Annotated in this window: 44 protein-coding genes and 4 pseudogenes (2 of these 48 only partly in view); 31 read left to right on the top strand and 17 right to left on the bottom strand. The window is 68.8% G+C overall.

The window, feature by feature from the left end; all coding sequences use genetic code 11:
* The 3 genes in view from ACFV6H_RS18420 to ACFV6H_RS18410 are tightly spaced (at most 12 nt apart) and all read right to left on the bottom strand, a layout consistent with a single transcriptional unit that may run on beyond the window.
* On the bottom strand, positions 1–827 hold the 5' portion of the coding sequence (locus tag ACFV6H_RS18420; protein WP_384987543.1) for an acyl-CoA dehydrogenase family protein. 349 nt of this gene lie to the left of the window's left edge; the window shows 827 of its 1,176 coding nt (coding positions 1–827); it begins with the start codon at positions 825–827; the stop codon falls past the left edge of the window.
* 12 nt (positions 828–839) lie between these two features.
* Entirely contained in the window at positions 840–4,364 is a 3,525-nt protein-coding gene (locus ACFV6H_RS18415) for an indolepyruvate ferredoxin oxidoreductase family protein (RefSeq protein ID WP_385542985.1), read from the bottom strand.
* Positions 4,361–5,440, bottom strand: a complete 1,080-nt coding sequence (locus ACFV6H_RS18410) for a Glu/Leu/Phe/Val dehydrogenase dimerization domain-containing protein (protein WP_385542982.1) — start codon at positions 5,438–5,440, stop codon at positions 4,361–4,363. The genes ACFV6H_RS18415 and ACFV6H_RS18410 overlap by 4 nt, the downstream gene beginning before the upstream one ends.
* 161 nt (positions 5,441–5,601) lie before the next feature.
* Between ACFV6H_RS18410 and ACFV6H_RS18405 the strand changes: the two genes are divergently transcribed.
* The gene (locus tag ACFV6H_RS18405) at positions 5,602–6,051 is read left to right on the top strand and encodes an Lrp/AsnC family transcriptional regulator (RefSeq protein WP_384987549.1); all 450 of its coding nucleotides are present in this window, start codon (positions 5,602–5,604) and stop codon (positions 6,049–6,051) included.
* Positions 6,052–6,901: 850 nt separating this feature from the next.
* Positions 6,902–7,389 (top strand): annotated as a pseudogene (locus ACFV6H_RS18400) (transposase family protein); the annotation flags it as partial.
* Positions 7,390–7,512: 123 nt separating this feature from the next.
* On the opposite strand, the gene ACFV6H_RS18395 reads toward ACFV6H_RS18400, so the two are convergent.
* The gene (locus ACFV6H_RS18395) at positions 7,513–8,481 is read right to left on the bottom strand and encodes a dipeptidase (RefSeq protein ID WP_385542978.1); all 969 of its coding nucleotides are present in this window, start codon (positions 8,479–8,481) and stop codon (positions 7,513–7,515) included.
* On the opposite strand from ACFV6H_RS18395, the gene ACFV6H_RS18390 reads away from it, so the two are divergent.
* The 12 genes from ACFV6H_RS18390 to ACFV6H_RS18335 are packed head-to-tail and all read left to right on the top strand — an operon-like array spanning position 8,480 to position 24,397.
* A complete protein-coding gene (locus ACFV6H_RS18390) occupies positions 8,480–10,009 on the top strand; it encodes a serine hydrolase domain-containing protein (protein ID WP_385542975.1) in 1,530 nt (509 codons plus the stop codon). The two genes, ACFV6H_RS18395 and ACFV6H_RS18390, sit on opposite strands and share 2 nt — an antisense overlap.
* A 1-nt stretch (position 10,010) precedes the next feature.
* Positions 10,011–11,387, top strand: a complete 1,377-nt coding sequence (locus tag ACFV6H_RS18385; RefSeq protein WP_384987555.1) for a serine hydrolase domain-containing protein — start codon at positions 10,011–10,013, stop codon at positions 11,385–11,387.
* Between the two features lie 27 nt (positions 11,388–11,414).
* Positions 11,415–13,022 (top strand): ABC transporter substrate-binding protein, encoded by a 1,608-nt coding sequence (locus tag ACFV6H_RS18380; protein ID WP_385542971.1) that lies wholly within the window; start codon positions 11,415–11,417, stop codon positions 13,020–13,022.
* Between the two features lie 23 nt (positions 13,023–13,045).
* Positions 13,046–14,041, top strand: a complete 996-nt coding sequence (locus ACFV6H_RS18375) for an ABC transporter permease (RefSeq protein WP_384987559.1) — start codon at positions 13,046–13,048, stop codon at positions 14,039–14,041.
* Entirely contained in the window at positions 14,041–15,924 is a 1,884-nt protein-coding gene (locus tag ACFV6H_RS18370; protein ID WP_385542967.1) for a dipeptide/oligopeptide/nickel ABC transporter permease/ATP-binding protein, read from the top strand. Before ACFV6H_RS18375 ends, ACFV6H_RS18370 begins: the two co-directional genes overlap by 1 nt.
* A complete protein-coding gene (locus ACFV6H_RS18365) occupies positions 15,921–16,652 on the top strand; it encodes an ABC transporter ATP-binding protein (protein WP_385542964.1) in 732 nt (243 codons plus the stop codon). Before ACFV6H_RS18370 ends, ACFV6H_RS18365 begins: the two co-directional genes overlap by 4 nt.
* Entirely contained in the window at positions 16,649–18,622 is a 1,974-nt protein-coding gene (locus ACFV6H_RS18360; RefSeq protein WP_385542961.1) for a S9 family peptidase, read from the top strand. Before ACFV6H_RS18365 ends, ACFV6H_RS18360 begins: the two co-directional genes overlap by 4 nt.
* Positions 18,619–19,857 carry a M20 family metallopeptidase gene (locus ACFV6H_RS18355; RefSeq protein WP_385542958.1) on the top strand — a complete coding sequence of 413 codons (1,239 nt, stop codon included), beginning with the start codon at positions 18,619–18,621 and terminating at the stop codon, positions 19,855–19,857. The genes ACFV6H_RS18360 and ACFV6H_RS18355 overlap by 4 nt, the downstream gene beginning before the upstream one ends.
* Positions 19,854–20,627 (top strand): GNAT family N-acetyltransferase, encoded by a 774-nt coding sequence (locus tag ACFV6H_RS18350; protein WP_385542955.1) that lies wholly within the window; start codon positions 19,854–19,856, stop codon positions 20,625–20,627. The genes ACFV6H_RS18355 and ACFV6H_RS18350 overlap by 4 nt, the downstream gene beginning before the upstream one ends.
* The gene (gene menC / locus ACFV6H_RS18345) at positions 20,624–21,748 is read left to right on the top strand and encodes an o-succinylbenzoate synthase (RefSeq protein ID WP_385542952.1); all 1,125 of its coding nucleotides are present in this window, start codon (positions 20,624–20,626) and stop codon (positions 21,746–21,748) included. Before ACFV6H_RS18350 ends, menC begins: the two co-directional genes overlap by 4 nt.
* A 55-nt stretch (positions 21,749–21,803) precedes the next feature.
* Positions 21,804–23,420, top strand: a complete 1,617-nt coding sequence (locus ACFV6H_RS18340; RefSeq protein WP_384987573.1) for a PucR family transcriptional regulator — start codon at positions 21,804–21,806, stop codon at positions 23,418–23,420.
* 38 nt (positions 23,421–23,458) lie between these two features.
* Positions 23,459–24,397 carry an SDR family NAD(P)-dependent oxidoreductase gene (locus ACFV6H_RS18335; protein ID WP_385542948.1) on the top strand — a complete coding sequence of 313 codons (939 nt, stop codon included), beginning with the start codon at positions 23,459–23,461 and terminating at the stop codon, positions 24,395–24,397.
* Between the two features lie 9 nt (positions 24,398–24,406).
* On the opposite strand, the gene ACFV6H_RS18330 is transcribed toward ACFV6H_RS18335, so the two are convergent.
* From ACFV6H_RS18330 to ACFV6H_RS18305, 6 genes and pseudogenes are all read right to left on the bottom strand, one after another.
* Positions 24,407–24,640 carry a hypothetical protein gene (locus ACFV6H_RS18330; protein ID WP_385542945.1) on the bottom strand — a complete coding sequence of 78 codons (234 nt, stop codon included), beginning with the start codon at positions 24,638–24,640 and terminating at the stop codon, positions 24,407–24,409.
* A gap of 6 nt (positions 24,641–24,646) precedes the next feature.
* Positions 24,647–24,910, bottom strand: a complete 264-nt coding sequence (locus ACFV6H_RS18325; protein ID WP_385542942.1) for a hypothetical protein — start codon at positions 24,908–24,910, stop codon at positions 24,647–24,649.
* Between the two features lie 68 nt (positions 24,911–24,978).
* Positions 24,979–26,235, bottom strand: a complete 1,257-nt coding sequence (locus ACFV6H_RS18320) for an ATP-binding protein (RefSeq protein WP_385542939.1) — start codon at positions 26,233–26,235, stop codon at positions 24,979–24,981.
* Positions 26,236–26,265: 30 nt separating this feature from the next.
* Positions 26,266–26,964, bottom strand: a complete 699-nt coding sequence (locus ACFV6H_RS18315) for a hypothetical protein (RefSeq protein WP_385542936.1) — start codon at positions 26,962–26,964, stop codon at positions 26,266–26,268.
* Positions 26,964–27,272, bottom strand: coding sequence for a DUF6112 family protein (locus ACFV6H_RS18310; RefSeq protein ID WP_385542933.1), 309 nt, complete (start codon positions 27,270–27,272; stop codon positions 26,964–26,966). The genes ACFV6H_RS18315 and ACFV6H_RS18310 overlap by 1 nt, the downstream gene beginning before the upstream one ends.
* A gap of 80 nt (positions 27,273–27,352) precedes the next feature.
* Positions 27,353–28,499, bottom strand: a pseudogene (locus tag ACFV6H_RS18305) (C40 family peptidase).
* Between the two features lie 582 nt (positions 28,500–29,081).
* On the opposite strand from ACFV6H_RS18305, the gene ACFV6H_RS18300 reads away from it, so the two are divergent.
* Positions 29,082–29,828 (top strand): DNA-methyltransferase, encoded by a 747-nt coding sequence (locus ACFV6H_RS18300; RefSeq protein ID WP_385542930.1) that lies wholly within the window; start codon positions 29,082–29,084, stop codon positions 29,826–29,828.
* Positions 29,829–29,924: 96 nt separating this feature from the next.
* Here the strand turns inward: ACFV6H_RS18300 and ACFV6H_RS18295 are convergent, their stop codons facing one another.
* Positions 29,925–30,863, bottom strand: coding sequence for a hypothetical protein (locus tag ACFV6H_RS18295; protein ID WP_385542927.1), 939 nt, complete (start codon positions 30,861–30,863; stop codon positions 29,925–29,927).
* 1,331 nt (positions 30,864–32,194) lie between these two features.
* On the opposite strand from ACFV6H_RS18295, the gene ACFV6H_RS18290 reads away from it, so the two are divergent.
* The 3 genes and pseudogenes from ACFV6H_RS18290 (at position 32,195) to ACFV6H_RS18280 (ending at position 33,453) form a co-directional block, all read left to right on the top strand.
* On the top strand, positions 32,195–32,545 hold the full coding sequence (locus ACFV6H_RS18290; protein ID WP_385542924.1) for a hypothetical protein: 351 nt from the start codon (positions 32,195–32,197) through the stop codon (positions 32,543–32,545).
* A 61-nt stretch (positions 32,546–32,606) separates the two neighbouring features.
* A pseudogene (locus tag ACFV6H_RS18285) lies at positions 32,607–32,794 on the top strand (transposase); the annotation flags it as partial.
* A 500-nt stretch (positions 32,795–33,294) separates the two neighbouring features.
* Positions 33,295–33,453 (top strand): helix-turn-helix domain-containing protein, encoded by a 159-nt coding sequence (locus tag ACFV6H_RS18280; RefSeq protein ID WP_385542921.1) that lies wholly within the window; start codon positions 33,295–33,297, stop codon positions 33,451–33,453.
* Between the two features lie 33 nt (positions 33,454–33,486).
* Here ACFV6H_RS18280 and ACFV6H_RS18275 read toward each other — a convergent pair whose 3' ends face one another.
* Positions 33,487–34,404 (bottom strand): hypothetical protein, encoded by a 918-nt coding sequence (locus ACFV6H_RS18275; protein WP_385542918.1) that lies wholly within the window; start codon positions 34,402–34,404, stop codon positions 33,487–33,489.
* A gap of 615 nt (positions 34,405–35,019) precedes the next feature.
* On the opposite strand from ACFV6H_RS18275, the pseudogene ACFV6H_RS18270 reads away from it, so the two are divergent.
* Positions 35,020–35,247: pseudogene (locus ACFV6H_RS18270) on the top strand (cyclase); the annotation flags it as partial.
* Between the two features lie 286 nt (positions 35,248–35,533).
* Here the strand turns inward: ACFV6H_RS18270 and ACFV6H_RS18265 are convergent.
* Positions 35,534–36,055: an RICIN domain-containing protein gene (locus ACFV6H_RS18265; protein ID WP_385542916.1), complete on the bottom strand. Its 522-nt coding sequence runs from the start codon at positions 36,053–36,055 to the stop codon at positions 35,534–35,536.
* Positions 36,056–36,226: 171 nt separating this feature from the next.
* Between ACFV6H_RS18265 and ACFV6H_RS18260 the strand changes: the two genes are divergently transcribed.
* Complete coding sequence (locus tag ACFV6H_RS18260) at positions 36,227–37,756, top strand: BTAD domain-containing putative transcriptional regulator (protein ID WP_385542914.1); 1,530 nt, start codon at positions 36,227–36,229, stop codon at positions 37,754–37,756.
* A gap of 85 nt (positions 37,757–37,841) precedes the next feature.
* Here the strand turns inward: ACFV6H_RS18260 and ACFV6H_RS18255 are convergent, their stop codons facing one another.
* Positions 37,842–38,519: a GAP family protein gene (locus ACFV6H_RS18255; protein ID WP_385542911.1), complete on the bottom strand. Its 678-nt coding sequence runs from the start codon at positions 38,517–38,519 to the stop codon at positions 37,842–37,844.
* Positions 38,520–39,022: 503 nt separating this feature from the next.
* On the opposite strand from ACFV6H_RS18255, the gene ACFV6H_RS18250 reads away from it, so the two are divergent.
* The 6 genes from ACFV6H_RS18250 (at position 39,023) to ACFV6H_RS18225 (ending at position 47,648) form a co-directional block, all read left to right on the top strand.
* Positions 39,023–39,676: a hypothetical protein gene (locus tag ACFV6H_RS18250; RefSeq protein WP_385542908.1), complete on the top strand. Its 654-nt coding sequence runs from the start codon at positions 39,023–39,025 to the stop codon at positions 39,674–39,676.
* Positions 39,677–39,831: 155 nt separating this feature from the next.
* Positions 39,832–41,184 carry a Dyp-type peroxidase gene (locus ACFV6H_RS18245; protein WP_385542905.1) on the top strand — a complete coding sequence of 451 codons (1,353 nt, stop codon included), beginning with the start codon at positions 39,832–39,834 and terminating at the stop codon, positions 41,182–41,184.
* Positions 41,185–41,238: 54 nt separating this feature from the next.
* A complete protein-coding gene (locus tag ACFV6H_RS18240; protein WP_385542902.1) occupies positions 41,239–42,363 on the top strand; it encodes a catalase family protein in 1,125 nt (374 codons plus the stop codon).
* The gene (locus ACFV6H_RS18235; RefSeq protein ID WP_385542899.1) at positions 42,353–42,553 is read left to right on the top strand and encodes a hypothetical protein; all 201 of its coding nucleotides are present in this window, start codon (positions 42,353–42,355) and stop codon (positions 42,551–42,553) included. Before ACFV6H_RS18240 ends, ACFV6H_RS18235 begins: the two co-directional genes overlap by 11 nt.
* A 309-nt stretch (positions 42,554–42,862) precedes the next feature.
* Complete coding sequence (locus tag ACFV6H_RS18230; protein WP_384987591.1) at positions 42,863–43,687, top strand: NPP1 family protein; 825 nt, start codon at positions 42,863–42,865, stop codon at positions 43,685–43,687.
* A 484-nt stretch (positions 43,688–44,171) separates the two neighbouring features.
* Positions 44,172–47,648 carry a phosphodiester glycosidase family protein gene (locus tag ACFV6H_RS18225; RefSeq protein ID WP_385542896.1) on the top strand — a complete coding sequence of 1,159 codons (3,477 nt, stop codon included), beginning with the start codon at positions 44,172–44,174 and terminating at the stop codon, positions 47,646–47,648.
* Positions 47,649–47,833: 185 nt separating this feature from the next.
* Here the strand turns inward: ACFV6H_RS18225 and ACFV6H_RS18220 are convergent, their stop codons facing one another.
* Complete coding sequence (locus ACFV6H_RS18220; protein ID WP_385542893.1) at positions 47,834–48,487, bottom strand: CBS domain-containing protein; 654 nt, start codon at positions 48,485–48,487, stop codon at positions 47,834–47,836.
* A gap of 287 nt (positions 48,488–48,774) precedes the next feature.
* Between ACFV6H_RS18220 and ACFV6H_RS18215 the strand changes: the two genes are divergently transcribed.
* The 3 genes from ACFV6H_RS18215 to ACFV6H_RS18205 all read left to right on the top strand — a co-directional run bounded on the left by ACFV6H_RS18215 (position 48,775) and on the right by ACFV6H_RS18205 (position 51,495).
* Positions 48,775–49,779 (top strand): Acg family FMN-binding oxidoreductase, encoded by a 1,005-nt coding sequence (locus ACFV6H_RS18215; protein WP_385542890.1) that lies wholly within the window; start codon positions 48,775–48,777, stop codon positions 49,777–49,779.
* Positions 49,780–49,828: 49 nt separating this feature from the next.
* Complete coding sequence (locus tag ACFV6H_RS18210; protein WP_385542887.1) at positions 49,829–50,281, top strand: pyridoxamine 5'-phosphate oxidase family protein; 453 nt, start codon at positions 49,829–49,831, stop codon at positions 50,279–50,281.
* A gap of 185 nt (positions 50,282–50,466) precedes the next feature.
* Entirely contained in the window at positions 50,467–51,495 is a 1,029-nt protein-coding gene (locus ACFV6H_RS18205; protein WP_385542884.1) for a 6-phosphofructokinase, read from the top strand.
* A 177-nt stretch (positions 51,496–51,672) separates the two neighbouring features.
* Here ACFV6H_RS18205 and ACFV6H_RS18200 read toward each other — a convergent pair whose 3' ends face one another.
* Positions 51,673–52,680 (bottom strand): polysaccharide deacetylase family protein, encoded by a 1,008-nt coding sequence (locus ACFV6H_RS18200; RefSeq protein ID WP_385542881.1) that lies wholly within the window; start codon positions 52,678–52,680, stop codon positions 51,673–51,675.
* 207 nt (positions 52,681–52,887) lie between these two features.
* Between ACFV6H_RS18200 and ACFV6H_RS18195 the strand changes: the two genes are divergently transcribed.
* Positions 52,888–54,498 (top strand): putative glycoside hydrolase, encoded by a 1,611-nt coding sequence (locus ACFV6H_RS18195; protein WP_384987603.1) that lies wholly within the window; start codon positions 52,888–52,890, stop codon positions 54,496–54,498.
* Between the two features lie 495 nt (positions 54,499–54,993).
* Positions 54,994–57,027, top strand: coding sequence for an NB-ARC domain-containing protein (locus tag ACFV6H_RS18190; protein ID WP_385542876.1), 2,034 nt, complete (start codon positions 54,994–54,996; stop codon positions 57,025–57,027).
* 72 nt (positions 57,028–57,099) lie between these two features.
* Here ACFV6H_RS18190 and ACFV6H_RS18185 read toward each other — a convergent pair whose 3' ends face one another.
* Positions 57,100–57,671: the end of a hypothetical protein gene (locus ACFV6H_RS18185; protein WP_385542873.1), read on the bottom strand. It continues 1,093 nt past the right edge of the window; only the last 572 of its 1,665 coding nucleotides appear in the window; its start codon lies beyond the right edge, outside the window; its stop codon occupies positions 57,100–57,102.

Below are 57,671 nucleotides of genomic sequence, written 5' to 3'. Positions count from 1 at the left end.
CGGCCGAATGTATGCCGTTGCTGGGCGTAGGACAGGGCGGTGTCCAGTGCGCCCTGAGCCAGTCCGGTGGCGACGGCCGCGATACCGAGCCGGCCGGCGTCGAGGCCGGCGAGCGCGATTTTGAGGCCGACGCCCTCGGCGCCGATTCTTCGCTCGGCGGGGATCCGGACGCCGTCCAAGCGCAAGCCGGCTGTTGTGGAGCCGGTGAGGCCCATCTTCCTTTCCGGGACATCCGCGACAAGGCCCGGGGTGTCGGCTTGGAGGAGGAAGCAGGAGATTCCGGTTCGGTCGCCTGGGCTCCCGCCGGTGCGGGCCATGATCTTGTAGAAGTCGGCTTGCCCGCCGTGGGTGACCCAGGCCTTGGCCCCGTTGAACCAGTAGTCGTCCCCGTCGCGGCGCGCGGTCGTCGTCATGGCGGCCGGGTCGGATCCCGCGTGAGCCTCCGAGAGGCTGTAGGCACCGAGCAGGTCACCGCCGAGCATGCCGGGCAGCAACTTCTGCTGCTGCTCGGGCGTACCGTGAGTGACGAGCCCGAAGCAGGACAGCGCATGGACGGACACGCCGACCCCCACTGAGGCCCAGACGGCGCCGATCTCCTCCAGCACCTGGACGAAGACCTCGTAGGGGAGCGCAGCGCCGCCGACGTCCTCGGGATACGGCAGGCCCAAGAGACCGATCTTGCCGAGAATCCGGAAGACGTCGCGCGGGAAGTCCTCCTCGGCTTCCGCCTGTGCGACGCGTGGGGCGAGGTCGTTGGCGGCGATCGAGCGGACGAGGTCGACGAGGTCGGCGTGTTCGGGGGCGTGAAAGATGCGACGGGCCGGCATGGGCGTCTCCGGTCAGATTCGGGGCGGGTCGATGCCGAGCGCGCGGAGCTCGGCGGTGTAGCGCTCGACGTTGCGTAGCTTGATCGATTCGTAGCCGCGGACGAGGTCTGGGAGCTCGGCGAGCCGCGCCGCACGGTCGTAGGAGGCCGGGTCCAGGCTGGCGGCGAGTTCGCTGACCATCGTGCGGTAGTGGTCGCGCAGCGCGCGCTCCACCTTGCGTAGGTGGGCGTAGCCGAAGATGTCGGCGCGGGTGCCGCGCAGGAACCGCATCCGGGCCAGCAGCTGCAGCATCCAGTGGGAGCGCGGCGAGAAGGAGATCTTCTTCTTGCGCCCCAGCGCCCGCAGGATCGGCGGGTGCAGGTTGTAGGAGAGGGCTCCGCCGGCGAACTCCTCGCCAGCGGCGGCGACGAACGCCGGGTCGGTCAGGAGCCGGGCGACCTCGTACTCGTCCTTGTACGCGGTCAGCTTGTAGAGGTTGCGGGCGACGGCCTCGCTGAATCGGGTCTGGCCGGTCATCGACCGCTCGGCCGCGACGATGCGCTCGACCAGCTCCACGTAGGAGTCAGCGAGCCGCTCGTCCTGGTAGGCGAGCAGGTCCGTGGCGCGCTGCGTGACCAGGCGTCGTACTTTTCCTTCCAGCTCAGTGGCTCGTGCGGAGGCCGGGATCACCCGCTCGGGCGCCGCGGCGCGTGCGGTCAGTGCCCCCGGGCGTGTCCTGTGGGCTGAGGCGAACTCGGCCGGATCGGCGACCGCCACCCGGCCCCAGCGGAACGCCGCGACGTTCGCGGCGACCGCGGTGCCGTTGATCTCGATGGCTTCCTCGATGGCGGCCGCGGGCAGTTGGAGAGCGCCGGTCTGGTGGGCGGCGCCGACCAGGAGGAAGTTCGCGGCGACCGTGTTGCCGAAGATGCGGTCGGCGGCCTCGAGTGCGTCGAAGTCGAATAGCTCGGCGCTGACGGTGCGTACCCGCTCCAGCAGGTCGGCCTCGTCGGGGTGCTCGACCGCCGCGTCGACGACCATGGCTCCGGTCGCCGTCCGGCTGGTCGACACGACAGACCGTGTGGTGGTCGCCGAGCCGTAGGCGAGGTTGCGCTCCTCGGCCAGGGTGAGCAGGTCGAACCCGAGGAAGCAGTCCGCCGACCCGGGGGTGAGCCGGTTGGCCGGTTCCAGGCGTGTGGCCGCGTAGCGCAGGTGCCCGGCGACCGGGCCGGCCTTCTGGCTCAACCCGGTCTGGTCAAGCGCCTCCACGGCGTAGCCGGCGCGAAGGGCGGCCGTCGCCAGCACCTGGTTGACGGTCACGATCCCGGTACCGCCGATGCCAACCATGAACACGTTCTGCGTGCCAGAAGGCGGCTCAGCGACCGGATCGGAGTGGATCATCGGCGGGCTGGGGAACGACGCCCGCTTCCGATCGCTGCGGGTGCGGCCCCGAGCCCGGCCGGACGCCGTCTCGACGGTGACGAACGAGGGACAGTCGCCGTCCAGGCAGCTGTAGTCGGTATTGCACGACGTCTGCTCGATGCGGGTTTTACGGCCGTACTCGGTCTCCACCGGCTGCACAGACAGGCAGTTGCTCTTCACGCCACAGTCGCCGCAGCCCTCGCACACCGCCTCATTGATCAGCACCCGCTGGGTGCGGGCCGGAAGACTGCCGCGCTTGCGCTGCCGGCGGGCATCCGCGGCGCAGTGCTGGTCGTAGATCAGCACCGTCACACCGGGCACGTCGCGCAGCATCCGCTGCGCCTCGTCGAGACGGTCACGGTTCCAGACCACGGTGCCGCGAGCCATGTCGCGCCGGCGGTGGCGCCGGACGTCGTCGGTGCAGACGACGATCTTCTTCACGCCCTCGGCGAGCAGCTTGTGGGTCAGCCGCGGCACCGTGAGCGCGCCCTCGGCGTCCTGGGCGCCGGTCATGGCGACGACGTCGTTGTAGAGCACCTTGTAAGTGATGTTCACCCCGGCCGCGATGCAGGCCTGCAGCGCCAACTGGCCGGAGTGGAAGAAGGTGCCGTCACCGACGTTCTGGAAGATGTGCTTCGCGTCGGTGAACCAGGCCTGGCCGATCCACTGCGCCCCCTCGCCCCCCATCTGGGTGACGCCGGTGACGTCGCTGTCCTCACGGTCGGAGATCGTCACCATCACGTGGCAGCCGATGCCGCCGCCGCCCATGGACCCCTCAGGGAGCACGGTGGAGCGGTTGTGCGGGCAACCACTGCAGAAGTACGGCGTCCGGCTCGTCGACAGCAGCGGCAGCGGGGCGCGGCTCGGCGCCGGCGGTGTAACCGTCACGAGGTCCTGCAGCAGATGCCGCATCGGCGCGATCAGCCGCCCGGAGGTGAGCTCGCCGTCAGCCGGGATCAACCCGCGGCCGTCAGCGTCCCGCTTGCCCAGGATCTGCGGTGCGTCCGGGGTGCCGTAGAGGATTTCGCGCAGCTGGGCCTCCAGGAACGGTGTCTTGTCCTCGACGACGACCACACGCTCCAGGCCGTCGGCGAAACGGCGGATGGTGGCGGGCGCGACCGGGCTCATCAGGCCCAGCCGCAGCACCCGGATGCCGGCCTGCTCCAGCTGGTCGTCGGTGACGCCCAGGTCGGCCATGGCCTGCCGCAACGAATCGAAGCAGCTCCCGGAGCCGACAAACCCGACCTTCGCGCCGGACGGGTCGACCTCGGTGACGTCCAGCGCGTTGGCGTCGGCATAGGCGCGGACCAGCGCCATCCGCGGACCGACCAGTTCGGCCTCCGCGCGCACGATCGCGTCAGGTCGCACGACCATCGTGCGCTGCTGATAGCTGTACGGCGCCCCGTCCCACTCGATCGCGGGCGCGACGGGGGAGATTTCACTGACCGAGGAGTCGACCACCCAGGACCCGTCGGCGACATCCGCGACGATCTTGAGCGCCACGACGCAGCCGGAGGTGCGGGACAATTCGATGGCGTGAAGGCCCAGGGTGACGACCTCGGCGGCGTTGCGCGGGAACAGGACCGGAATGCCGAGCGTCGCCAGCGTCCGTTCGCTGACCGCCGGCACCGTCGAAGACTTCGATGCCGGGTCGTCGCCCACCAGGAGGACGGCGCCGCCACGCGGGTTGACGCCGTACATGTTCGTGTGGCGCAGCGCGTCGATGGCCCGGTCCACACCGGGGCCCTTGCCATACCAGAAGCCTGTCACGCCGTCATGGATGCTGGTGCCGAGCGGCAAATCGACCTGGGATCCCCACAGCGAGGTGGCGGCCACCTCCTCGTTGAGGCCGGGGACGAACCGGATGTCGTTCGCGTCCAGCACGTCCTGCATGCCGGCGAGCAGCCGATCCAGCCCGCCGAGGGGACTGCCCTGGTAGCCCGAGACGAACGAGGCGGTCCGCAGGCCCCGGCGACGGTCGAGCGCACGGTGCTCCACAAGCAGCCGGGCGATCGCTTGAACGCCCGTGAGCAGCACCGGCGGGGCGTCGTACCGGAACCGGTCGGCGAGGTCGTACGACTCCTGCGATACGGGAGTCTCGGTGGTGCTGCCAGGCGTTTCGAGTAGCTCGGTCACGACCGGACCTCCTGAACATCGGCTCCGGCCAGGCGTGCCTCGACGATGTCGGCGGTGACGTCCGACGGCAGGCGGCCGGTGGTCCGGGACAGGTCGAGGATCTTGCGAACGGTCACGGCGATGTCGGCAACGCCGGCGAGGACCTCCTCCTTCGTGCGTTGGACAAGCTCGCCGTGCACTTGGATCAGGCCGCCGGCGTTGGCGACGAAATCGGGCACCCACGTGATGCCACGACCCTGGAGAAGCAATGCGACCGAAGTGTCGAGGAGCTGGTTGTTGGCAGCGCCGCACACGATTGCGGCGCGCAGCGCGGCGACTGACGACGAGGTCAGCGTGGCCCCGAGTGCGCAGGGCGCATAGATATCGATATCGGCATCGACTACGGAGTCCGGCACCTCGACGTCGGGATACAGCGCAGCCAGTCGCGCCAGCGCCGCCTGGGACGCGTCGACCGCAGCGACGACGGCACCCTCCTCGAGCAGCAGGCCGACGAGATGGGAGCCGACCTTGCCGACGCCCTCAACGCCGACGCGGTGCCCGCGCAGGCCATTGGTGCCCCAACGGTGCTCGGCGGCCGCCTTCATTGCAACGAAGACGCCGTACGCCGTGGAGAAGCCGCTGTCGCCCGAGCCGTGGTTCGTACCGGTGATGTGAGCGGTGGCCGTCGCGACGATGTCGAGGTCGTCAGCGTTCGTCCCCACGTCGCCGGCGGTGATGTAGCGGCCGCCCAGGGAATTGACGAAGGCGCCGTAGGCCCGGAGCAGCTCAGGGGTCTTGAGGGTCGCCGGGTCGCCGATGATCACTGCCTTGCCGCCCCCCAGCGCGATGCCGGCCGCCGCGGCCTTGTGGGTCATGCCCTGGGACAGGCGCAGGACGTCCGTGAGGGCCTCGGACTCGCCGGCATAGGGGTAGAAGCGGGTTCCGCCGAGCGCAGGTCCGAGGCGGGTGTCGTGGATCGCGATGATCGCGCGAAGGCCCGTGGCGGCGTCGCGACAGAAGACGACCTGCTCATGTCCTGCCGTTCCGAGCTCGTCGCTGCGCTCGAAGACGAGATCAGGGGAGGCTGTGACGGTCATAGGTCCTCCGGCTGGGTGATTCGGGTGAGTGGTAGGAGAGTGAGGCCGAAGTTGCCTGGCTCACAACAGTGATCGTTCAAGTTAGCGACGATTCGCAACCACGAATCGCGAAAAGGCTCACGGCACGCAACAATTGTGCTGTCGCACTTAGACTTTGTTGCATGACCGAGCTGGCAACCATCGATGACACCGACCGTACGATCCTCGAGCTGCTGCGCGAGAACGCCCGACGCCCGTTGCGCGACATCGCAGATACGGTCGACCTGACAGTGGCGCCGGTGCAGCGCCGGATCGCGCGCCTTGAACGGCTAGGCGTGATCGAGCGCTACACCGTGCAGGTCAATTACGGCCGGATCGCGACCGGTATCGAGGCGATGACCGAGCTTCACTTCGCCGACGACATCGACCTCGCACAGATCATGGAGTTCGTCGCCCAGATCCCCGAGGTGCAGGAGGTGCTCACCCTTGCCGGCGACCCCGACGCCCTCGTCCGGATCCGCGTGGAGGGCGTGGAGCACCTCCGGCAGGTGGTCAGCTCGCTTCGCTCCGGCAAGGCGGTCTCGGGCACGAAGACCCTCGTCGTGCTCGAGCAGTGGACCCGCGGCCGATGATGCCAGGCTGATATCAGAACGTCGGCGGAAGAGCCGTGCGGTGCGCACGACCTCATGGTGAGTCAGAGACTCTGAACAGGTCCTGGCACGGATCTTGGATGCTGATGGTGATGTTGCCGGTCACAGACTGAGTCGGCGGCACAGCTGTATCAGCTGACTGACTCGTGTGCAGGGCGCGGGTGCTGGTCGGGTGGGTCGTAGGCAAACAGCCGGATGATGTTGGTGCCGGCGGCGAAGACGTGTTGGGCGTGGGTGCGGGCCAGGCCCTTGCAGCGGCACTGGCGCAGACCCGGGCGTCGGGTCCTCCGCTCGCCAGCCCTACCCTCTGGCGCACCTGCTGATCAACGCCGACGTGTGGGTAGGGCTAGGCCGTGTCTGACACATCCCGTCTGGCTCGCGACGCCTGGCACGCACGCTCGCCGCGTTGTCGGAGTCAGCCGAGTACGTCCAGTACACAGCTGATCCTCCGCCTTGCGATCGCACGCACCACGGTGACATCAGCCGCTCCGCGGCGGGCGCGAGCCCCGCCCTGCGGGCGGACGACGCCATTTGTCAGACACGGCCTAGCGGCGGACTGCAACCTAGGACTGGTCATTCACCAGCGCGATGCTTCTGCATGGCCCTTGTGGTCTGCGAGATGGGTCTGTCGCCCGCCGAGGCCGTGCATGCGGCAACGAATGGCACTGCCTGGGCCTCGGTCTGCGACGACATCGGCCGCTTCACAGTCGCCGGCCACGCGGGCTTCGCCGTGCTCGACGTCACTATTCTCGTCCACCTGGCCTACCCTCCCCGCATCCCCGTCGTGCGCGAAGTCGCCGCCGGGTTCTCAAGGGTGTTGCACAACCCGCTGGGCGGGGATGCGCCGCATCCAGGTCGGCCGTGGCGCCTGCCGCTGCCGGAGCGAGTGCTGTTGGTCGCGGTGTATTACCGCACGAACCTGACCATGCGGCAGCTGGCGCCGCTGTTCGGCATCTCGTCCTCGACCGTGTGCCGGGTCGTGCAGCGGCTTGGGCCGCTGCTGGCTTTGGAGCCGGTGGCCCGTCCGGTCAAGGGGCCGATCGGTTGTGGATCGTGGACGTGGTCGCCACCGCGAGGCCGGCGCCCGGCAACAGGGCGGACGCCCACGTCTGGCGGGCCTCCGACCTGCCCGCCCAATGCGAAAGGGCGACCGTGCTCGGCGATGGTGCCTACCTGAACACCGGGCTCGTCGTCCCGCACCGAAAGCGGGCGGGTAGGCCACTGCTGCGGGTCCAGGAGGAGGACAACGCCGAACACCGGCGGGTCCGCGCCCGCGTCGAGCACGCCTTCGCCCGCATGAAGACCTACAAGATCCGGCGGCCGGTCAGCCTTGATGCCCCGCGGCAACAACGGTTTCAGTACCGCCCACTGCGCGTCTGTCAGATCTCCCCGAGCCACGGAACGTGATCATCACACGACCTTGATTCACTTCTGAAACGGGCCCTAGAACCAGACGGCCCGCGCCACCCGGCGGAAGTTGCCGCCGAGGATGCCGCGCACGTCGGAATCGGAATAGCCTCGGTCGAGCAGTGCCTGCTCCACCGTCAGTGTGGTCTCGGGATCGATGAACTGGATGACGCCCCAGCGGGTGTACTCCTCCGGGAAGAGGTCCGGGTTCGCCTCCAGGTCGGCCTGCGCGTCTTCGGCGTCGAAGGAGTAGTCCGAGCCGATGCCGACGTGCTCGGGGCCGACCAGTTGGACCGCATAGTCGATGTGGTCGACGTACGCCTCGATCGTGGCGGTGTTCTCGCCGAGGAAGATGCCGATGCCTGGGATGCCGATGACGCCGCCGGTCGCGGCGCACTGTCGTGCCTGCTCGTCGGTGACGTTGCGCGGGTGGTCGTACAGGCCCCGCATGGCCGAGTGCGAGTAGATCATCGGCTTGCAGGCCTCGCCGGCGATCGCTGAGATGTCGAGCCCGGTGCGGATCGAGCAGTGTGAGCCGTCGGCCATCATGCCGACCTGTGTCATGGTCCGGATGAGTTCGCGGCCGTAGGCCGTCAGACCGGTGTCCTGCGCGTCCAGGCACCCGCATCCGGCGCTGTTTGCGTTGTTGTACGAGGGAAGCAGTGACCGGACTCCGAGGTCGTAGAAGGTCTGCACCATGTCGAGGTCGTCGTCGACGGGGCGTGAGTCCTCGAGGTCGAACGCGACGACGATCTTTCCGGCCGCGTGCGCGGCGTCGATCTCCGCCACCGTTCCGGCGAGTTCCAGGTCGGGGTGGGCCTCGACGTCGCGGCGGAAGGTCTCGAGGAAGCCGAGGGACATCTCCTTGGTGTGCGGGGCGTAGCCGACGTTGACGCTGACGTAGGCGCCGCCGGGGCGGCGGTAACGCAGGATGTCCCCGACGTCGGCCTCCAGAGTCAGCGGCAGGCAGGCGTGCTGTTCCCAGAACAGGCGAGCGGTGGTCATGGCGGTCAGCGTAACCGGACACCGAATCAACCTTGCCTGTAGGATTCGACAGGCGAGGTTGCTCCAAACTGTCGAAGTCGACAACGATCAATGGCTGGTCGGGGTTTACGTTCAGTTCATGCCTGTGACCCCCGACACCCCTACCGGCCCGCTCGACGCGGGCCACTGGCAACAACGCCTCGACGAGCTCCGCGTCAAGCACGGTGTCCCCGGCGCCCAGCTCGGCATCCTCCGCCTGGACGCCCACGGCGCCGAGGACGAGATCCTCACCGTCGCCAGCGGCGTGCTCAGCGCCCGCGCCGGCTGGGCGGCGACCCCCGACTCGGTGTGGCAGATCGGCTCGATCACGAAGGTCTGGACCGCGACGGTGATCATGCAGCTGGTCGACGAGGGGCATTTCACCCTCGAAACGCCGGTCAAGGAGATCATCACCGACCTCACGCTGGGCGACCCGGACGTCGCGGAGAAGCTCACCGTCTGGCACCTGCTCACCCACACCAGCGGCATCGACGGCGACATCATGACCGACACCGGTCGCGGGGACGACGCGCTGGCGAAGTACGTCGCCGCGCTGGACACCGTCCAGCAGAACCACCCGCTCGGCGCGACCTGGTCGTACTGCAACTCCGGCTACATCATGCTCGGCCGGATCATCGAGGTCGTCACCGGCCGGACGTGGGATGCGGCGATCAAGGAGAAGCTGTTCACGCCGCTGGGGCTCGCCACCGCGACGACCCTGCCGGAGGAGGCGATCGTCTTCGCGCACTCGGTGGGTCACTTCGCCGGCGGCGAGAACCCGGTGCCGGCGTCGACCTGGGCGATCCCGCGCTCGTCGGGTCCCGCCGGCGGCATCAACGCCAGCACTGCCGAGGTGCTCGCCTTCGCCCGGATGCACATGCTCGGCGGCGTCGCGGCCGACGGCACCCGGGTCCTGTCGGCCGAGTCGACGGCGGCGATGGCCGCCTTGCAGACCGACTGCCCGGAGAAGATCCTGCTCGGCGATTCGTGGGGGCTGGGCTGGATGCGTGCGCTGTGGGACGGCCGCCGAGTGCTGGGCCACGACGGCAACGTGGTCGGGCAGTGCGCGTTCCTGCGGATCGTGCCCGAGGCCGGTGTCGCGGTCTCGCTGAACACGAACATCGCCAGCGCGCCGGACCTCTACCTCGACGTCTTCGAGGAGGTCCTCGCCGAGGTCGCCGGTGTCCGGATGCCCGCGCGCTTCAACCCGAGCGGCGACGTGGAAGTCGACATGACCCCCTACGTCGGACGCTACGGGCGCACCTCGGTCGCCCACGAGGTGCTCGCCGCGGACAGCGGGCCGAAGATGACCACCGAGTACTCCGGGGCGATCGCCAAGATGATCGCCGCCAAGGACCAGGTCGACGACCTGTATCCGACCGCCACCCCCGGCCTGTTCGGCGTCCGGCCCGGCGGCATGGAGTCGACCTACCCCGTCACCTTCTACTCGCTGCCGACCGGCGAACGGTACCTCCACTTCGGCGCCCGCGCGAACCCGAGGAAGGCCTGACATGAACGGCACCCAGAGCTGGCTGGACGCCAACTTCGCCAAACTCGTCCGCGACCACGGCGTCCCCGGCGCCACCGTGGCGGTGCGGCACCCCGGCGGCGAGATCGTCACCGCGGCCGCCGGCGTGACCAGCACGACCACCGGAGTCGAGGTCGACACCGACACGATCTTCCAGATCGGCTCGATCACGAAGCTGTGGACCAGCGCACTGGTGATGCAGCTCGTCGACGACGGGCTGCTGGACATCGACAAGCCGATCAAGACCTACCTGCCCGAGTTCGAGGTGGGCGCCGCCGATGCGACGAACACTGTCACCACCCGCCAGCTCCTGAGCCACACCGCCGGGTTCGAGGGCGACATCTTCACCGACACCGGCCGCGGAGACGACGCGGTCGAGAAGTACCTCGCCTCGATCCACGACATCCCGCAGCTGTTCGCCCCCGGCGAGGTCTTCTCCTACAACAACACGGGTTTCGTCGTGCTCGGACGGCTGGTCGAGGTGCTGCGCGGGCAGCCGTTCGACACGGTCCTGATGGAGCGTCTGGCGACCCCGCTGGGCCTGACCAGTGTGAGCCCCAGCCCGTATGAGGCGATCCTCAGGCGTGCCGCGGTCGGGCACGCCCCGGACGAGGACGGCAAGCAGGTCGCCGTTGCGACCTGGGCCCTGACCCGGTCCCACGCACCTGGCGGCGCGATGCTCGCGATGACGCCGTCGGACCTGCTGGGCTTCATCGGCATGCACGCTGCCCGGGGAGTCGCTCCTGACGGTCGGGCCATCTTGACCCCCGCGACCGTCGCCGCCATGCAGGAGCCCCAGGTCGAGGTCCCGATGCTCGCGCTGATGGGCGGCTACTGGGGTCTGGGCTGGGAGATCGAGGACTTCGACGGCATCCGCGCCATCGGTCACGACGGCGGCACGATCGGCCAGATCGCGTTCTGCCGCTGGATCCCCGCGACCGGCATCGCCGTCGCCCTGTTCACCAACGGCGGTGACGCGGTCGGGCTCTATCGCGCCGTGGCCGGTCACCTGCTCAAGGAACTCGCCGACGTCCTGCTCCCCGGCGGCCGGGTGCCGCCGGCCGAGCCGACGCGCATTGACCCCACGCCGTACCTCGGGCACTACGCCGACACCATCTACGACCTCACCGTGACCCTCGACGACGACGGCCGGATCTGGCTCGACCGCCAACCGAAAGACGTCATCGCCGAGCTCGGCGAGAAGCCGCTGCATGTCGAACTCGTCCACTTCGCCGGCGACTCCCTGATCGCCGTCGAGGCGTCCTCCGGCGTCCACCCCATCTTCGCCTTCGTCGGCCGCAACGATGCCGACCTGGCGAAGTTCGTCCACAACGGCCGCGTGATCGCGCGCGCCGCCTGACCACCAACCCACCGTATAGAGGAAACCATGAGGACTGTGCCCTTCCGCAGCAGCCCGACCAGCCTCGGTGTGCTGTCCATCGCGACCGTCGCTGTCCTCGGCCTGTCGGCCTGCGGCAGCTCAGGCGGCAACACGTCGTCAGCGGGCAAGACGTTCGTCGACGGCAAGACATTCACCCTGGCGCTGACCTCCGACCCCGGTGCGCTCGACCCGCAGATGGGCGCAACCGGCACGCTGTTCCAGGTCAATCGGCTCGCGTACGACAGCCTCGTGAGCGTCGACGACAAGGGCACGATCAAGTCCCAGCTCGCGAAGTCCTGGAAATTCGACGGCACCAAGGTCACGTTCGAGATCAACAGCGGTGTGACGTGCGCCGACGGCAGCGCCTTCACCGCTCAGACCGCGGCGGACAACATCGCCTTCGTCGAGGACCCGAAGAACCACAGCCCGCTGCTCGGGGTGAGCGTCCCGGCCGGGGCGAAGGCGGCGGTGAGCGGCTCCACCCTCACGGTCACGCTCGCGACCCCGGCGCCGTTCGCCCTGTCGTCGTTCGCGAGGCTGCCGATGGTCTGCGAATCCGGCCTCAAGGACCGTACCTCGCTGAAGGCGGGCACCGCGGGCACCGGCCCGTACACACTCAAGGCGGCGGTGCCCGGCGACCACTACACCTACCAGCTCCGCACGGGCTACACATGGGGACCCGGCGGCGCGGCCACCTCCGCGACCGGCATGCCGGCCACGATCGAGGTCAAGATCGTGTCGAACGAGACGACGATCGCCAACCAGATCCTGTCCGGAGCGGTGAACGCCGCCTCGATCGAGGGGCCGGATGCCGCGCGCCTGAACGCGGCGAAGGTCAGCCGCGTCGATGAGCAGGTCGTGCTCGGCGAGCAGTGGTACAACCACGCGACCGGCCACACCTCGGACCCCGCGGTGCGTGCCGCACTGACCCGGTCACTGGACCTGGGCCAGCTGCAGAAGGTCCTCACCTCCGGAAAGGGCGGCCCGGCCACTCAGCTCGCCGCCGTCGCACCGGCCGGCTGCACCGGGAACTCGGTGCAGGGCAACGTGCCGTCGACGGATGTCGCGGCCGCGACATCCGGCCTGGAGGCAGCCGGGTGGGCCAAGGGCGCCGACGGCATCTACGCCAAGGACGGCAAGAAGCTGACGGTGTCCCTGCTCTACGACACCACGTTCGGCACTGGCGGCGGCGCCGCCGCCGACCTCGCCGTGCAGCAGTGGAAGGCCGCCGGCATCCAGGCCACTGCGAAGGGGCTGGACCAGACCGGCATGCAGACCGCGATGTTCAGCACCGGCGACTGGGATGTCGTCTGGGAGCCGGTCAACGTCAACACCCCCGACCAGCTCGTCCCGTTCCTGTCCGGTCGCGGCGTCGCCGACGGCGGCACCAACTTCGCGGGCATCCAGAACGCCGACTACTCCGCCGGCGTCACGAAGGCCATGGCCCAGGTCGGCACCGCCGGCTGCAGCGACTGGCTGGCCGCCGAGGGCAAGCTTTTCGCCGCCAACGACGTCGTGCCGTTCGCCAACAGCATCCTGTCGTACTTCGCCAAGGGCGCGCAGATGACCGTCGTCAGCACCATCGTCCCGACGTCCATCCGGATGCTCGGCTGATAGCGGAAAGTGATCCAGTTCCCATGACCGCGTACGCACCGGAAGTCGCCTCCCGTCCCGCCTCCTGGCTGCACGGGCGGTGGACCCGATTCGCCCTCCGCCGTGGGGGGCGGCTGCTGATGTCACTGTGGATCCTGGTGACCGCAGCATTCCTCATGATCCACCTGGTGCCGGGCGACCCGGTGCGCGCCGCGCTCGGGATGACTGCGCCGCCCGATCTGGTCGCCGCGCGCCGCCAGTCGCTGGGATTGAACGACCCGCTGTTGACCCAGTACCTGCACTATCTCGGGAATCTTCTTCACGGCGATCTCGGCGAGTCGATCCAGAGCCAGCTGCCGGTCGCCCAGACCATCGGACAGCGGCTCCCGGCGACCGCGTCGCTGGCCGCTCTGGCCTTCGCGATCGCGATCGCGATCGCCCTACCGGTCGGCGTCGCGATCGCCGTGGCCACCCGGCGCGGCCGTCGCCGCCGTACCGAGCTCGCGTTCGCCGGCACCAGCGTCGTGTTGGGCTCCATCCCGGACTTCCTGCTCGGGGTCGCCCTGGCGTGCGTGTTCGCGGTCAACCTCGGGCTGTTCCCGGTCGCCGGGCGCTCCGGGCCCTCGTCCTACGTCCTTCCGGTGCTGGCCCTGGCCGTCGGCCCGGCGGCGGTACTCGCCCGCATCGTGCGCGTGGAGATGCTCGCGGTCCTGGAGACGGACTACATCCGCACCGCTCGCGCCAAGCGGCTGCCGGCGATGCGGATCAACCTGCGACACGCCCTGCCCAACGCGGTCACGGCGACGTTGACGCTCGGCGGCCTGCTCCTGTCGGCCATGGTGGCCGGCACCGTACTGGTCGAGAACGTCTTCGCGTGGCCGGGCCTCGGCTCCACGATCGTGCAGTCGATCGTCATCCGCGACTACCCGGTCGTGCAGGGCACCGTCCTCGTGTACGGCGTCATCGTGCTCGTCGTGAACACCCTCGTCGATGTGGCCCTGGCCGTCCTCGACCCCCGCTCAACGATCGGAGACCTGTGATGAACCGCTGGTCGCGCGCCGCGCGCACGCCGATGGGGCTCACCGGTCTCACCCTGCTCACCTTCGTGCTGCTGCTCGCGGTGTTCGCGCCGCTGCTGTGGGGCGACAGGGCCGACGCGGTCGACCCCGACAACCTGCTCGCCGGACCTTCGTTCGCCCACTGGATCGGCACCGACAACCTGGGCCGCGACCTGTTCTTCCGGGTGCTTGTCGCGACCCGGCTGTCGATCGAGCTCGCCCTGGCGGCCACGGCGCTCGCCACAGTCATCGGCATCCTCCTGGGCAGCGCACCGGTGCTGCTCGGACGCCGCCTGGGCCGCCCGATCACCGCGCTGGTCAACATCCTCGTCGCGTTCCCCGGCCTGCTGCTGGTGCTGTTCTTCGCCGTGGTGTTCGGCGTCGGTGCGAAGGGCGCCGTCCTGGCGATCGGGCTCGCCAGCGCACCCGCCTTCGCCCGGCTGTGCCAGACCCTGATCGCCAGCGTCTCCGAACTCGACTACGTCGCGGCCGCGAGGGTCGCCGGCGTGAACCGGCTGCGGATCCTCATCCGCCACGTGCTGCCCAACATCGCCGAGCCGCTCATCGTCAACATCACGATCAGCCTTGGCGGCACCCTCCTAGCTTTCACCGGCCTGTCGTTCCTCGGGCTCGGGGTGCAGTCCCCGTCCTATGACTGGGGCAAGCTCATGCAGGACGGACTCGCCGGCATCTACGTCAATCCGCTCGCCGCCCTCGCACCGGGCCTCGCAGTCATCATCGCCGGGCTGGCGTTCAACCTGACCGGTGAGGCGATCGCCGGCGCCTTCGGCGTCACCTCGCCGCGCGGACTGATCCACCCTGTCCGACGACCCGCCGCCGAACTTGGCGCGCATGTCGGGCAGGAGCTGGTGCTCGACGTACGCAACCTCACGGTCGCCTTCCCCGGCGCCGCTGCTGCGATCACCCCGGTCCGGGGAGTGTCCTTCAGCCTGAGCGCCGGCGAGGCCGTCGGCGTCGTGGGGGAGTCGGGGGCGGGCAAGTCCCTCACCGCGCTGTCGCTGGCCGGCCTGGTCGAGGAGCCCGGCGTCGTCGACGCCGACAGCGTCACCTTCGCCGGCAACAACCTCCTGCAGGGCGGCCAGGACAAGCTGCTGGGCACCTCACTCGCCGTGGTCTTCCAGGACCCGATGACGTCCTTCAACCCAGCGATGCGGATCGGCGCCCAACTCGCCGAGGTGGGCCGCTTCCACTCCGGGCTCGACCGGCGCAGCGCGCTCGCCCGCGCCGTAGACCGCCTGCACGCCGTGAAGATCACCGACCCTGAGCGGCGCGCCCGCCAGTACCCCTTCGAGTTCTCCGGCGGCATGCGCCAGCGGGCCATGATCGGCATGGGCCTGATGGGCACACCCAAACTGATCATCGCCGACGAGCCGACCACCGCACTCGACGTCACCGTGCAGAAACAGGTCCTCGACCTGCTCCAACAGGTGCGACGCGAGCAAGGCGCCGCACTCCTGCTGATCAGCCACGACGTCTCGGTCGTCGCCGACATCTGCACCCGGGTGCTCGTGATGTACGCAGGCAAGATCGTCGAGGACCTGCCCGCCTCGAAACTCCGCGTCGATGGCGGAGCCCAGCACCCCTACACCCGCGCGCTGGTCGCCGCCGTCCCCGACATGACCACCGACCTCACCGAGCCGCTCGCCACCATCCTCGGCCAGCCGGCCGACCCGAGCCAGGTCGGGAAAGGCTGCGCGTACGCCCCCCGCTGCCCGCTCGCCTCGGCGAAATGCGCTGAGAGGGACCCATCGCTCATCTCCGGCGCCAACGGCCACCGCGTCGCCTGCTGGCACCCCGGCGCACCGCTCGAACTGCTTCCGACCGGAGAGGTGGTCGCCCGATGACCTCGCTGGAATTCGACCGCATCTCGGTCCGCTACGGACAGTCCACCGTGCTCGACGACGTCAGCCTCATCGTCCCGGACGGCGAGGTCGTAGGACTGGTCGGAGAATCCGGCTCTGGCAAGTCCACGCTCGCCCGGGCCGCGGTCGGCCTGGCCCCGCTCAGCGGCGGCCGGATCCTGCTCGATGGCGCCCCGATGCGCCATCGCGGCCGCCGACGACCGGTGCAGATGGTCTTCCAGGACCCCTTCTCCTCGCTGGACCCCCGGATGACGATCGGCGCCTCGATCGCCGAAGCCATGCCGGATCTGCGCACCCGCGGCGCGCGCCGTACCGAGATCGCCCGCCTGCTGGAACTCGTCCATCTCGGCCCTTCCCGCGCCGGGCACCTGCCCGGGCAGCTCTCCGGCGGCCAGCGCCAGCGGGTCGCGCTGGCCCGCGCGCTGGCCGGCCGGCCGCGCGTCGTCATCGCCGACGAAATCACCTCCGCCCTCGACGTTTCGGTGCAGGGCGCGGTGCTCAACCTCGTCCGCGAGATGCAGCGGGATCTAGGCCTGTCGATGCTGTTCATCTCCCACAACCTCGCCGTCGTCCGTTACGTCGCGACCCAGGTCGCCGTCATGCAGGACGGCCGGATCGTCGAGCAGGGACTGACCGCCGACGTCCTGGAGCGGCCGCAACACGACTACACCCGCCAACTGCTCGCGGCCATCCCCGGAGGCGCCCGATGACCCGCCCGATCGGCATCGCCGACCTCGCCGACCTCGTGGTGCCGTCCGCCCCGGCGCTGTCGCCGGACGGTACCCAGGTCGCCTACGTCGCACGCCGCCACGACCTGGAAACCGACCTCACGTCGACCTCAATCCGGATCACGTCCACCTCCGGTGCCACCGCTACCCGGGCCCTGACACACGGCACGAAGGACGACGCGCCTGCGTGGAGCCCGGACGGCACAATGCTCGCTTTCACCCGCGACGGCCAGCTCTGGTTGCTGCCGTCCGCCGGCGGCGACGCCGTGCAGGTCACCGACTTGCCACTGGGCGCGGGCGTTCCGGTCTGGAGCCCGGACTCGACACAGATCGCGTTCGTCGCCCCAGTCGATGCCGCAGCCGCCGACGGTGAGGACGACGCCGCTCGTGCGCGGCGCGCGACGGCGCCGATCGTCGCCGAGACGATCGGGTACCAGTTCGACGGCCTCGGGTTCGTCCGGGACGTGCGGATGCAGCTGCACGTCGCGGACGTCGGCGACCACACCGTCCGCCAGGTCACCCGCCTCGCCGAGAACGTGCTGTCCGCGGCGTGGTCGCCCGACGGCCAGACGCTCGCCTTCGCCGCCAAGGCTGCCGGCGGGTCGGAATTCGACTACGCCGCCGCGGTACACCTCGTCCCCGCGCTCGGCGGCGAGCCGCGCATCGTCGCCTTCCAGCACGGCTACGCCGGTACGGTCGCGTTCGCCGGCGAGCGACTGGTCGTCGTCGGGCACGCCGGTCAGATGCGCGGCCATGCCCGGCTCTACGCGGTCGACCCGCACACCGGTGCCGCGACCGAACTCGCAGCAGACCTCGACCGCAATGTCATGCCGGGAGCTCCGGCGTATCCGGGCGCGCTGCCTGCCGCCACCGGTGCCGGCGAGGTCCTGTTCGCGGTGCGCGATCGCGGCTGCACCCACCTATACGCCGTGCCGCCGGCCGGCGGGCCGAGCCGTCTTGTGCTCGGCCGCGATGGCCAGGTGATCAGCGGTCTGTCGGTTACCGGATCCCTGGCGGTTACTGTCTGCTCGACGCCTACCTCATTCGGGGAGGTCGCACTGGTCGACGTCACGACCGGTGCGGCGACGATCCTGACCGACCACGGCACAGCCCTTGCCGGCCGCGAGATCGTCGAGCGTGTCCCGCGCGAGTTCGCGATCTCCGACGGTTCCCGCGTCCAGGGCTGGTTGATGCGCGCCGCGTGGGCCAACGGCGCGACGCCGCTGCTGCTCGACATCCACGGCGGCCCGCACAACGCCTGGAACGGCGCGGCCGACGAGGTCCACCTCTACCACCATGAACTCGTCGCAGCCGGCTGGACCGTGCTGGTCCTCAACCCCCGCGGCAGCGACGGCTACGGCGAGGCGTTCTTCGACGCCCTGCACGGTGGCTGGGGCACCGCCGACGCCCAGGACTTCCTGGAACCCATCGACCAGCTCGTCGCAGACGGCCTCGTCGATCCCGGCAAGCTGGCCGTGACCGGCTACAGCTACGGCGGCTTCATGACCTGCTACCTCACCGCGACCGACAAGCGCTTCGCGGCCGCCGTGCCCGGCGGGATCGTCAGCGACCTGACCAGCCTCGCCGGCACCAGCGACCTCGCGCACCTGTTGTCGACGCTCGAGGTCGGGGCCGTGCCGTGGAGCGACCGCGACGCCCTCGCCGCCATGTCGCCGTACACGTTCGTCGACCAGGTGCAGACACCGACGCTCGTGCTGCACGGCGCCGACGACGTGCGCTGCCCGATCGGCCAGGCGCAGCAGTGGCACTACGCCCTCCGGCAGCGCGGCGTGCCGACGCGGCTCGTGCTCTACCCCGGCGCCAGCCACATCTTCCCGGTCGCCGGCCTGCCGTCACACCGGATCGACTACGGCCGCCGTCTCATCGACTGGGTCACCCGGCACGTCGCTGGGACAGCACCAACCGTCACCCACCCGCAGAGCAGCGCATGACCACCATCGACACCGTCCCGACGCCCTACCCCGGGACCGACTCACCCGAGCCGGCACCGGAGAAGGACTTCATCGAGGACGGCGCGACGAGGATGCCCACGACCATGACCGCCCCGCCGTTTGCCCTTGACGAGCTGCTCGCTGACCTGCGACAGCTCATCGAATGCGAGTCACCTTCCTCAGATCTCGCCGCGATCGCGCGATCCGCCGACGTCGTCGCCGCCATCGGACGCGACCGACTCGGCTGCGAACCCGAACGAATCACCGTTGACGGCGTCTCTCACCTCAGGTGGCGTCTGGGCACGCGCGCCGAGGGCAGAGTGCTCGTGCTCGCCCACCACGACACGGTCCACCCACTCGGCACCCTCGCCACGACGCCGTACGACATCACCGACGGGGTCCTGCGCGGGCCCGGCTGCTTCGACATGCTCGCGGGGCTCGTCATGGCGCTGCACGCCATCGGCGCGACCGACGTTCGCGACGGAGTGACACTGCTGGTGACCGGCGACGAAGAACTCGGCTCCGGCAGTTCACGTGAGCTGATCGAAGCGGAGGCTCGCTCGTCCGCTGCCGTGCTTGTCCTCGAGGCCTCGGCCGACGGCGGAGCTCTCAAGACCGGCCGCAAAGGCGCCTCGATGTACGACGTCCTCGTGACCGGCCGTGCGGCGCACGCCGGCCTTGAGCCGGACAAGGGCGTCAATGCCACGGTGGAACTCGCCCACCAGGTGCTGGCCATCGCGGACCTGGGCGACCCCGACCTCGGCACATCGGTCACCCCCACCGTGATGCAGGCAGGCACCACGACGAACACCGTGCCGGCGACATCGATCCTCAGTGTCGACGTGCGTGCCTGGAGCAGCGCCGAGCAGCAGCGCGTCGACGCCGCGATGCGCGCCCTGGTGCCCGCGCTCCCGGGCGCCCGCCTCGCAGTCCGAGGCGGAATCAACCGCCCTCCACTGGAACACAAGTTCGCGGCGCCGCTCTACGTCCGTGCCATCGCGCTCGCCGCGCACCTCGGCCTGCCCGAGATCACTGCCGCCTACGTCGGCGGCGCCAGCGACGGAAACTTCACCGCAGGCCTCGGCATCCCGACACTCGACGGTCTCGGGGCCGTCGGCGGTGGCGCCCACGCCAGCACCGAGCACCTGTTCGTTGACCGACTGATCGACCGCACGGTGCTACTCCACGCCCTGATCGAGGACCTCCTCACCAACCCGCTGAAGGAGTCAGCATGAGCACCATCGCCCCCGCCGTAGTGACCGAGGCGGAGGCCGACGCGGAAAAGGCCGGCGTGGCCGCCGGCAGCGTCTTGCGTGAGCCCTGCAGCATCGGCGAATTCGACGAGCTCGCCGACCTGCTGGTCGAGATCTGGGGCGCACCCCAGCCGCTTATCCACAGCAACCTCATGCGGGCGATGAGCAAGGCGGGCAGCTACGTGACGGCCGCCTATGTCGATGGGCTGATGGTGGGCGGCTGCGTCGGCTTCCACCAGGCACCATCGGCCCGTACCCTCTACAGCCATATTGCGGGGGTGCGGCCCGAGCTGATCGGGCGCAAGATCGGGCTTGCGCTCAAACTGCACCAGCGGGCTTGGGCGCTCGATCGGGGCATCACCGCGATCGAATGGACCTACGACCCGCTGGTCGCCCGCAACGCCTACTTCAACATCGTGAAGCTCGGCGCGCGACCGGTGGCGTACTTGCCGAACTTCTACGGGCCGATGAAGGACCAGATCAACGGTGCCGACGACTCCGACCGCGTCCTGGTGCGGTGGGACCTTCTCGGTGACCTCGTAGGAGACGCCGGTACAGACAGCCTCACCACAGTCGCCGTACCCCCCGACATCGAAGATCTGCGCGTGACCGAACCGGCCGAGGCACGTGCCTGGCGGCTGCGGGTCCGCGACGGACTCCAGCCCCTGCTCGCCGCGGGCGCCCGCGTGGTCGGCTTCGACCGGGAGCGGGGCTATCTCATCCAGACCGACACCTTTGGAGACCACCGATGAAACTGCGCGTTATTGAGCTGCGACGGATCGCCATGCCGCTGGTCGGCCCGTTCCGGACATCCTTCGGAACCCAGACCGCACGCGACATTCTGCTGCTGAAGGTCGTGACCGACGGCGCGGAAGGGTGGGGCGAGTGCGGGGCCCTGCTGGACCCGGGCTACTCCGACGAGTACCTGGCCGGTGAGCTCGGGGTACTGAAGGACTACTTCATACCGACCCTGGCATCGAGTCGGGGACGCGACCGGGTCGAGGCGCACGGCGCGCACGCCGTCGCGGATCTGCTGCACCCGTTCAAAGGCCACCGGATGGCCAAGGCGGTCCTCGAAATGGCGATCCTGGATGCGGAGCTCCGCGAGGAGGGCCGGTCGTTCGCGCGTGAGTTGGGCGGCGTTGTCGACCGCGTTCCGAGCGGCGTGTCGGTCGGCATCTTCGAGGAGATCCCGCAGTTGTTGGACGTCGTCGGCGGTTACCTGGACGAGGGCTACGTCCGAATCAAGCTGAAGATCGAGCCCGGCTGGGACCTGGAGCCCGTGCGCGCGGTACGTGAGCGCTTCGGGGACGACGTGCTGCTGCAGGTCGACGCCAACACGGCCTACACCTTGCGCGACGCCCGCCATCTCGCCATGCTCGACGACTTCGGGCTGCTGCTCATCGAACAGCCGCTGGAGGAGGAGGACGTGCTGGGGCACGCCGAGCTGGCCCGCCAGGTCAGGACACCGATCTGCCTCGACGAGTCCATCGTCTCCTCGCAGACGGCGGCCGCGGCGATCTCGCTCGGCGCCTGCTCCATCATCAACATCAAGCCGGGCCGCGTCGGCGGCTACCTCGAGGCGGTGAAGATCCACGACCTGGCTGTCGCACACGGTCTGGCCGTCTGGTGTGGGGGCATGATCGAGACCGGCCTGGGGCGAGCCGCCAACATGGCCCTCGCGTCCCTGCCCGGCTTCACGCTGCCTGGCGATGTGTCCGCTTCCGGCCGTTTCTACAAGACCGACATCACCGAGCCGTTTGTACTCGAGGAGGGCCACATCCGCGTCCCAACCGGCCCTGGCCTCGGTGTCACGCCTATCCCCGAGATTCTCGACGAGGTCACCACGAGCATCGAGCACATTGAGTTCTGAGGCGATGATCGGTCCGAACCGGCGCCCCGGCCTGGGCGGTTGTAAGCTTCAGGCCGTGAACCAGCGACCCCGGGCAAGCCTTGGCCGTGTCCTTGACGACCTCGGGGACACACTGCTCGAGCTCCTATGTGGCGAGCCGGCGCATGAGGGTGAGATCAGCGGCATTGTCATCGACGACCCCATCGACGAGCCGGTCTTCCCGCCCCGCGCGCTGGCGCTGGGGGTTGGTGTCGACGGCTCCGCGCTCGGGAGCTTCGTCGCCCGGATGGCCGCGCACGGCGTGGTAGGCGTCGTGGTGCGGTCGGTGGACGTCGATGACGAGGTACGTCGGCAGGCGGAGCGCTCGGGTGTGGCGGTGCTCGGTCTGCGGAGGGGCGCTACTTGGGCGCAGCTGACCGCGCTGCTGCGCTCCGTGCTCGCTACCGACGAGATCACTGTTGGTGCGGACGAGTCACTGGGCGGGCTGCCTTCCGGTGACCTTTTCGCGGTCGCCAATGCGGTCGCTGCGCTGCTCAACGCCCCGATCACGATCGAAGACCGCAGCTCGCGCGTTCTGGCCTTCTCCGGGCGGCAGGAGGAGGGCGACCCGTCGCGTGTCGAGACCGTCATCGGGCGCCAGGTGCCCGAACGCTACTCCCGCCTGCTGACCGACCAGGGCGTCTTCCGCGAGATCTACCGTCAGGACGGGCCGGTCGTCGTCGATCCGGCCCGCCTGGGCCATGAGGCTGTCAGCAAGCAGCGCGTGGCGATCGCGGTGCGAGCAGGCGACGAGGTGCTCGGATCGATCTGGGCGGTGATGGAGGGTGTGGTAACGCCGGAACGTCGTGCGGCCTTCACCGAGGCTGCCCAGCTGGTAGCCCTGCACTTGCTGCGTGTCCGGGCCGGGGCTGACGTGCAACGTCGGCTGAGGACGGACCTGGTGAGCACGGCGCTCGAAGGAGGTTCGGGAGCGCGGGACGCCCTGGTCCGGCTAGGGCTGAGCGGCAAGTCGGTCATCGTCTTGGCGGCCTCGCTGCCGTCCGATGACGACAGGCTCTCCGAGCGGGCCGCCGAAATGGACCGCCTCGCCGACGCGATGGCGGTCCACCTGTCGGCAAACGTGCCCGGTGCCGCGGTCGCGCCGGTCGGCGGCGTCCTGTACGCGCTCGTACCGGTGCTGCCCGGCGGTGGCGACCCCGAGGAGCGCGTGCTGCGGCTCAGTGATGACTTTCGGGAGCGAGTCGGTACCAAGCTGCCGGCCATTGTCGCCGTCGGGGCCGTCGGCGCGGAGATTGAGGGCCTTGTCCAGTCGCGCGCTGTTGCCGATCGCGTTCTCAGAGTGCTGCGCGAGGGGCTCATCGCACGGCCGGTCGCGCGACTCGCGGACGTCCAGACGCAGTCCCTGCTCCTCGATCTGCGTGATCTTGCGACCGCACGCGGTGAGCGCCTCACCGGACCGGTCGCCGAACTGGTCGAGTACGACCAGGGCAACTCCGCTGGGCTGGTGGAGACCCTCGCGGCGTGGCTCGATGCTCAAGGCGATGTCACCACTGCTGCAGCGGCGCTGTTCATCCACCAGAACACTCTTCGCTATCGGCTGCGGCGCATCACCGCAATCACAGGCTTCGACCTCGCCGATCCCGAGCAGCGCTTCGCCGCGATGTTGCAGTTGCGCGTGCTTGCCCCACGCTGAGATTCCCTAACTTGTCGATCATTCAACAGTCGTAGGGAGTGGGCAGCATCCGCATCGAGGGATCCTCAGCCGTCGTCACGGGGGGCGCGTCCGGGTTGGGGCGGGTCACCGCCGCCCGGCTTGTCGAGCTCGGGGCCAAGGTGGTGCTGCTCGATCTGCCGACGTCACCAGGCGCGCAAACGGCTAAGGAGCTCGGGGAACGCGCTGTCTTCGTCGCCGGAGACGTTCGCACTGAGCAGGACGCCGAGCGGGCTGTGGCCGCCGCCGTCGAGCTCGGACCGCTGCGGGTGACGGTGAACTGCGCCGGGATCGGCAGGGCCGGTCGTACCGTCGCCAAGGACGGGACGCCGTACTCGCTCGACGCTTTCCGGCAGGTTGTCGAGATCAACCTCATCGGGACGTTCAACGTTCTGAGCCGCGCCGCAGCTGCGATGGCCGCTACCGAGGCCGTGGACGGGCAGCGGGGCGTCATCGTCAACACCGCGTCGGTCGCCGCGTTCGACGGGCAGATCGGGCAGTGCGCGTACTCAGCGTCGAAGGGCGGCATAGTCGGCATGACGCTGCCGATCGCCCGCGACCTCGCCGCCTCCGGCATCAGGGTCCTGACGATCGCGCCCGGCCTATTCGAAACGCCGCTACTCGGCACACTTCCGCAGCCCGCGCTGGACAGCCTCGGCGCCCAGGTTCCATTCCCGGCCCGCCTCGGCCGTCCGTCCGCGTACGCCGAGCTCGTCGCCGCAATCGTCGCCAACGACTACCTGAACGGCGAGGTGACCGCCTCGATGGCGCAATCCGCATGGCGCCTCGCTGAGGCGGAAGCGGAACGACCTGCTCGCGAAGAACTAGCCTCAGACTCTGTCAGGCCACGGGCGAAACGCTGCGGGTCAGGCCGACTCAAGCCGCTCCACGACGGCTTTCAACGTAACCGTGCGCCGCGGCGACCCTGTCCTGGTCGAAAACCCGGCCATTGGGTCTGACCTTGGGGTTCACGCGACCGGCCGGTATTCGTTGAGGAGGCCGGCGAGGCGTTGTCGGAGTCGGATGCGGTCGGTTCGGGCGGGGAACGGGATGATGGTCGGGTCGTCGTTCGGGGCGCGGAGCGCGAGTCCGTCGCCTTGGTGGCTGCGGGCGTTGTTGTTCTCGTCCCACGTACCAAGGCCAGCGAGGTATGTCGGCAGGAACTCCGGGAGCGTACCCGGCGCATGCGTGTTTTCGTCCATACACCCTTACTCGGCTCCGACGGCGACGATCTTGACGCGATTCACGCCACCGCCGAGCGGTTCATCGCCACCATCCGCGCCGAGTGCACCGACCGGATCCTCATCTACAAGGAACGGCACCTGCACCACGTGCTCGAGGGGCGCGGCCTCGGCCGTGGAAGAGCGGGCGGCTGGTTGTGCCAGTTCGGTCGCGAGGTCGCCAGGCAGGAGTGCGAGGTCGTCGGCCAGTTCCTCCAGTCCTATCGCGATCGGCTGCGCTGTGGAGGGCACCGTGGTCGTGGCACCAGGAGGACGCGCTCTGCAGGAACTGATGGAGCCGGGCAAGCGCACCATGGTCATCACCGACGGTGTGCTCGAACACCTCGGTGAACTCTTCGCGGGTGGAGGCGGCCAGGAGACGGTCCGTCGCGGCGAGGACGGACGCTCCTGATTCCGGTTCTGGCGGCGCGGACGTGGCGCGGCGACGGGGGACGATGACTGCTCCGGTCGCGTCGCGCGGGATCCAGACCGGTACGCGACGCCCGTACTCGTAGGTGTAGTAGTCGGGCGTGCTGCTGGGGCGCTGCATGGTGAACTCCTTGGTACGAGCATGTGCGGGGGTCTCTGCCAGCGGCGACGGACAACGCGGCAGCTCGCGCGGACGTGCGGCCAATTACTCGCAGCCGCTGCCTCTTGACGGCGCCGGCGGTGACGGCGAGTCCGGCGATGCCGGTGCGGTGGAGGTCGTCCTGGCCGCCGCTGTCCGAGGCCCAGCGCACGAACCGGTACGTCGCGTACGGGCACAGGAGCACGAGGATCATGACGACGATGCCGGCGAGGGCGTCGGAGAGGGCGGCCATGCCGTCCTGGGGGTCCGACTTGCCCATGGCGCTCACCCCGATGAGGAACACCACGGTCATCAGGAGTTTGCTGACGACCAGGGTCGCGGTGGCTTCGATCCAGCCCCTCCGCCACCGCTTCGCCGCCTCCCAGCCACCCCCCGCCCCGGCGAACACCGCGAGCGCGACCAGGATGAGTACGCCGACTTTGCGGGCGACCATGACGCCCCAGTACAGGAACGCGCCGATCGCGCAGCCCAGGGCGACGAACGCCGGGACGCCCCAGCCGAGCCCGTACATCGCTCCCAGCTCGTTGACGCTGATGACGCGGCGGATCGCGTCGTCCACCGAGGAGTTGGCCGCCTGGAACAGGCCGGCGGACAGGGCGTCGACGACGGTGAGGGCGACGGTGGTGAAGGCGATGGCGCAGAAGGAGAACAGGATCCCGGTCATGGTGCCGAGGGCGGCTTGGGCGAGGGCGCGTTCGTCGCGCCGCCAGGCGGCCGTCATGAGCTGGAGGCAGAACGTGCCGACGGTGATCGCCAGGCCGATGGGGAGCAGCAGCTCGTAGTTGGCGCGGAACCAAGAGGCGTTGAGGTCGATGGCGGTGGTGGTGTTGACGGCATTGGCAGCCAGGTCGGCGGCGGTGGCGGCGACCTCGCCCATGGACTTGGCGATCCAGGCGCCGATGCCGTCGGTGACGGCGCCGCCGGGGTTGGTGACGAAGTCGACGGTGTCGCAGACGCTGCCCATCAGCGGAGGGTCGCAGACATCCATGGCAGTACCTCCTTATCTGGTGGGTTGGGGTCAGGGCGCGACGGCGGGCAGGACACCGGCCAGAGCGCAGGGCCGGGATGGGCGGCACTGGACGGCGAGGGTGACGGTGCGGGCCTCGGCGCCTCCGCGCGGAGCGCCGGTCCAGGCGATGGACTGTTTGCCCGAGACGGTGACCGCGTAGATGTACGCGGTGGTGATCGCGCCGGGGTCGGCCTGCAGGGCGCGGGTGAACGAGTCGGGGAAGTGGGCTTCGTTCACGGTGGCGGTGGCGTACTGGCCGTGGTCGGCCATCCGGCCCCACAACACTGGCGAAGGCACAAGGGCATCGACCGAGCCGGGATCCGCGTACTTGGGCTCGCTGGTCAGCCACGTGTGCAGGGCGGCAAGCCACTTCGGCTGGGAGTGGGGCCGCGTGTCGTACGGCCAGAGCGCTACCGCAGCCGCTTTGCCGAAGGCGATCGGATCGTGCGTAGACAGCGGGACAGGCAGAGCAGAGCGGCTCCCGGGCGTCGGTGGTGAGGCGGGACCGACGGGCGCAGTGGACGATGGGGAAGCCGAACTCGCCACTGAATCCGGTGCGTTGGAGGAGACGGAGGAGGCCCTGCCGTCGCGGGTGAGGTAGGCGGTCAGGCCGGCGAGGACAACGAGCACGGCCAGGACAGCAGTGCCGATCAGCGCCCGGCGGCGCGAGGACGATGTACTGCCGGGGTTCGTTGCACGGGGAGACATCAGTGGACCTGCGTTCCCAGCGTGCTGAAGAACGCCACCACGCCGTTCGCCGCACCCGGCAGGAGTGCTGCGCCGAATGAGACGAGTACGCCCTTCTTGCCGTTGGCTTCGGCCTGGTGGCCGCCGGAGTGGTGGCCCCAGGCCCACACGCTCGCACTGACCGCGAGCGCACCGACCGCGCCGATGAGACCGAACAGGTTGATGGACCCCATCACCTGCTTGAGGACCTCAAAACCCGGTAGTCCACCCTCGTTGGGCTTGATACCGGGGTCGTAGGCAAGCTGGACGACCTTGTCGGCGAGAAACATGGAGAACTCCGGTTCGATTCAGGGCGCGCGAAAGTGCGCCCGGGGGACAGTGGGAACAAGCGGAGGTAGAGGAGGTGCCGTCAGAGGACTCGGCGGGCCGCGAGGATCTGCGGCTTCCAGTCGGCGAGGGCCGCGATACGGACCACGTCACCGGTGTGCGGGGCATGGACGATCAGCCCCTGGCCGATGAACATCCCAACATGCTCAGGGACTCGGACGGTCCCCTCGGTGAAGAGCAGGTCGCCGGGTTTGAGGGCGTTGACCGGGACCGGCTTGCCTTCCCTGACCTGCGTGGAGGTGGTCCGCGTCAGGGTGACCCCGGCGGCCTTGTACGACTGCTGCATCAGGGAGGAGCAGTCGCAGCGGCCCATCGGGTCCGGCCCGTGGGAGTCTGTACAGCTCCCGCCCCACTGGTACGGGGTACCGAGCTGGCCCAGCGCCCACCGGATCGCGGTCCGCACCTTCAGCGGAGCGCCGGCCGGAATCACGTATCCGGCAGGCAGGGCACCGGCCGGGATCGTCCCGAAGCCACTGCCGTCCCCGCCGGCCGCACAGCCGCCCGCGGGATCCGCCGAGGGAACACTCGGGATACCGGGACCGGACGTCACGGGATCCGGTGACGGATTGCCGGTCGTCGTCAGCAGGGGTTCGATCGCCTTCTGCAGGGCTGTGGCCAGCGGTTCCCATTTGGCGTAGGCGTCGGGGAAGCCCGAGCGCTGCACTGCCTGGGCGGCCTGGGTGACCCGTCAACGACTCCCAGCCCGACACCTTCCGCAGCGCCTGGTAGAACTTCGTCGCTGCGTACACCGGCTGCATGATCTGCTCGGCGGTTCCCCAGCCCTGCGACGGCCGCTGCTGGAACAGGCCCAGCGAATCACGGTCGCCGTAGTTCAGGTTCCGCAGACCGCTCTCCTGAAGGGCGGTGGCCAGTGCCACGGTCTGCCCGCGGGCCGGGAGGTGCATCGCGACACCAGTGGCCTGAATGGTTTTGGCGTTGGGCACCTGCTCCGCCGGATCGTCCAGCCCCGGTACGGAGACCGGGCTGTTGCCGCCGCCGTCCAGGATTGCCTTCACCTGCGCGGCCACGGCCGCGGTATCCACAGCCTGTGTGCCGCCGGTGGAGCAGGAGGCCGAGGCGCTCGCGGCCGTGACGACCAGGAGAGGAGAAGCCAGCAGCAGTGCTCCGGCGGAGACGAGCCCGACGAAGGCACCGGTGGTTTTCTTCACCGCCGACGCCGTTCGCCAGGGCGGACGGCCCAGCAGGGCAACGGGGTTGGGTTAGGGCGTGGGCGTATCAGGACATGCTGCATCGCAGCGGCTCCTCGGAGTTTGTAGGAGGCGCGGTGCCGGTTCCTCGTGGAAAGCCGCCGGCACCGCGCCGATATGAATCCGCCCTGATGAAGGCGGGCCCAGGTCAGAGGAGTTGGTAGCTCCCGGACGCCGGTCTCGGGTCATGCGCGGCAGCCGGCCACGCTCGTAATCTCAGGCAATACACAGGGGTCTCCATGCGTCTTCCAGAACGGGGACCAACGAGCTTTCCGTACAGCGCATTTGGACGCGGCAACACGGATCAGCACAGGTCAGCGGGGGTGGAGCGGAACTCCGCCTCGGTGACTTGGCGAGACAGTAGACGCGATGTCCGGCCGCACCAAACGACCTGCGAACCGGCAAGCCGGGCAGGGCTTCGGGCTTGTTGGGTGCGGCCGGAAAACGCGTCTACCCTCCGGCGTAAACCCCTCCGACCGGTCTCCGCCGACCGCCGAGCGGAGCGGGCACAGTCCCGCCGCGCCCAAAAGAGAGGCTCCGCGTATGAGCTACACGCTGCACCGAGGCGATGCCCTCACCGTGCTGAAGACCCTCCCGGACGAGAGCGTCCACGCCGTCATCACGGACCCCCCGTACAACAGCGGCGGACGCACCAGCTCCGACCGCACCAGCCGCACCGCACGAGCCAAATACGTCACCACCGGCTCCGCCCACGACCTGCAGAACTTCCCCGGAGAGAACCGCGACCAGCGCTCCTACCGGAGCTGGCTGACCGCCCTGCTCACCGAGGCATACCGCACCGCGACCGAACACACCGTCGCCATGGTCTTCTCCGACTGGCGCCAGGAACCCACCACGTCCGACGCCCTGCAGATGGCCGGCTGGACCTGGAGCGGCACCATCCCCTGGATCAAACCCGCCAGCCGCCCCCGCAAGGGCGGCTTCAAACAGTCCGCCGAGTTCATCACCTGGGGCGTCAAAGGCGGCCTCGACAAAACCCGCAACCTCTACCTGCCCGGCCACTTCACCGCGTCCCAGCCCCGAAAAGACCGCGTCCACATCACCCAGAAACCCGTCGAGATCATGCGGAAACTCGTCCAGATCTGCCCCGAAGACGGCACCGTCCTCGACCCCTTCACCGGCTCCGGAACCACAGGCGTGGCGGCACTGCGCGAAGGCAGGCACTTCGTCGGCGTCGAACTCTCCTCCCACTACGCCGACGTGGCCGAGCGCAGGCTCCGCGCCGAACTGACCCAGGACGACTTCGTCCTCGCCGGCCCGGAGGCATGAGCATGAGATCGCCCAGGCCAGGGACCACAGGCCGCAGACGCCAAAGGGCGGCGTGTGCATCGTGACACCGATGCACACGCCGCCCTTCCTCTTGCGTCAGGCCGCTTCAAACGCCCGCCGGATCAGCGGGGCCGCCTTCTCCAAGTCGGCTGCCGAGGCGATCCGGACCTCCAGGTCGCCGGTACCGTGGTGGCCTATACCGCGCATGGCGGGCGAGAAGCCTCGCTCCAGCGACACGGTGTCCGGATCGACCTTCGGATGGACCAGAATCATCCCGCGCTTCGGACGGAAGATGACCGAGGCGAGGTTCACCATCCGCCGGTAGGCGATGTAGTGCAGCGGCGGAGCCGCCTCCACCTCACCCCACGCGGTCAACGACTCGTCCAACTCGCCGTACAGATCCCGCAGGCAAGCAGGAGCCGCACCCAAGGTCGCCTGGACCGACGGCTGTCCAGCATCGCCGCTGACATCAGCGGCCACCTTCCGCTCCCGACTCTGCCGCCGAGCCGGAGCCGGACTCGGACTCCCGGGGGCGGACTCGATGAGTGACAAGCTCAGCAGTCCGCCGTCGAAGACGCGGTAGCGCACCAAGTCGATCCGCTCGCGCAGACGGTGCACCGCGACCCGGTCATGGTGCGAGAAGCCGGCGGCGATACACACCATCCGCGGATTCCGCCAGTCGATCCCCTCGGCGGCCTCGGAACCCAGCCTCTCCTTCACCAGCGCCTCGAACTCATGACGCGCGGAGCACACCCACGACAGGTAGGACACCGCCTGCGACATGACCCCGCTGTCGGCACCCTTCTTGTACTCGATCACCACCGGGGTACCGTTCTCGTCCAGCCCGAGCGAGTCAACGCGCCCCCGGTGCCACGGCCCCGTCGGGTACTCCGACGCCAGGAAGCGGATACCGAGCATCGCCTCCATGTCGGCCTCGATCCGACGCTGCAGCTCCGCCTCCAGCGCCACCGTCGAACCACGCAGCTCGACGTCCCGGCCGCTCGCGTCAAGCCGGAACAATTTGAGGTCGGTCACCGGTACTCCCGTCTTCTCGCGCTGTTACCGCGAATCAACGAACCGGACTGGATATTCCCCGTGTCATACAACATCTTCGGATCCTTTCCGGCTGCACGAAGATGCGGAGTCTGCCGCCGTCGGCGGCTCAGGGCCTGGCACCTGCCAATCTCAGAACGGACTGTTCGGGGCGCTTTGTCGGGTGAAGGGTCTGCGAGGCCGCCATCCGTCGTGTGACCTCGGTTCGCGCCTGACCCCGAGTCGTCCGTACGGGTGAGGGACGCTCGTCAGTGGTTTGGCGCCGTTCGGCGTTGTTTGCACTCATTCGGGTGACGGGGGCTTCCGGTGGGGTGATGGCGGAAAGTCCGAGGGGTGAAAGGGGTTCGCGGGGTGGGGTAGCGCCCGTCGGAAATGGCGGCGTCCGGTCCTCCCCGTGCCATCGCGGGTAGGAGTGGAGGCAAGGAATGGGCGCACGTATCGGTGTGGGGACCAGCCGTCCGACGGGGCCGACTGCGGGTGTGTTGTCGAAGGTGTTCCAGTACCGGCGGGCTGTGCGGCGGCTGCCCGTGGCGCTGGGGGTGCTGTCTCTGCTGGCGGTCGCGGTGCCCGCGGGGCTGTCGCCTGCGTACGCCGCCACAGACGCGGCTGCGCCCCTGCTGACCGGCCAGCAGGGGTTCACCGGTAACGGGATGTTCACGGTTCCGGCGGGGGTGACGTCGCTGACCGTGTACGTCTGGGGCGGGGGTGGTGCGGGCGGCAGCGCAGGAGGCGGTGGCGGCGGTGGCGGAGGAGGCGGTGGAGGGGACAGGGCGTACCTGATCGCCAACCCCATTGGCGGTGGTGGCGGAGGAGGTGGTGCCGGGGGCAGCAGCGGTGGCGGAGGTGGCGGCGGGGCCAGCGGCAGCTTCACCAGATGCACCCTGGCCGTCACCCCGGGAGAGCAGTTCGAGGTGGGCTTCATCGGAACCCCGCGCCCGGCCCCGGGGCCTGCCGGGGCTGCCGGAAGCGCTGGTTCCGGCGGCGCCAGAGGCTCGCTCCTGGTCAGCGGAGAAGGCGGCGGTACGGGTGGCCGGGGCGGCGCCGGAGGATACAGCTCCACGTCCACGGGGGGAGCGAACGTCGTGGTGGACGACAGTAACGCTGACAGGCGTGTGTTCGCCCTGGGAGGTCTCAATGGGAGTCCAGCGGGCGGGGGCAGTGGCGGCGGCGGAGGCGGCGGCGGTGAGAACGGCAAGATCGGAGCCTCGGGAGGCGCGGGAGGCCTGGGAGGCGCTGCCAGCCCGGGCGGCTCAGGCGGAGCCGGGGGGACGGGAGGGAATGCGGGCTACTGCTTCGGCGGCACGGACGCCACGGTGAACGGAAGCGTCGCGGGTGGTGCGGGCGGCTCCGGTTCCCTGGGCATCAGCGGTGTCACCGGCGGCCGGGGCACCACCAACCGCGGCGGCGCCGGCGAAAGCGGCGGTCCCGGCAGCGCCGGCAGTAATGGCGGTGACGGCGGCATCCCGTCTCCCCAGTCGGTCACCCCGCCGGCCGGCACCGGCATCGGCGGACGGGGAGGCGACGGAGGCATGGGCGGCAACGGAGGCCGCGGCGGCGACGGTATCCTTCCCAACGCCCACATGCCGGGCGCGGCCGGAAGCCCGGGCGCGGCAGGCGGCCCCGGCGGAACGGGCAGCAACGGATACGCCCTCTTCACCTGGTAGTCACCTGAAGGGTGGCCTGGCTGGGCCACCCTTCACCACCTAGGCCGTGTTCGCAAAGTGAATTGTTCGTTGGTGCGCCGTGGTGCGTCGTCATGAGTTGACCGATGAGTCGTGGGCTGTGGTGGAGCCGCTGTTGCCGGGTTCACGGATGGGGCGTCCGGTCCGTGACCGGCGGCAGGTGATCAACGGGTCCTGTGGAGGCTGCCGACCGGAGCCGCGTGGCGGGATCTTCCTGCGCGGCGCGGGCCGCGCGGTGATCGTTCGATGTTTCCTGCTCAGGCGAGACAGCCGCCGGCTGACCTGTCGGGGAACCGGCCACCAGGGCAGTCGACACCGGCTACTCCGAAGGCGCTTCTTCCGGAGCCATCACTGGGAGCAGACAACCGCCCGCAGAAGGGTCTGTGGGAGGGCAACAATCCTCGTGCTCTGGCCCTTTGCCACTTCCGGTGCCCGTCGCGGTGGCCAGCTGGTGGCCGGACGCCTTTGGACGACGTAATACGAGGTAACACAGATCAACCAGCCGCACATGATCTGATCAGGCAGAACATCACTCAGCAGCACCACCAGGCACCACGCAACACGAACGCTCACGGTCTCGTAATGCGTAGGTCCGGACTTGCGCTACGCACGGGCGCGCTGCTCTTCTCGTAGTTGCTTGCTGACGTCGGATTCCATGTGCTGGGTGCGGCCGGAATCTGTGGATACTCTCTGCTCGACCGGACCCGGGAGGGCGAATGGACCGTAGGTTTGTGGGCATCACCGCCGCTGCGGAGTATCTCGATGTAAGCGAGCGTTGGATGTACCGGGAGTCTCGACGTCATGGGATTCCGCGGTATTACTTCGGCGGCAGGCTGAAGTTCAAGATCGAGGATTTGGATCGTTGGGCGAGGCAGCAGAGGGTGGTGTGATGGGGTCCGGGCCGTAGGCCCGGACCCCATCTGTTACAGGCCCACGTTGAGCAGCTTGGCGGCATCCCACTGATATTGCAATGTCGTGTGGGCCCAGTAGGGGCTCCGCTGGGTGCGAAGCAGGTAGCCGTGTTGATCGGTGCCGTGGCGCTCGGCGTAGTCAAGCAGTGATTCGCGGACGACGGTTGCCATCGGGACCTCACGGAACTCTCCGGGCTTGCGATGCTTGAGTCGTGCTGGTTGGCGGGCGACGCCGTCGATTTGTTCCGTGATGCGATAGACGTCGGTTGCCACCAGGCGCTCGACGTTGGCAGCGTAGGCTTCGCCGTTACGGTGACCGCAGCCTGACATCAGGTCGATGACCACCCGCAGTCCTTCGGAGGCGGCTTGCTTGAGGGCGTGGATCTCGTCCAGCGTCGGGATGGTCACCTGCCGGGGTATGTACTCACGAGGGATGACCCCGTCAAAGGGGTCTTCAGAAATGCCACCCTTGCGCTTGGCGTCCAGCAGGATTTTCTTGAGGACGTCGAAGGCGTTCTGCTGGGTGGCGAGGCCGACTTCTTGCTCCTCCATCGCCATGATGAAGTCTTCGACGACTGACGAGGTGAAGGTATTGATTCGGCGGGATTTCAGAACCGGGAGGATCTGCGCCTGCAGCAGTTGATTGACGGTTCGGGTGCTCCCGCTCGCGTAGTGCCGTTGCCGCGTCAGCCACTGAGAAGCGTATTCGCCGAAACGCTTCTTCCCGGTTTCTCGCTTCAGCTCCGCTTGCTGGCGAGGAGTGTTCCGCTTCTCGTTGTACAGCGTTGTCAGTCGACTGAGCGCGTCCTGCTGTTTGGGATAACCCGTCTCTTCGCGCTGTCGGCCAGCGGCGTCACGGTAACGTATGGCGTAGGGGTGCGGGCATTCGCTTTGCCTCGTACAGGCACAGATCTTGAAGTAGGTGCCCATCCCGTGGCAAAGTTTGGTCGCCAAGGTGCCGGTCTCCGCTCATGCTGGGTCTTTGCTGACCTCCATGGCCTCAGCATGGTTCTGACCTGCGGCCGCACCAAATTCGGCCACGAAGATCAGTATCTTCATGGGTGTCTCCCGGCAAGTTGGCAGTCATCTCTCTGACCATGGTTTCCGCAGGTCAGACGGTCTGTGTCCACTCTGCGATCTTGGCGTTCCCTTGCTGACCAGGCACCGCCTTCCTGTCGCATGGTCAGCTCCTCGGCGCGGGGCGGAACCGCTGCGCGACGGTCTGGCACGGCCTGAGGAACAAGGGCTTGTCACCGAAGACGGCGTACATCCGTTCGGGTGAGCGTGGTCTGCAATTGAAAGGCGGGTGATCGGCAGGGACTGTCACAGCCGAGCCTCTGCGTTGCCGGCGAGGCTTCTGGGGGAGTGATCGATCAGCGGCGGACCAGGCCCTCTCGTTTGGATCTTGCCCGGCTCGTGTGCCCCGGCACCGTGCCCTGATCCGGCCGCATCCGGCCTGATCCGAACGTAAGACCGGACCCTGGAATGCCTGCCCTGCCCGGTGGCCACGCCGGTCTGGACCCTCCGGGCCGGCCGAGCGTGCCATTCCGGCACGACATGGCCCGTCTGCACATGGGGTACCTCGCCGAGGCTTCCTGGGCCCGGACGGACCACGTCCCCGAGGTGTGGGAATACCTGGCGATGCGTCAGTTCAACAACTTCCGTCCGTGCCCCACCATCACGGACACCGTCGGAGGCTACGAACTGTCGGCGGACCTGCACGCTCAGCCCGCCATGCGGCGGGTCATCGCGCTCGCCGGAAACGCCACCACCACCGCGACCGCCACCGTCGCCGCCTCCACCGGGGAGTTGCGGGCACGTCCTCATTGGTCACAGGCATCGAGGAAGCGTTCATCAACTCGTACAACCGTATCTGGCGCGATGCGCCGGAAATCGTGAGCTCACGACGGTGGCCCATGTGGTGACGGCTCGTTGAGCCGCGCATGGGGAAGTGCGCCTACCGTCGGCCCTCCGCCGCCCTCCACAGAGCGCGGCGGAGCTCACCGTCTGTCTCACCATCTATACGCGGGCTGTACCAGCCGTCCCATCCCGGCGAGTATCAGCTGTACTGCCAGGTCTGCACTGTGAGGTTGTTGCAGTTCCATTGCTGTAGGGCCGCACCCGCACCGCCCCAGTTCTTGACGTCCACGCAGAGACCGCTCTTGAGGTTCCTGATGGTCAAGGAGTTGGTGCCGGCCGTGTACAGCGCCCACTGCTGCATGTCGCCGCTCCAGCAGGTCCACTGCTGGAGTTCGACGCCCGGGGTGGTGCTGCCGTTCGGGACGTCGAGGCACTTGCCGCTGTTCATGTTGACGAACGCGTAGTAGTTCACGCCATTGATGGTGCTGACCACGTCCAGTCGCCACTTCTCCGGCGTCCCGCCGTAGCAGTCCCATTGCTGGATCCGGGCACCGTCGGCCTTTGAACCGTTGGCCACATCCATGCACAGGTGGCTGTAGTCATTCTTGAACTGATAGGGGCCGTACGAGACGGTGGCCGCCGCTTGCGCGGGTGTCGTGGCCAGCGCCATTCCCATGGCCACGGCGGCCACTGACACCGACGCGATGCTACGAATTCGCATTGCTTCTCCCCTTGAGGTGGTCCCTGCCGGGCCAGTCGGCTCAGCCGCCTCCACCATGACGTCACACCCTGCTCGCGAACCTTGCGGCGACCTTGCGGATCAGCCAGCATCGGGACTCTGACTGCTTTTCACGCACAGTCGATCACTTGGGGGGAACAAGTGGAATTCCGCATGCTCGGAGAGATGGAGTTACGGTCTGCGGGCCAGTCGCTCGAGGTGGGGACGCCGCGGCAGCAGGCGGTCCTGGCCGCGCTGGTCGTCGACGCGCGAAGACCGGTCGCGATTGAGACACTCATCAACCGGGTCTGGGACCACACCCCGCCCGCCGATCCCCGAGCCGTGCTGTATTCGCACCTGAGCCGGATCCGGCGGCTGCTGACGCAGGCGGCCACTCTCGCCGATGGGACGGCGGTGCGGATCGAACGTCGGCACGCCGGCTATGTGCTGGACGTCGACCCGGATCTGGCGGATCTGCACCGATTCCGGCGCTTGGCCGGGCAAGGAAGCGACCGGTGGCTCGGCGATGACGCTCGTGCCGCCGCGCTCGCTGAGGCGTTGCTCTTATGGCGGGGATCGCCCTTGGCCGGTCTTCCTGGAGAATGGGCCGCGCAGGTCCGGGACAGTTGGCACCAGCGACGGTTGGACGCGGTGGTGCAGTGGGCGCAGATCGAGCTTCGACTCGGCCGTCCCACCGCAGTGATCAACACGTTGCCCGATCTCGCCGCTGAGTATCCGCTGGTCGAGCCCTTCGAAGCCCTGCTCATGCGAGCGTTGCACGCGACTGGGCGGGGTGCGGAAGCCCTCGACCGCTACGCCGCCGTCCGGCAACGGCTGGCCGACAAGCTGGGCACCGACCCCGGTCCCGAGCTACGTGCCCTGCATCAGGCCGTCCTGCACGGCGAACTGCCGACCCCGTCCAGGGATTCCGTCACAGCGGTAAGGACTGTCACGCCGCCAACCCCGCAGCCGCATCCCGCAGTCTCGACTTCCGCAGTAGCCCAATACGGGCCCGGTCCCGCTCCCGCTCCCGCGGACGGCGACGAGTTACCCACCATGTCCGGGCGCGTCAATGCGGTCGCGACCGGCACACCACCGAGACGGGTGCGGTTACAGCTGCCCCTTCGACGCACCATGCTGGCCGCCCTGGTCGTGGTCGTCCTGCCCGCGGCGATCGGGTCGGTGCACACCTTCCAGCGGGACAAGTGCAACGGTTCACCGTCGATCTCGCCCTCGATCGAACGCGCGCAAGTGCTTTTCTCCACCGCCCAGAAGTTCGACCAAGAGGGAAGACCAAAAGACGCACAGGCGACAATCGTCGACGCGGTGCGACTCTACGACGAGCTCATAAAGCTGAACCCGGACCAGAACGCGCCGCCGCTCGCCCCCGCTGTGATCCAGGCGCTGGGCAGAGCCGGCGTAGATTTCAGTGTCTCAGAGGCCGTATTGCGTACCTGGCTCGTCAATCCGCTCTACACGCCCTACCCGGCAATTTCTCAAATGCTCCTGCTCCGTGGATGGCAACTCGAAGCGCCGGTCTACCTCGACGTCATTGTCTCGAACTACGAGCACACGCCCGGCATCACATCCCCCCGTAACGTTGCGGATGTAAGAGTTGATGTTCTGAAGGCGGCCGTCCTGGAGGGCTCAAACACGCGCTACGGGACACAGGCGAAAGATTTCGAGCACCTCCTCAAGCCCTGAGACCGTGTTCAGTGTGGTGAGTTGGATTCTTTCGGCGGTCTGTCGCGTCAGCTCGTACGGGCGCCGTTGCGCGTGGGTGGGCCTGTCAGGAGGTGAGGATGGAGATGCCGTCCCCGAGTAGTTTCAGCCCGAGGACGAAGAACAGAACCGCCATCACGGCGACATTGTGCTGGGCTGCCCAGTCTTTCCAACTGCCGAGCGTGGTTTTCGCTCGCTCTCCTCCGAGCAGGAAGATTCCCAGTGGGGCCAGCAGGCCGAGGGTGGCGATCAGGACGAAGATCGCCAGCGACCCGATCTGCTGCCCGACCGGCAGTCCGGCTGAGCCGATCGCGGCGCCGGCGGCGATGGTCAGCGGGGCGTTCTTGGCGTTGAGCGCGGCCAGTGCCGTTCCGAGTCCGAAGACCTTGACCGGCGTGAGGCGGTCGATCGCGCCCATCCACTTCGGCAACTGGGCCTGCGAGGGATCCGCGGGGCGCTGGTGCCACTGCCGGGCGCCGAAGAGGACGAGGAGCGCGCCCAGAGCGAGCTTGAGGGCTCCCACCCAGGTGGCCGGGTGATTGTGGGCGGAGGCACCTGCGGGGGAAGCGATCGCCAGCATCACCGCGCCCAGTGCCGAGAGTCCCAGGATCCAGCCGACAGTGAAGAGGAGTCCGTTGAGACGTCCCCGAGGCGTGGCGAGGATGAGGATGATTGCGATGATCGGGAGCGGGCTGATCGCCACGCCGGCCGCAAGACCCAGTACGTCACCGAGAACCTTGCCCATGATTGCCTCCAGGTGGGGTCGGAGCGGCTGTCGAGTTGAGCGACGTTTTACGGGAGTGGGTGACCCGATCGCCTGAACGCGGAGCCGTGGGACTGTCGTGGACGCATCCGGGACGTGTGAAAAAGGGCCCTGGGACGGGTCCGCAGCCTCTCAGGAAGCCGTCGGACGGCTTTTCTCAGAGGAGCGTCTCGTCGCCCCATCCGGGCTCACGGGGGCGTAGACAGAGCCGCGCCGCGGGTACGTGGTCGGCTCCGTGGCTGTCCTCCTCGGCCATGCGGAAAGCAGTTGCCCCGAGAATGTGACGACGACGAACCCGGCAGGCCCATATTCCATGATCCTGCGCTCCTACGAATCTGTCCTCGGGAGCTTCTCGGAGCTCCGAGGGCCTTGGCCTGTTCGTTGCCCGCGGTGGTGCCTCCATCACGCTCGGCAGCAAGCCGGAACCCGAGAATGTTTGGGATGCGAGGCGGCTCGTATGCGGTCACGATGAAGAGGTGAGGGCGATGGCGCCCCATGTTCGGGCGCTTGGCGACCCTCGCACCGATCCGTGGCAGGAGAGTTCCACGATGACTGCGACGACAGGTGCAACCCAAAGGGCTCACCCTGAGCGCCCGGGCAGGTCGGACGGGGTCTGCAGCGAGTTCACCGTCTTCACCGAGATCAAGCCGGGCCATGCGGACGCGCTGCGTGAGGATCTTGCCGCGCTTGCCGACGCGACAGCTGATGAACGCGTCCATGCGGCGTTGCGCCAGATCGGCACCCTGCATGACGCACGGCATGTGATTTTCGACAATGGCACCCGGCACATGTTCGCCAGCGTCTTCGACGGCTCCTGGGACACCTACATCGACGACTTCGCCCAGACGGAAGTCGGGGACCGCTTCGACAAGGTCTTCTCGCACACCGAAGGGTTCCCCGGCGTCGCCGATCCGGGGGTGAAGGACTGGTTCGTCGCCCACCAGGCGCCCGCGGGAGTCTTCGTCAGCTCCTATCCCGATCTGACCGTTCAGCAGGTCTGGAAGGACCAGCGCGTGAGCGAGGCGTTCCAGGCGGTGCTGGACACCCCCGAATTCCGGGCGGCGCTGGACAACCCGGCGAACACCGAGCTGCTGGCCACGCCTGCCTTCCAGAAGCTGTTGGAGGAAGCCGCAGGTTAAGAAGCCGCAGGTTAAAAGGCGGACACAGCCGACTCTCGGACCCGGCCCGCCATCGGTGGACGGCGTCGGCGGGCGCGCACCGGCCGCTGCGGGACTTCGGTGCACATAGGCAGGACCGTCCGTGCACATGGACCTATGTGGAGGCACAAGCGATCATGAACACCGCGGACAGCAGCAGCGCGGCCGGCGTGGGCGTGGAGATCGACGACGTCCAGAGCGGCGCACTGCGTCCGAGGCCCGTGCCGTACGAGGGAAGGTTCATCTTCCTGCGCGTGGATGACCGCCGTGCCGGGCGCGCCCTGCTGCGGCGGCTGCTCCCGGTGACCTCGGGCGGCCTGCCCAGCGTGGACCGGAGCCAGGATGCCTGGGTGGCTGTGGCGTTCACCTATCAGGGGCTGAGGGCCCTGGGGGTGCCTCGGGAGTCGCTGGCCAGCTTTCCGCGGGCGTTCCGTGAGGGCATGGCCGCTCGGGCGGAGCTGATCGGTGACGTGGGCGAGAGTGCACCGGCCCACTGGGAGGCACCGTTCGGAACGGGCGATGTCCATATCGCGTTGAGTGCCCTCTCGTCCGATGCGGCACAGCTGGGCAGGGAGCTGGAGCGGGCCCGTGTCGCCTACGAGGACACGCCCGGTGTCCAGGTGATCTGGCAGCAGGAGGTCCACCAGCTCCCGACCGGGCGCACCACCTTCGGCTTCCGTGACGGCATCAGCCATCCGAACATCGAGGGCGTGGGGCTGCCCGGCTCCAATCCGCGGGAAGTCCCCATCAAGGCCGGCGAGTTCATCCTCGGCTACCCCGACGAAACCGGCAGCCTGCCGCCCATGCCCAGCCCCGATGTGCTGGGGCGCAACGGGACCTACGTGGCCGTGCGCAAGATCCACACCAACGTGGCGGCCTGGCGCCGTTACCTGCGCGCGAACAGCTCCAGCGCCGAGGAGGAGGCGCTCCTGGCGGCGAAGATGGTCGGGCGCTGGCCCAGCGGGGCGCCGCTGACGCTGACGCCGGAGCACGATGATCCGGAGCTGGCGGCCGATCCGCACCGCGTCAACAACTTCCTGTACCGGGAGAACGACGATCGCGGGTTCCGGTGCCCCGCAGGTGCGCACATCCGGCGCACCAACCCTCGCGATTCCACCATCGTCGGCGACGCGCGGATGCACCGCCTCATCCGCCGCGGCACCACCTACGGCCCGCCGCTGCCCGAGGGCGTGCTGGAGGACGACGGCGCCGACCGCGGCCTGGTCGGAGCATTCATCGGGGCCCACCTGGAACGGCAGTTTGAGTTCATCAAGGCCGAATGGGTCAACGACGGCAACTTTATCGGCCACCCCGGCGAGAAGGACCCGGTGGCCGGGCATCACGACGGAACGGGCAGCGTCACCATCCCGGAGAAGCCGGTCCGGCGTCGCCTGCAGAATCTGCCCAGCTTCGTGGTCACCCGCGGCGGCGAGTACTGCTTCCTGCCGGGTCTGCGTGCCCTGCGTTGGCTCGCCGAACTGGAGGACTGAGGGCAATCCCCACCCTCCGAGGTCCACCACGGTCTCCGAGGAGAGGTCGAAGCCATGGCAGCACAGTTCGTCCGCTACACGCCGGACGTCGAAGACGATGACCCGCACTTCGACCGCAACGTGCAGATGGTGATCGAAAAGACCGAGAGCTACATCGCCGAGTCGGTGAGCGCCGGTGGCACCGGACGGGCCCTCCGCGACGCCCACGCCAAGGGCTACGGGCTGGTGCGGGGGGAGGTGGAGATCCTGGACGGGCTTCCCTCCGAGTACGCCCAAGGCATCTACGCGACTCCGGGAACCCACGATGCACTCGTCCGCTTCTCCAACGGCTCGCCCCACGCCGGAGCCGACGCGCGACTGGGCGCCGCCACCGGACTGGCACTGAAGATTTTCGACATCCCCGGCCCGACCCTGCTGGAAGACGAACCGGACACGGGCACATTCGACTACGCCAACATCAACGGACCGATCTTCTTCTGCAACACAGTTGAGCACTACCTGTTCATCCAGGAATTGTTCCTGAACGCGCCGGCCTACTTCTCCCAGGGCCGACCCGGCGCGCATCGATTCTTCACTGATTTCGTGACCGGAAAGGGAACGCTGGATCAGGACAACTGGGCGTGGGACGAGTTCCTGGCCTTCCTGCGCCTGGCAAAGACCCCTCCGGCAAACCTGCTGCTGTCGAGCTACTGGACCATGGGCGCGATCCGGCACGGGGACTACATCGCCAAGGTGCGCATCACCCCCGACCCGTCCTTCGCCGCCGCGGTGGTCCGGCGCACCATCGACCCGGCCTCGGCAGCAGAGGTCTTCCGACCGGCCCTGCAAGCCGAGCTGCGGGAGAGGCCCTACGCCTTCGACATCCAGGTCCAGCTCTGCACCGACCTGGAGCGCATGCCGGTGGAGGACACCACCGTGGAGTGGCCCGAGCACCTCTCGCCGTCCGTCACCGTGGCGAAGCTGCGACTGCCGCAGCAGGACATCTCCGGCCCGGAAAACCTGGAGAAGATGGACTCACTGTCCTTCACACCTTGGCGGGTCACCGCCGAGCACGCGCCCCTGGGCAACATCATGCGGGCCCGCAAGGAGGTCTACCGGCGATCCTCCATCGCGCGCCACAAGCTCAACCAGCAGGCGCGCACAGAGCCCCGCAGCGCCGGCGAGGTGCTTGGCGCCTGACCGGGCCCACCACCGCGACGCTACGGTTCTGCCATCCGCCCTGCGTGAACTGGACGTCGTCCCTGGGCAGCGTCTCGCCGCCCAGGGAATGACCTGCGGCAAGGCGCAGCATCTCGGCCCGGTCACGGGTACGTTCTCCTGCGACAAGGCGTGCGCAGTCGCCGCGAGCGGCACCGCGAGGTTCTGGTAGCCGCCGGTCGCGAGCACCCGGGTCTCTCGACGGGGCCCGTGCCGGGCCGCGACCGCGACGTCCCGCTGACCCGGCCGGGCGCTTCCCGGGCCGCAACGCTGGGCGGGGCCGACCGTACAGCCGTACCTGGACGGAATGAGGATTGTGGCCGCCGCGGGAGGGATCGATCTTGTTCAGGAGCGGTTCACCGGAGTGGTCTTCAGAAGAACCTGTCATGGACACTCTCATCGGGGATGCTCTCGGTAGCCATCACTCGGCCGCGTCGGCGCACTGCGCCGACTGCTCGCTGAGTCATCCGAGAGGACGGACATGGACAATTTGTCATCGCCCGGAGCGGGTAGGTCGGCTCTGGCGTATTTCAAGCGGAAGCGGTCCTGGCTGGGGGCGCTGCTCGGTGCCACGGTCCTGACTGTGGTGTTGCCGTCGTCAGTGGCTCATGCCGACAATCTGCCGAACCTGCCCCAGAACGCCGGGGGTTATGAGGCGTCCTTCTCGCCCGCGTATGACTACGACGGCGATGGCTGCTACCCCGTTGCCGCCATCGCGCCCGACGGATCGCTCAATCCCGGTCTGAACACCTCGGGCGCGGTCAACGGCAGTTGCCGCGACCAGTCCGACCTGGACCGGACCCAGACCTACGCCCGCTCGAAGTGCAACAACGGATGGTGTGCGGTCGTGTACGCCAGCTACTTCGAGAAGGACCAGGCCCTCCCCGGCAGCGGACTCGGTGGCCACCGCCATGACTTCGAGCACGTGATCTCCTGGATCAACCAGGCGTCCAACCAGGTGGAATACGTCACGACCACTCAGCATTCCAGCCAGGTCACCTATCCGCGTTCGCAGGTGCGCTTCGACGGTTCCCACCCGAAGGTCGTTTACCACAAGGAAGGTCTGGGCACCCACTTCTTCCGGCTCGCCAACAGCAATGACGAGCCGGCGGAGAACCACTACCACAACTGGCGCCAGCCCCCCATCGTGGACTGGAACGGGTGGCCCAGCACCTCTCTGCGGGACCGCCTGAACAACGCGGACTTCGGGTCGGCCACCATCAAGACCACGGACAAGGACGACCGCTTCCGGAACCTCCTGAACGCCTCCAAGCCGTCCGGCATCGCTTTCGACCCCTGGGCCTGACAGCAGGACCGTGGAACCGCGGCGGCTGGCGAAACAGCGCGGCCCGGTGACTGTCCTCCGTGATTGCCCGATATAGCAAGGTCAGCCTTTTGTTCGGGCACCCGCGATGCCGTCGCGGCCCTGACCACCGCCCGCTTGATTCAGTGCCCCTGTCTGACCTGCGATGCCCGGGGCGCTGGGGAGCAGGCGGTGGTCGGGGGAGCCGGGAGCACCTTCCGCGCTACGCCTCGAACAAGATCCGGTCAGCCACAACACACCGACGCGCCGAGGGACTTCCGGTAAAGGCCGGATACCCCGCCGTCGCCAAGAACCCGCCAGGTCATCAAGGTGCCACTTCACAGCGAGGGTTCATTGCGGGCTCGTGATGGCGTCATCCGTGCTTCTCAGTTGATCTTTCTAATCGGGTGCGCGCCCGTCGAACTGGGCGTGGCGGGGGCTGTTCTGCCTCCGCGTCATCTTTTGACCCGAGGTTCCAATGAAATTGATGGTCTTGAACCATCGGTATACGAGGCCACTGCTGGTGGTGCTCGCCACGGCGACCGCGCTGGCGGCCGCACCTGCCGTCGCGTACGCGGACGACAGCCGGCCCGCGCCGGTCACCGGCGGGATCCCTTTGATCAACACGGTCGAGAAGATCGGTCCGGGGATCAACCTGCAACATGTGAAGGCGCTTGACCAGAAGGGCTGGTACGACGCGCAGTTCCTGACCGTGAACCTGTCCGACAAGGACGTCAGCACCGACCTGCTCACCTCCGGACCGGTCGCGTCCGGCGGGCCGCTCAGCGAGGCCGCCAAGAAGGCCGGCGCCGTCGCGGGTGTCAACGGCGACTTCTTCGACATCGGCAACTCCAACGCGGCGCTCGGTGGCGAGATCCAGGATGGCGAACTCCTCAAGACCGCCGACATCACCGGCGGCCGCAAGCACGTCGGCGTCAGCAAGGACGGCATCACCCAGCTCGTGGACCTCTCGGTCGACGCGACGGCGAACTTCGCGGGCGCGGGCCACAAAGTCCTGTCGATCAACGCCGCGAACGGCGGCGGAATCCCCGCGGACGGCATGGTCGCGTTCACGTCCGCCTGGGGCGACTACAGCCGCAACGGGGCCCTGACCGGCGTGGCCAACGACCAGATCGCCGAGGTCCTGGTCAAGGACGGTTCGGTCGTGTCGGTCACGCCGAACGGTCCCGCGGGCTCGGGGACGATCCCGGACGGCGCCTTCATCCTTGTCGGGCGCGGCGCCGCGGCGACCGCGATCCGCACGTTGCAGCCCGGCGACCCGGCGACGCTCAGCTACGGGCTCGCCGACAACGTTGCCAAGACGATGCGGTTCGCGATCGGACACGGCGGCACCGTCGTCTCCGGCGGCCAGGTCGTCAAGGGCCTCGACACCTCGATCGCCCCGCGCACCGCGCTCGGCTTCAAGGACGGCGGCCGTACCCTCGTGCTCGCCACCTGGGACGGCCCGGGCGGCACCGGCAAGGGCGGCGTCGGAATCGACAAGGAGGCGCGTGACCTCGCCGCGATGGGCGTGGAGACGGCGGTCAACCTCGACGGCGGCGGCTCGACCACGATGGTCGCCCGCGCGCTCGGCGAGGACGACGCGACCGTCCGCAACGCCCCGTCCGACGGCCACGAGCGCAACGACCCGAACGGCGTCGGGGTGTTCGTCGCGAAGGGCGACGGCAAGCTGCACGAGATCCTCGTCAAGCCCGCGCCAGGTGCGGCGTCGGCCGACGGCGACGCGAGGGTCTTCCCGGGGCTGCGCCGCGCACTCGTCGTGCGGGGCCTCGACAAGCACGAGACCCCGGTGCCGGTCGACCAGAAGTCCGTACAGTGGTCCGCGGACGAAGCGTCCGTCGAGGACGGCACGCTCACGGCCCCGGCCGAGGCGGGCACCATCAAGGTCAAGGCGCAGGTGGGCGGCGAGCACGAGGACGCGAAGGTCACCGTCCTCGGCCCGCTCAACAGCGTGGAACTGTCGTCCCAGCTCCTGTCGATGGCCGACGCGACACCCGAGCAGGCGGCCACCGTCTCCGTGACCGGCCGCGACGCCCAGGGTTACACCGCCCCGATCGACCCGCGGGACCTCGCGCTGGACTACGACCACAGCGTCGTCGACGTCCGGCCCGCGAACGGCAAGCTGAAGGTCACCCCGCTCGCCAACGCGAGCACGATCCTCAAGCTCTCGGTCGCCGGCAAGTCGGTCCAGCTCCCGATCACGGTCGGCGTTCAGACCAGGACGGTCTACGACTTCGAGGACGACGTGCTCGCCCGCTGGCGCAACAACAGCACCGCGGCCACGAAGTTCTCGGCGGACCCCGACGGCCTGCGGATCGACTTCAACGCGATGCGCAACGTGGGCATCTCGGCGGCATCGGCGGCCCAGCGCGTCCCGGTTCCCGGCCAGCCGCTGCGCGTGCGGGTGCGGATCAAGTCGAGCATCAGCGTGCCGAGCGGTCTGACCTACCTGGGCTACACCGACGCGGCCGGCAAGAGCGGCGGCGTCTACGGCACCGCCCTGACCGCGAGCAGCGACTGGCAGAACGCCACGTTCACGGTGCCGGCGACCGCGGCGTTCCCGATCGCGATCTCAAGCTTCCAGGGCATCAACACCAACGTCGCCCAGCAGAAGGCGGGCACGTTCGTCCTGGACCGCATCGAGGCCGACGTCCCGACGTCGGTCGACCTGCCCGCCCAGCCCGACCTCCAGGCCGACCCGATCGTCTCCGACGACGGCTCGCTGCTCGTCGGCCGCAAGACGTGGCAGTTCGCCACACTGTCGGATGTGCAGTTCACGGCCGACAACCCGGCACTGACCCAGGTCGCGACGGCCGCCATCCAGCGGATCCGCAAGACCGACCCGGACCTGCTCGTCCTCAACGGTGACATCACCGACCGCGGCCTGCCGCAGGACCTCGCGCTGGCCCGCCAGGTGCTGACCGACGCCGGGTGCGACCTCATCCCGGTCGGCCAGGAGCCGGCGCCGGACAGCACTCCGGCCCCGGAGGCCGGCTCGATCCCGTGCTACTACGTGCCGGGCAACCACGAGTCCTACGGCCTCAACAACGTCCAGAGCGATCTGACGAACTTCACCACCGAGTTCGGCCGGCCGTACCGGACGTTCGACCACAAGGGCACGCGGTTCATCCTGCTCGCCAGCTCCCTCGGATCGCTGCGCGGGACGGCGTGGGACCAGCTCCCGATGATGCGGGAAGCGCTCGCCGACGCCGAGAAGGACAAGTCGGTACGCAACGTCATGGTGTTCGCCCACCACCCGGTGGACGACCCCGCCGACTCCAAGTCCAGCCAGCTCGGCGACCGCGACGAGGCCGCGCTCATCGAGAACATGCTCACGGACTTCCGTGACTCCTCACGCAAGGGTGCCGCGATGGTCGGCTCCCACGCCCAGATAGCGAACGTCCACCGCCTTGAGGGTGTGCCTTACACGGTTCTGCCGTCCTCCGGCAAGGACCCGTACGGCACGCCGGACCGCGGCGGTTTCACCGGCTGGGTCGACTGGTCCGTCGACGCGAGCCGGGACGCGACACAGCAGTGGTTCAAGGCCGACGTGCGCGCCTTCGCGCAGTCGATCACGCTCAACACCCCGGCCACGGTTGAGATCGACAACACGGCGCAGCTCTCGGGCAGCATCGTGCAGCCCCAGGGAGTGTCGACAGGCTCGCGTGTGGTGCCGCTGCGGTACCCGATGTCGGTCGACTGGAGCGGCTCGTCCAACCTGGCGATCGGCAGCGGGAAGAACGCCGTCGACGACGCCCGCCGCCAGGGCAAGGTCGCGATCCTCGACCCGCAGACCCGGATGCTCACCGCGCTGCAGCCCGGCTCGGTGACCGTAACGGTGACGAACGACTCCATGCGTGCCTACACCGACGACAGCTCACTCGCGCCGATCACGACCTCGAAGACCATCCAGGTCGTGCCGGCCGAGCACGGCGATAAGTAACCGTCACCAACACCGGCAGGCAGCCGCCGCGGATCGGCTTCCGAACGGTCTGATACGCGAGGTGGCCCGGCTGGGGGCGAGCACGCACGTGCTCGCCCCCAGCGCCGCCCGGTCGCGATGCCGCCGGAACCACAAGCATGTGCGGCTCCGACTCGGCGGCTGACCGAACCATCGACAGCCGCGGGTCACTGCCTTGTGGCCGGGTGCTTCAGGTCCTGGGAGACCGAGACGACACCGTCCACGCTCTCGCACAGCCGCTCCAGTACGGGGACCAGGCGGGCGTCCTCCAGCGTGCCGTGCAGTGTGACCTCGCCCTCCTTGACATCGGCGGTGACAGCCGCCGGGGCGAGGCCGAGCGTTCCGACCAGGACATCGTGGGTGATCTCGTCCCGGATGGCGTGGTCCTGCCGCAGGAAGACACGGAGCAGGTCGGCCCGGCTGACGATGCCACGCAGTGTGTCCGTCTCGTCCACCACGGGCAGACGCTTGACGTTCTGCACCGCCATGAGGCGGGCGGCCTCCACAACGGTCCAGTCGGGGTGCGCACAGACCACCGGGGCCGACATGATGTCCTCGGCGGTGCTTCCCTCGACCCGGGCGCGCTCCCATGCCTCCAGGTCCGGCAGCGGTGTTCTGCCCGACAGATCGGACCGGTTGGCCGCCTTGCGCAGCAGATCCGCCTCCGACACCAGGCCGACGGGCCGCCCCGCGTCATCGAGCACGGGTACGGCGCTGATGTCGTGGTCCGCGAGCGTCCTGGCGATCTCCTTGAACGGTGTATCGGGCCGCACACTCACAACGCCGTGGGTCATCAGCTCACCGATCTTGCGGTGATCCATGTCCTCACTCCCTTCGTGGCCCTTCATGGCCCCATGGCCGTCACTCCTGGCCGTCACTCCCGGCCATGACCGCCGGACGCGGCCATGCCTCCAGCGTCTCCGGCGCCGCCGCCGGACGATATGAGCCACTCGGCCCTTCACGGCGGAACGAAGGGGTACGGACGGCCCCTCCCAGGCCCGACAGGTCCCGCCCGACAGGTCCCGGGACAGGGCCTTACGGCCCCTGCCGCGAACCGGGCCGCGACAGCACGCTGGAGGAAAGGGCATCACCTATCCGGGGAGCAGCCGTGTTGTCACCCCCGCTCGACGAAACAACGGTGGGCGGCCTTGTCTTCGACGCCATGGCCGCGCCCTCCATGCACAACGCCCAGCCCTGGCGGTTCCACTACAGCCCGGACAGCCGTACGCTCGCGCTCTTCGCCGACCTTGACCGCGCCATGCCGCACTCCGACCCCACCACATCCGGCCTGCACATAGGGTGCGGTGCAGCATTGCTGAATCTCCGGGTCGCGGCCGTGCACCAGGCCCTCCGCCCGGTGACGGTGTTGCTGCCCGACCCTCGGACTCCGGCGCTCCTGGCAACCGTACGACTCGACTCCGCGGCGGCCGGCACAGCGGCGGTGGCATCGGGCGAAGGACTCTCCACGCTCTACCCGGCGATCCATGAACGGCACACCAGTCGCTTCCCCTTCATGGACCGCGAGCTGCCGGGGAACGTCCGGCGCGAGCTCGGCGAAGCCGCCCGGCAGGAGGGCGCCGAACTCACCTTTCTCACCGGTCCGCACCTTCGGTCCGTCCTGGATCTGATCCGGGACGCCGAGGGATACAACCGGATGGACCCCCACCGGGAAGCCGAGCTGAGCCGGTGGACGTGGAGCGCCGGAGCTGATGCACCCACCGAGGGAATCCCCGACTACGCCTTCGGACCGCGCAAGCGGGGCGGCACAGCTCCGACGCGCGACTTCGCCGGCACGGGTGTGGTGCCCGGCAGGCCCGTGGCGGACTTCGAGAAACAGCCTGAGCTGGTCCTGCTGAGCACGCCGGAGGACGGACCGGCGGACTGGCTGCGCGTGGGGCAGGCCATGGAGCGCGTCCTGCTCCTCGCCACACTGCACGAAGTGGCCGGCGCGCCCGCGACTCAGGCGCTCGAACGGCCCGAGCTGCGGTGGCTGTTGCGCGACCCGGTCTCCGGGTCCGGCCATGTCCAGATGGTCCTGCGCCTGGGATACGGACCCCGCGGCCCTCGAACGCCACGCCGTCCCGTACGGGACGTACTGACGTTCGGCGACTGACCGAGCAGCGGACAGGGAAGCCGGAGAAGACCAAGGGATGTGATCAACTATGGCGGATCGAACTCAGAAGGATTCGCCCGAGCCCGAGCCCGAGTTCGCGATGCTGAGCCCGGAGGAGTGCCGTGCTCTGCTCTCCACGCACGGTGTCGGCAGGGTAGCCGTGTATGCGCACAACGGTCCCGCTGTCGTTCCCGTCAACTACGTGGTGGTGGGGGACGGCTCGGTGGCGTACAGAACGGCCCCGGGCACAGCCGCGGCGGCTGCCGCCGACCAGGAGGTCGTCTTCGAGGTCGACCATGTCGATGACGCGGTGCGCCAGGGATGGAGTGTCAATGTCGTCGGCACCGCTCACGCCGTCACAGGCGACGCGGCCGCCCGCGGCCTGGACCAGCAGGCGTACACCACCCCCTGGGCGGGCGAGGACCGCCGACTGTGGCTGTCGATCTTCCCCGCGCGGATGACGGGCCGCCGCATAGGCCCCGTACCGGCTCCCGGCCAGTGAGCGGGCGTATGAGTGGCGAGGGCGAACGGTGTGTCGTTTCCTGATCGAAGAGACCCGCGGACGTCGCGGAGGCGGGCGGGCCCGTGGAGCGCTGCCGAGCGCCGGACCCGGATCGGGATCGTGACACACGGCGGTGTGAGGCGTGTGCTCCGCACCGGTGGGAGCGCGAGGGCGAGGGAGAAGGCATGCGGGTGGGAGTTCTGACCGGAGGCGGCGACTGCCCGGGTCTCAACGCGGTGATCCGCAGTGTCGTGCGAAAGGGCGTACAGGAGTACGCCTGGACGTTCACCGGTTTCCGGGACGGCTGGAGCGGTGTCCTCAACGATCTGACCGTGCCGCTGGACGTGGCGGCCGTGCGTGGCATCCTGCCGCTCGGCGGCACGATCCTGGGCTCCTCCCGTACCAATCCGCTCCGGGCCGAGGACGGCGTCGACCGTGTCAGGGGCACCCTGAGCGCGCACGCGATCGACGCGCTCGTCGTGATCGGCGGTGAGGACACCCTTGGCGTGGCGAACGCCCTCTCCGACGAGGGAGTCAGGCTGATCGGGATCCCCAAGACCATCGACAACGACGTCGGCGGTACCGACTACACCTTCGGTTTCGACACAGCCGTCAATATCGCGACCGAGGCGATCGACCGTCTGCACACGACAGCGGAGTCGCACCGGCGGACCCTTGTCGTGGAGGTCATGGGACGCCACTCGGGATGGATCGCCCTGCACGCGGGCGTCGCGGGAGGCGCGAACGCGATCCTCATCCCTGAGCGGGAGTTCGATCTCGACCAGGTGTGTGTCTGGGTGGAGAACCGTTTCAGGATCAACTACGCGCCGATCGTCGTGGTGGCGGAGGGAGCGGTGCCGCTGGCCGGGCAGATGGTGGTGAAGGACGAGTCCCGCGACGAATTCGGGCACGTACGCCTGTCCGGTATCGGCGACTGGCTGGCCCAGGAGATCGAGAGCCGTACGGGAAAGGACGCCCGTACGACGGTCCTCGGCCATATCCAGCGTGGCGGCACCCCGAGCGCGTACGACCGGTGGCTCGCCACACGTTTCGGACTCCACGCCGTGGCAGGGATCAAGGACGGCGCCTTCGGGACGATGGTGGCCCTGCGGAGCACGGACATCGTGCGGGTCCCGCTCGCGGACGCCGTGCGGGCGCCCAAACGCGTCTCCACCGAACTGTACGAGGAGTTCGGCGTCTTCTTCGGCAGCTGACCGAGGCCACAAGGCCCCTGCCGCCAACTCCCACCAACTCCGCGGCCTCTGGGCACTTGACCAGCCCACCCTCCGACAAGCCTTGCGGGCCGCACGAGTCCGCCGACGTGGCCCCGGACCGTCCGGCCCGGGGCCACGTGCCCCACACGCACGAATCGCCCGCCAGGGCCCTAGGGCCTAGTACGGCAGGGCCTGCTTCGCGAAGGCCGGCGCCACTTTGTCCTGCGAGGCGCGTGGGAAGGCGACCGTGTTCGGGTTCCCGTCCGAGACGTACCAGTTCTTCCCGGCGGCGAGCTTGTCCAGCCACCGGGACGAACCGAACTCGGCGTCCGCGTCCTTGGGTCCCGCCGAGCGGATCCGCGGGATCGCGGCGGGTGTGAAGGCCTTGTCGAACGGCGAGACCGACGGGTTGGCCCCCACGAGGTAGACCCCGTCGTAGCGGTAGCCCGTTCCCCGCGCGGCGACGCCGGCCTCCTGGGGCATGGCCCCGAAGGGCAGGGCGAGGGACGTGACCCGGATCCCGGGCGCGGCCTTCACGATCGCCTGCTGTCCGCCCGCGATGGCCTTCGTGGCGCCCGCCTGGTCCAGGGAGCGCAGGTTCTGGTGGCGGTCGGTGTGGTTGCCGACCTCGTGCCCGTGATCCTTCAGCCAGGTCAGCGCCCTGGCGGAACCGGTGGCCGAGAAGGCGTCCGCGTTGACGAAGAAGGTCGCCACCGGCTTGAACTCGGGGTGCTTCTTCGCCGTCTCCGCCAGGATCGCGATGGCCGTGTCCGGCGCCGGGTTGCCGTCCTGGCCGAGGCGCACCTGGCTGTTGGTCGAGTCGTCGAACGTGAGGACCACCGGGTGCGTTCCGGCCGGGATGTCGATGTGGCCCGTCTGGAAGTCCCGGGCGGTGACCGGCACGTACTTCTCCCGGGCGAGGCGCTCCAGCTCGGCCCGGAAATCGGCCGGCGTGCGGTCGTAGACGCTGGCCGGTTTCTCAGTGAGCTGGTGGTACATCAGCACCGGCACCTGGCCGAGCTCGTCGGCGCCGACCTCCGCCGGGTCTTTCGCGGCGGCTTGGCTGGCCGCCGCGGAGGCCGCCGCCTGCTGTTCCGCGGCGGTCGGTGACGATCCCGAGGAACAGCCCGAGACGAGCAGGGCGGCGCCTGCCAGGGCGCAGAGCGGGACGAGCGGGTGACGCATGAGGGACCTCCAAGGCGAACGTGTCGCGCCATCCCTACCGACGGCGGGAGCCCCCGTACCGCACAGTCCCCTGGATGGCGCAGTCACCACGCCGGGACCGGACACGGCCTTTCGTGTGAAATACCGTCAGAACGGTAGGAACGACACGCCGTGTGGCAATCAATGGAGGAACCACCCGACCACGGCATGAAGGACGCCACGATGGCCATGAGATACATATCCAACTCCGCCTCCTCCTACGGTCCCCGTCCGTTCCGCCGGCGCGCCCTGATAGCGACGGCCGGGGCGCTCGGACTGGCGGGAGTGGGCTGGACCTTTCTCGCACTGGGACCGGGCGTGCAGGGTCTCGCCGACGGCGCCGTCCTCAACGGGCCCAAGGCCGCACAGGTCAGCGCCTACCTCGACGCCGGAGCGGCCGGCAGTCCGGAGAAGGTGCGTGCCACCCTCGACGGCGCGGTGGTCCCCGTCATAGCTGACGGCGCCCGTCTGAAGCTCGCTCTCCCGCGTCTGGCCGAGGGCAAGCACACCCTGGTGGTGAAGGGCGACAGCCGTGTCCCGCTGCTCTCGTACCGGGAGGTCGTGGACTTCACCGTGGACGCCACCGCTCCCGTCCTGAAGGTGACCGACCCCGAGATCAAGAGCACGGCCGACTCCGTGACCATCACCGGCAAGGCCGGCACCGACGCCAAGGTGACCGTCGACGGCAAGGAGGTTCCCGTCGACAAGAGCGGGACCTTCAAGATCACGGTACCCAAGGGCACACCCGTCGTGAACGTCACCGCAGCGGACCGCGCCGGGAACACCACCACCAAGGCCGTGAACGCCCGGGGCCGTCGTCCCATGATCCGCGCCGCGCACATCACCGCCATCGGCTGGGGCAACGACACTCTGCGCGGCAACATCCTCGCCCTGGTCCGCAGCGGCAAGCTCAACGCCGTGCAGTTGGACGTCAAGGACGAGGACGGCGAGGTCGGGTACGCCTCCCAGGTGGCGCTGGCCCGTCAGATCGGCGCGGCCAAGGGCTACTACGACGCCCGCAAGGCGATCGCCGAGATCCACGCCGCAGGTGCCCAGGTCATCGGCCGTATCGTCGCCTTCCGCGACCCCAAGCTCGCCACGGCGGCCTGGAAGGCCGGCAAGCGCGACCAGGTCGTACTGACTCCCGAGGGACAGCCCTACGCCGGCGGCGGCCACTACGGAAAGCTGGCCTTCACCAACTTCGCCGACCCCACGGTCCGCAAGTACAACCAGGACCTCGCCGTCGAAGCGGCTCAGCTCGGCTTCGACGACATCCTCTACGACTACGTGCGCCGCCCCGACGGCCCGCTGTCGAAGATGCGCTTCCCGGGCATCGGGTCCGCCACGCCGGAGCAGGCCATCACCTCGTTCGTCGCCGACACCCGGACCGCGATCCGCCCGCACGCCAAGTACCTCGGTGTCTCGGTCTTCGGTATCGCCGCCACCCGGCCCACCGAGATCGCCCAGGACATCGCGGCCCTGGTCAAGGTCAGCGACTACATCGCGCCGATGGTCTACCCGTCCCACTGGGGACCCGGGGAGTACGGCGTCGCCAACCCCGACACCGCCCCGTACGCGATCGTGCAGCGCTCGCTCGCCGACTTCGCCCGCCAGGCGAAGGGCACCCAGACCGCGATCGTTCCGTGGCTCCAGGACTTCTCGATGGGCAGCACCTACGGGCCGACCCAGGTGGCCGAACAGATCAAGGCCGCGGCGGCCAACAAGATGGACTCCTTCATCCTCTGGAACGCCGGTGCCCGCTACCAGGGCGCGGCGCTCCAGCAGATCGCCGCACACTGACGCGGCCGGTGAGACCCGGTGGCATAGGTGTACGGCAGCCTCGTGATCGCGGCTTCGAGGCGGTGCGGTTCCTGGCAGTTGAGGCGAACTCGCGGCAGATCGCCAGTTCGCCTCCCCAGCCGCTGAACGACCCGCAAGTCCCGGCCGCCGACCGACCGGCTCTGTCGAGGCTCGCTCGCCCTTCCCTACGCTCTACGGTGGGAGCCGACGATTCAGCGGCTTGTGTGGTGAGGGGTTCGCTTTGGACACCGAATTGGCGGAGTTGGCTTCATCGGGCGCAACGGCGTCAGGCGCAGGCACCACCGGGCCGGATGCGGAGTCACTGTGAGCGGGGAAGGACGGTACGAAGGATCCGACCGTCGGGCACCGCAGGTCCGCAACGACGTGTCCGGGAACGTCAGTGGTCCGGTCGTACAGGCGGGAGATGTGCACGGCGGGATCCACTTCCACGTGGCGCCGGCGTCTGAGCCGGGATCGGGACGGAAGCCGGATCAAGTGCCCCCGCTGACGGTCCGTTTCATCAACCGCGCGGCTGATCTTTCACAACTGGACGGTCGCTTCGGTGCCGACGGCGAGGGTGCCGACGACGCCGACGCCGGCGCTCCCGTGCGGATGGGAGCATTGAGCGGGCTCCCGGGTGTCGGCAAGACGGCGATGGTGTCCCGGTGGGCGCAGGCGTCCCGCCGGCAGTTCCCCGGCGGGCAGTTGTACGTCGACTTCGCGCCGCTGCGGGAACAGGCCGGCGCCGATGTGTCCGAGGCCCTGGGTATCTGTCTGCGCGACCTCGGGGTCCGCGACGAGTATCTGCCCGCGACGCTTGAGCAACGTACCGCGTTGTACCGCCGGCAGTCCGCCGACCGCCGACTGCTGGTCGTGCTGGACGGTGTCAGCCGAGCGGCCCAGGTCAGACCGTTGGTACCCAAAGGCCCCGGCAGCGTCGTGCTGGTGACGAGCAACGGCCGGCTGGGTGAACTGGCCGCCTTCGACGGCGCCCACCTGATGCAGGTGGAGCCGCTGGACACCGACAGCGGAGTACGGCTCCTCGCCGACCGCTGCGGGAACACCGTCCTGGCGGACGAAGTCGCCGCCCGGCGGCTGGTGGACCTGTGCGGCGGTCTGCCGGTGGCCCTGCATGTGGTCGCCGCCCGGCTGCAGATGAACCAGCGGCTCACCTTGTCCGTCCTGGCGGACGAACTGGCGGACGAGACACGGAGGCTGGCCGGGATGTCCTTACGAGGCGAAGAGCATTCGGTGTCCGCGGTCCTTGGACTCGCCTACCGAGACCTGTCTCCCGATGTGGCCCGGCTCTACCGGCTGCTGGGGTGGCTGCCCGTACGGCTCTTCGACACCGCGACCGCGGCCGTCGCGGCCCGGCTCGACATCACCACCGCGCAGCCGCTGCTGGAGGCGCTGGAGGAGGCGAACCTGCTGGATGTGCGGCCCGACGGCCGATTCCGGATGCATGGTCTCGTGCGGCTGCACGCCCGGGAACGCGCTGCCGCCGAGGAGCCCGCGGCGGAGCAACTCGCGCAGTTGGAACGGGTCATCACGCGTTACCTGGTGCTGACCGCCCTGGCCGACCGCGCGGTGCGTGAGGACCGGCTGCGCGTGGCCGAGCTGTCCGGTCTGCTGGAAGGCGTCACGGACCCGTTCCGAGCCGAAGACGCACCTGCCCCGCTCGACTGGCTCGAAGCAGAGCGGTCCGGCATCCTCGCCGTTCTCCGGGAGGCCGCACGCAGCGGACTGCACACCCTTGTATGGCAACTGGCCGAGGCGTTCACGGTGTTGTTCCTGCACCGCAGGCATCTGGTGGACTGGAAGGAGTCACTGGAACTCGGCGCACGGGCGGCGGCGGCCGATGGGGCACCGGAGGCCGAGGCACGACTGCGCAGTCTGCTCTCCCGTCCCTTGATGGATCTCGGCGAGTACGAGCGCGCGCGTGAGGAACTGGACACGGCGGTCGCCCGCGCGGACATCGCCGGGAACATGGCGCTGAGCGCGTCCGTGCAGGAGTTCTACGGGCGCTACTGGGACCGCTTCGACACGGCTCGTGCCATCGAGGCGTACCGGCGGTCCGTCTCACTGAACATCGAGGCGGACCTGCCGCGTGGTGTGGCCATCGTCACGTACTTCCTGGGCTGCGCGCAGGACGCCCAGGGCGACCACGAAAGGGCTCTGGAGACCCTGCGGCAGGCTCATCGGAGCCTGTTGAATCTGCCGGACGGCCCCGACCCGCGGATGGCGGCCCGTGCACTGGCCGCGATCGGCGCCGTCCAGGAGCACTTGGGCGACACCGCCCTGGCGCTGCGCTCTCTCGGAGAAGCCGCCGTGATCCTCCACGATCTGGGCGCGAGCCACTATGAGGCCCGGGCCCGGGTCAGGCTCGCCGACATCATCGAGCGCAGCGGCGGTCCTCGCACGGTGGTACGCGATCATCTCCAGCGCGCCTTCGCCGTCTACAAGGCCGGCGGAAGCCCGGAAGCGGAGGCCCTGCGAGAACGGCTGGAGCAGCTGGATTCCGAAGACTGACAGACTGACATGAAAGGCCGCTGACCGGGCGGGCGACGGTACGGGTACTTATCTGCGGGTACGTACGGGTACTCACCCGCGGGTACGGAGGCGCAGAACGGCGTCCGTCTCGTGAACACCGTCGGCCCGCAAGGTCACAGTGGCGTCCAGCGGGATGCGCCCACGCAGGCAGGCGTAAACCAGCGAGGCGGGAAGCCCGGCGTCCAGGGCCGGGCCGGTGATGGACACCTCGACCACACGTCCGTCGCGAATGCCCACGAGGTAACCGGCTCCTGCCACCGCGGTTCCCGCGAGATAACTGCCGGGATAGCGGTCGAGTACCTCCCGGATCCAGCGCAGTGCCGCCACCGAGGTGGGAGCGGCCTGGCGCCGCAGCAACACGGAGGAACTCTCGCTGACCCGGGCGTCCCGCTCATGGTCGTCGGCAGCGAGATGAATGAACTCCCCAGGAGCTTCGTCGGAGCTCTCCCCGTCGCTGACAGCGGACGGGCAGCGGTGAGCGGTGACCACCGCGCGTCCGTCCGTAAACTCCACGGACGTTCTCACCAGCCAGGACGTGACCTCGGCGACCGGCAGATCCGGCCGTGGCAGCGAAAGCACCGGCGGCGGGGTCCCGCCCGGTTCGGTCAGACCGAGCAGACCGT

The organism is Streptomyces sp. NPDC059743 (assembly GCF_042732975.1).
GTDB lineage: Bacteria > Actinomycetota > Actinomycetes > Streptomycetales > Streptomycetaceae > Streptomyces.
The sequence above is the reverse complement of the archived record's forward strand: the minus strand, read 5'-3'. Positions and strand labels throughout refer to the sequence as shown.

What these genes read in the sequence shown, in the direction of transcription:
- ACFV6H_RS18355 (WP_385542958.1), top strand. Translation starts at nt 18,619, where the DNA reads ATGACCACCATCGACACCGTCCCGACGCCCTACCCCGGGACCGACTCA.
- ACFV6H_RS18230 (WP_384987591.1), top strand. Translation starts at nt 42,863, where the DNA reads ATGGACAATTTGTCATCGCCCGGAGCGGGTAGGTCGGCTCTGGCGTAT.
- ACFV6H_RS18385 (WP_384987555.1), top strand. Translation starts at nt 10,011, where the DNA reads ATGAACGGCACCCAGAGCTGGCTGGACGCCAACTTCGCCAAACTCGTC.
- ACFV6H_RS18245 (WP_385542905.1), top strand. Translation starts at nt 39,832, where the DNA reads ATGAACACCGCGGACAGCAGCAGCGCGGCCGGCGTGGGCGTGGAGATC.
- ACFV6H_RS18320 (WP_385542939.1), bottom strand. Translation starts at nt 26,235, where the DNA reads ATGGATGTCTGCGACCCTCCGCTGATGGGCAGCGTCTGCGACACCGTC.
- ACFV6H_RS18250 (WP_385542908.1), top strand. Translation starts at nt 39,023, where the DNA reads ATGGCGCCCCATGTTCGGGCGCTTGGCGACCCTCGCACCGATCCGTGG.
- ACFV6H_RS18390 (WP_385542975.1), top strand. Translation starts at nt 8,480, where the DNA reads ATGGCGGTCAGCGTAACCGGACACCGAATCAACCTTGCCTGTAGGATT.
- ACFV6H_RS18375 (WP_384987559.1), top strand. Translation starts at nt 13,046, where the DNA reads ATGACCGCGTACGCACCGGAAGTCGCCTCCCGTCCCGCCTCCTGGCTG.
- ACFV6H_RS18330 (WP_385542945.1), bottom strand. Translation starts at nt 24,640, where the DNA reads ATGGACGAAAACACGCATGCGCCGGGTACGCTCCCGGAGTTCCTGCCG.
- ACFV6H_RS18205 (WP_385542884.1), top strand. Translation starts at nt 50,467, where the DNA reads ATGCGGGTGGGAGTTCTGACCGGAGGCGGCGACTGCCCGGGTCTCAAC.
- ACFV6H_RS18350 (WP_385542955.1), top strand. Translation starts at nt 19,854, where the DNA reads ATGAGCACCATCGCCCCCGCCGTAGTGACCGAGGCGGAGGCCGACGCG.
- ACFV6H_RS18370 (WP_385542967.1), top strand. Translation starts at nt 14,041, where the DNA reads ATGAACCGCTGGTCGCGCGCCGCGCGCACGCCGATGGGGCTCACCGGT.
- ACFV6H_RS18195 (WP_384987603.1), top strand. Translation starts at nt 52,888, where the DNA reads ATGAGATACATATCCAACTCCGCCTCCTCCTACGGTCCCCGTCCGTTC.
- ACFV6H_RS18310 (WP_385542933.1), bottom strand. Translation starts at nt 27,272, where the DNA reads ATGTTTCTCGCCGACAAGGTCGTCCAGCTTGCCTACGACCCCGGTATC.
- ACFV6H_RS18410 (WP_385542982.1), bottom strand. Translation starts at nt 5,440, where the DNA reads ATGACCGTCACAGCCTCCCCTGATCTCGTCTTCGAGCGCAGCGACGAG.
- ACFV6H_RS18360 (WP_385542961.1), top strand. Translation starts at nt 16,649, where the DNA reads ATGACCCGCCCGATCGGCATCGCCGACCTCGCCGACCTCGTGGTGCCG.
- ACFV6H_RS18275 (WP_385542918.1), bottom strand. Translation starts at nt 34,404, where the DNA reads ATGGGCACCTACTTCAAGATCTGTGCCTGTACGAGGCAAAGCGAATGC.
- ACFV6H_RS18405 (WP_384987549.1), top strand. Translation starts at nt 5,602, where the DNA reads ATGACCGAGCTGGCAACCATCGATGACACCGACCGTACGATCCTCGAG.
- ACFV6H_RS18365 (WP_385542964.1), top strand. Translation starts at nt 15,921, where the DNA reads ATGACCTCGCTGGAATTCGACCGCATCTCGGTCCGCTACGGACAGTCC.
- ACFV6H_RS18265 (WP_385542916.1), bottom strand. Translation starts at nt 36,055, where the DNA reads ATGCGAATTCGTAGCATCGCGTCGGTGTCAGTGGCCGCCGTGGCCATG.
- ACFV6H_RS18380 (WP_385542971.1), top strand. Translation starts at nt 11,415, where the DNA reads ATGAGGACTGTGCCCTTCCGCAGCAGCCCGACCAGCCTCGGTGTGCTG.
- ACFV6H_RS18395 (WP_385542978.1), bottom strand. Translation starts at nt 8,481, where the DNA reads ATGACCACCGCTCGCCTGTTCTGGGAACAGCACGCCTGCCTGCCGCTG.
- menC (WP_385542952.1), top strand. Translation starts at nt 20,624, where the DNA reads ATGAAACTGCGCGTTATTGAGCTGCGACGGATCGCCATGCCGCTGGTC.
- ACFV6H_RS18260 (WP_385542914.1), top strand. Translation starts at nt 36,227, where the DNA reads ATGCTCGGAGAGATGGAGTTACGGTCTGCGGGCCAGTCGCTCGAGGTG.
- ACFV6H_RS18200 (WP_385542881.1), bottom strand. Translation starts at nt 52,680, where the DNA reads ATGCGTCACCCGCTCGTCCCGCTCTGCGCCCTGGCAGGCGCCGCCCTG.
- ACFV6H_RS18210 (WP_385542887.1), top strand. Translation starts at nt 49,829, where the DNA reads ATGGCGGATCGAACTCAGAAGGATTCGCCCGAGCCCGAGCCCGAGTTC.
- ACFV6H_RS18300 (WP_385542930.1), top strand. Translation starts at nt 29,082, where the DNA reads ATGAGCTACACGCTGCACCGAGGCGATGCCCTCACCGTGCTGAAGACC.
- ACFV6H_RS18225 (WP_385542896.1), top strand. Translation starts at nt 44,172, where the DNA reads ATGGTCTTGAACCATCGGTATACGAGGCCACTGCTGGTGGTGCTCGCC.
- ACFV6H_RS18315 (WP_385542936.1), bottom strand. Translation starts at nt 26,964, where the DNA reads ATGTCTCCCCGTGCAACGAACCCCGGCAGTACATCGTCCTCGCGCCGC.
- ACFV6H_RS18240 (WP_385542902.1), top strand. Translation starts at nt 41,239, where the DNA reads ATGGCAGCACAGTTCGTCCGCTACACGCCGGACGTCGAAGACGATGAC.
- ACFV6H_RS18220 (WP_385542893.1), bottom strand. Translation starts at nt 48,487, where the DNA reads ATGGATCACCGCAAGATCGGTGAGCTGATGACCCACGGCGTTGTGAGT.
- ACFV6H_RS18255 (WP_385542911.1), bottom strand. Translation starts at nt 38,519, where the DNA reads ATGGGCAAGGTTCTCGGTGACGTACTGGGTCTTGCGGCCGGCGTGGCG.